General features: G+C 40.4%; 49 protein-coding genes (1 of these 49 only partly in view). 26 read left to right on the top strand and 23 right to left on the bottom strand.

Annotated features, from left to right (window positions below; translation table 11 throughout):
• Nucleotides 1-111 precede the first annotated feature (111 nt).
• From ftsX to ftsY, 3 genes are read right to left on the bottom strand one after another with little or no spacing between them, the layout of a single operon-like run.
• Nucleotides 112-1,098: a permease-like cell division protein FtsX gene (gene ftsX / locus PVK79_RS04320; RefSeq protein ID WP_145234809.1), complete on the bottom strand. Its 987-nt coding sequence runs from the start codon at nt 1,096-1,098 to the stop codon at nt 112-114.
• The gene (ftsE, locus tag PVK79_RS04315; RefSeq protein WP_182717204.1) at nt 1,095-1,772 is read right to left on the bottom strand and encodes a cell division ATP-binding protein FtsE; all 678 of its coding nucleotides are present in this window, start codon (nt 1,770-1,772) and stop codon (nt 1,095-1,097) included. Before ftsE ends, ftsX begins: the two co-directional genes overlap by 4 nt.
• Nucleotides 1,773-1,824: 52 nt before the next feature.
• Entirely contained in the window at nt 1,825-4,065 is a 2,241-nt protein-coding gene (gene ftsY / locus PVK79_RS04310) for a signal recognition particle-docking protein FtsY (RefSeq protein WP_257325371.1), read from the bottom strand.
• Between the two features lie 212 nt (nt 4,066-4,277).
• Between ftsY and rsmD the strand changes: the two genes are divergently transcribed.
• The 13 genes from rsmD to PVK79_RS04245 all read left to right on the top strand — a co-directional run bounded on the left by rsmD (nt 4,278) and on the right by PVK79_RS04245 (nt 19,652).
• Nucleotides 4,278-4,877, top strand: coding sequence for a 16S rRNA (guanine(966)-N(2))-methyltransferase RsmD (rsmD, locus tag PVK79_RS04305; RefSeq protein WP_145234805.1), 600 nt, complete (start codon nt 4,278-4,280; stop codon nt 4,875-4,877).
• A gap of 163 nt (nt 4,878-5,040) precedes the next feature.
• Nucleotides 5,041-5,256 carry a 30S ribosomal protein S21 gene (rpsU, locus tag PVK79_RS04300; protein WP_002957797.1) on the top strand — a complete coding sequence of 72 codons (216 nt, stop codon included), beginning with the start codon at nt 5,041-5,043 and terminating at the stop codon, nt 5,254-5,256.
• Between the two features lie 20 nt (nt 5,257-5,276).
• Nucleotides 5,277-5,723 (top strand): GatB/YqeY domain-containing protein, encoded by a 447-nt coding sequence (locus tag PVK79_RS04295; protein WP_145234803.1) that lies wholly within the window; start codon nt 5,277-5,279, stop codon nt 5,721-5,723.
• 169 nt (nt 5,724-5,892) lie between these two features.
• Nucleotides 5,893-7,647, top strand: coding sequence for a DNA primase (gene dnaG / locus PVK79_RS04290; RefSeq protein ID WP_257325370.1), 1,755 nt, complete (start codon nt 5,893-5,895; stop codon nt 7,645-7,647).
• Between the two features lie 131 nt (nt 7,648-7,778).
• Nucleotides 7,779-9,620, top strand: a complete 1,842-nt coding sequence (gene rpoD, locus PVK79_RS04285) for an RNA polymerase sigma factor RpoD (RefSeq protein ID WP_257325369.1) — start codon at nt 7,779-7,781, stop codon at nt 9,618-9,620.
• A gap of 68 nt (nt 9,621-9,688) precedes the next feature.
• A complete protein-coding gene (prmA, locus tag PVK79_RS04280) occupies nt 9,689-10,570 on the top strand; it encodes a 50S ribosomal protein L11 methyltransferase (protein WP_257325368.1) in 882 nt (293 codons plus the stop codon).
• A 281-nt stretch (nt 10,571-10,851) separates the two neighbouring features.
• Nucleotides 10,852-11,823 (top strand): tRNA dihydrouridine synthase DusB, encoded by a 972-nt coding sequence (gene dusB / locus PVK79_RS04275; protein ID WP_182731350.1) that lies wholly within the window; start codon nt 10,852-10,854, stop codon nt 11,821-11,823.
• A 20-nt stretch (nt 11,824-11,843) separates the two neighbouring features.
• Nucleotides 11,844-12,134: a DNA-binding transcriptional regulator Fis gene (gene fis / locus PVK79_RS04270; protein ID WP_002957804.1), complete on the top strand. Its 291-nt coding sequence runs from the start codon at nt 11,844-11,846 to the stop codon at nt 12,132-12,134.
• 211 nt (nt 12,135-12,345) lie between these two features.
• Complete coding sequence (purH, locus tag PVK79_RS04265; RefSeq protein WP_182717208.1) at nt 12,346-13,932, top strand: bifunctional phosphoribosylaminoimidazolecarboxamide formyltransferase/IMP cyclohydrolase; 1,587 nt, start codon at nt 12,346-12,348, stop codon at nt 13,930-13,932.
• A gap of 108 nt (nt 13,933-14,040) precedes the next feature.
• On the top strand, nt 14,041-14,859 hold the full coding sequence (locus PVK79_RS04260) for a class I SAM-dependent methyltransferase (protein WP_145234789.1): 819 nt from the start codon (nt 14,041-14,043) through the stop codon (nt 14,857-14,859).
• Nucleotides 14,860-14,873: 14 nt separating this feature from the next.
• A complete protein-coding gene (purD, locus tag PVK79_RS04255; protein WP_182734541.1) occupies nt 14,874-16,157 on the top strand; it encodes a phosphoribosylamine--glycine ligase in 1,284 nt (427 codons plus the stop codon).
• 98 nt (nt 16,158-16,255) lie between these two features.
• On the top strand, nt 16,256-18,775 hold the full coding sequence (locus tag PVK79_RS04250) for an EAL domain-containing protein (protein WP_145234785.1): 2,520 nt from the start codon (nt 16,256-16,258) through the stop codon (nt 18,773-18,775).
• A 67-nt stretch (nt 18,776-18,842) separates the two neighbouring features.
• Nucleotides 18,843-19,652 carry a DUF2797 domain-containing protein gene (locus PVK79_RS04245; RefSeq protein WP_145234783.1) on the top strand — a complete coding sequence of 270 codons (810 nt, stop codon included), beginning with the start codon at nt 18,843-18,845 and terminating at the stop codon, nt 19,650-19,652.
• Here the strand turns inward: PVK79_RS04245 and PVK79_RS04240 are convergent.
• The gene (locus tag PVK79_RS04240) at nt 19,631-22,147 is read right to left on the bottom strand and encodes an EAL domain-containing protein (protein WP_257325367.1); all 2,517 of its coding nucleotides are present in this window, start codon (nt 22,145-22,147) and stop codon (nt 19,631-19,633) included. The two genes, PVK79_RS04245 and PVK79_RS04240, sit on opposite strands and share 22 nt — an antisense overlap.
• A gap of 79 nt (nt 22,148-22,226) precedes the next feature.
• Between PVK79_RS04240 and PVK79_RS04235 the strand changes: the two genes are divergently transcribed.
• The 3 genes from PVK79_RS04235 (at nt 22,227) to PVK79_RS04225 (ending at nt 24,176) form a co-directional block, all read left to right on the top strand.
• Nucleotides 22,227-22,523 (top strand): DUF4144 domain-containing protein, encoded by a 297-nt coding sequence (locus PVK79_RS04235; protein ID WP_257325366.1) that lies wholly within the window; start codon nt 22,227-22,229, stop codon nt 22,521-22,523.
• A gap of 284 nt (nt 22,524-22,807) precedes the next feature.
• The gene (gene hemB / locus PVK79_RS04230) at nt 22,808-23,785 is read left to right on the top strand and encodes a porphobilinogen synthase (RefSeq protein WP_182759620.1); all 978 of its coding nucleotides are present in this window, start codon (nt 22,808-22,810) and stop codon (nt 23,783-23,785) included.
• A gap of 235 nt (nt 23,786-24,020) precedes the next feature.
• Entirely contained in the window at nt 24,021-24,176 is a 156-nt protein-coding gene (locus tag PVK79_RS04225; protein WP_182758363.1) for a hypothetical protein, read from the top strand.
• Nucleotides 24,177-24,215: 39 nt separating this feature from the next.
• On the opposite strand, the gene PVK79_RS04220 is transcribed toward PVK79_RS04225, so the two are convergent.
• The 7 genes from PVK79_RS04220 to PVK79_RS04190 form a co-directional block, all read right to left on the bottom strand.
• The gene (locus PVK79_RS04220) at nt 24,216-25,295 is read right to left on the bottom strand and encodes a DKNYY domain-containing protein (RefSeq protein WP_257325365.1); all 1,080 of its coding nucleotides are present in this window, start codon (nt 25,293-25,295) and stop codon (nt 24,216-24,218) included.
• 88 nt (nt 25,296-25,383) lie between these two features.
• Nucleotides 25,384-26,307 carry a histone deacetylase family protein gene (locus tag PVK79_RS04215; protein WP_145234772.1) on the bottom strand — a complete coding sequence of 308 codons (924 nt, stop codon included), beginning with the start codon at nt 26,305-26,307 and terminating at the stop codon, nt 25,384-25,386.
• A 72-nt stretch (nt 26,308-26,379) separates the two neighbouring features.
• The gene (locus tag PVK79_RS04210; protein WP_145234770.1) at nt 26,380-27,924 is read right to left on the bottom strand and encodes a serine hydrolase; all 1,545 of its coding nucleotides are present in this window, start codon (nt 27,922-27,924) and stop codon (nt 26,380-26,382) included.
• Between the two features lie 29 nt (nt 27,925-27,953).
• Nucleotides 27,954-28,448 carry a gamma-glutamylcyclotransferase family protein gene (locus tag PVK79_RS04205; protein ID WP_145234768.1) on the bottom strand — a complete coding sequence of 165 codons (495 nt, stop codon included), beginning with the start codon at nt 28,446-28,448 and terminating at the stop codon, nt 27,954-27,956.
• A 34-nt stretch (nt 28,449-28,482) separates the two neighbouring features.
• A complete protein-coding gene (locus PVK79_RS04200) occupies nt 28,483-29,106 on the bottom strand; it encodes a LysE family translocator (RefSeq protein WP_145234766.1) in 624 nt (207 codons plus the stop codon).
• A 3-nt stretch (nt 29,107-29,109) separates the two neighbouring features.
• Entirely contained in the window at nt 29,110-29,892 is a 783-nt protein-coding gene (locus tag PVK79_RS04195; RefSeq protein WP_257325364.1) for a hypothetical protein, read from the bottom strand.
• 15 nt (nt 29,893-29,907) lie between these two features.
• Nucleotides 29,908-30,378 carry a CreA family protein gene (locus PVK79_RS04190; RefSeq protein WP_182731318.1) on the bottom strand — a complete coding sequence of 157 codons (471 nt, stop codon included), beginning with the start codon at nt 30,376-30,378 and terminating at the stop codon, nt 29,908-29,910.
• Nucleotides 30,379-30,482: 104 nt separating this feature from the next.
• On the opposite strand from PVK79_RS04190, the gene PVK79_RS04185 reads away from it, so the two are divergent.
• Nucleotides 30,483-31,070: an outer membrane beta-barrel protein gene (locus PVK79_RS04185; protein ID WP_257325363.1), complete on the top strand. Its 588-nt coding sequence runs from the start codon at nt 30,483-30,485 to the stop codon at nt 31,068-31,070.
• Nucleotides 31,071-31,087: 17 nt separating this feature from the next.
• A complete protein-coding gene (locus PVK79_RS04180; protein WP_145234757.1) occupies nt 31,088-31,417 on the top strand; it encodes a 5-carboxymethyl-2-hydroxymuconate Delta-isomerase in 330 nt (109 codons plus the stop codon).
• Between the two features lie 318 nt (nt 31,418-31,735).
• Here the strand turns inward: PVK79_RS04180 and dsr1 are convergent, their stop codons facing one another.
• Together dsr1 and PVK79_RS04170 are read right to left on the bottom strand one after the other, a co-directional pair.
• Nucleotides 31,736-35,467, bottom strand: a complete 3,732-nt coding sequence (gene dsr1 / locus PVK79_RS04175; RefSeq protein WP_257325362.1) for an anti-phage defense-associated sirtuin Dsr1 — start codon at nt 35,465-35,467, stop codon at nt 31,736-31,738.
• Between the two features lie 309 nt (nt 35,468-35,776).
• Nucleotides 35,777-36,571, bottom strand: coding sequence for a helix-turn-helix transcriptional regulator (locus PVK79_RS04170; RefSeq protein WP_257325361.1), 795 nt, complete (start codon nt 36,569-36,571; stop codon nt 35,777-35,779).
• A 97-nt stretch (nt 36,572-36,668) separates the two neighbouring features.
• Between PVK79_RS04170 and PVK79_RS04165 the strand changes: the two genes are divergently transcribed.
• The gene (locus tag PVK79_RS04165) at nt 36,669-37,043 is read left to right on the top strand and encodes a DUF3224 domain-containing protein (RefSeq protein WP_257325360.1); all 375 of its coding nucleotides are present in this window, start codon (nt 36,669-36,671) and stop codon (nt 37,041-37,043) included.
• Between the two features lie 320 nt (nt 37,044-37,363).
• On the opposite strand, the gene zapE is transcribed toward PVK79_RS04165, so the two are convergent.
• Nucleotides 37,364-38,473 (bottom strand): cell division protein ZapE, encoded by a 1,110-nt coding sequence (gene zapE / locus PVK79_RS04160; RefSeq protein WP_257325359.1) that lies wholly within the window; start codon nt 38,471-38,473, stop codon nt 37,364-37,366.
• A 58-nt stretch (nt 38,474-38,531) separates the two neighbouring features.
• Between zapE and rsuA the strand changes: the two genes are divergently transcribed.
• Nucleotides 38,532-39,230: a 16S rRNA pseudouridine(516) synthase RsuA gene (gene rsuA, locus PVK79_RS04155; RefSeq protein WP_145234749.1), complete on the top strand. Its 699-nt coding sequence runs from the start codon at nt 38,532-38,534 to the stop codon at nt 39,228-39,230.
• 83 nt (nt 39,231-39,313) lie between these two features.
• Entirely contained in the window at nt 39,314-40,984 is a 1,671-nt protein-coding gene (locus PVK79_RS04150) for a methyl-accepting chemotaxis protein (RefSeq protein WP_257325358.1), read from the top strand.
• Nucleotides 40,985-41,050: 66 nt separating this feature from the next.
• Here the strand turns inward: PVK79_RS04150 and PVK79_RS04145 are convergent, their stop codons facing one another.
• Both PVK79_RS04145 and PVK79_RS04140 read right to left on the bottom strand, forming a co-directional pair.
• Nucleotides 41,051-41,824 (bottom strand): YggN family protein, encoded by a 774-nt coding sequence (locus PVK79_RS04145; RefSeq protein ID WP_149983146.1) that lies wholly within the window; start codon nt 41,822-41,824, stop codon nt 41,051-41,053.
• Nucleotides 41,825-41,928: 104 nt separating this feature from the next.
• A complete protein-coding gene (locus PVK79_RS04140) occupies nt 41,929-44,358 on the bottom strand; it encodes a zinc-dependent metalloprotease (protein WP_182759627.1) in 2,430 nt (809 codons plus the stop codon).
• A 161-nt stretch (nt 44,359-44,519) separates the two neighbouring features.
• Here PVK79_RS04140 and PVK79_RS04135 point away from each other — a divergent pair, with 161 nt between their 5' ends.
• Nucleotides 44,520-45,488, top strand: a complete 969-nt coding sequence (locus PVK79_RS04135; protein ID WP_145234740.1) for a class 1 fructose-bisphosphatase — start codon at nt 44,520-44,522, stop codon at nt 45,486-45,488.
• Between the two features lie 153 nt (nt 45,489-45,641).
• Here the strand turns inward: PVK79_RS04135 and PVK79_RS04130 are convergent, their stop codons facing one another.
• Nucleotides 45,642-45,968 (bottom strand): hypothetical protein, encoded by a 327-nt coding sequence (locus PVK79_RS04130; protein WP_145234738.1) that lies wholly within the window; start codon nt 45,966-45,968, stop codon nt 45,642-45,644.
• Between the two features lie 57 nt (nt 45,969-46,025).
• Here PVK79_RS04130 and PVK79_RS04125 point away from each other — a divergent pair, with 57 nt between their 5' ends.
• The 3 genes from PVK79_RS04125 to PVK79_RS04115 all read left to right on the top strand — a co-directional run bounded on the left by PVK79_RS04125 (nt 46,026) and on the right by PVK79_RS04115 (nt 50,653).
• On the top strand, nt 46,026-46,403 hold the full coding sequence (locus PVK79_RS04125) for a DUF5522 domain-containing protein (protein WP_145234736.1): 378 nt from the start codon (nt 46,026-46,028) through the stop codon (nt 46,401-46,403).
• 208 nt (nt 46,404-46,611) lie between these two features.
• A complete protein-coding gene (locus tag PVK79_RS04120; RefSeq protein ID WP_257325357.1) occupies nt 46,612-49,044 on the top strand; it encodes a TonB-dependent receptor in 2,433 nt (810 codons plus the stop codon).
• Between the two features lie 64 nt (nt 49,045-49,108).
• Nucleotides 49,109-50,653: a tetratricopeptide repeat-containing sulfotransferase family protein gene (locus tag PVK79_RS04115; protein WP_257325356.1), complete on the top strand. Its 1,545-nt coding sequence runs from the start codon at nt 49,109-49,111 to the stop codon at nt 50,651-50,653.
• On the opposite strand, the gene PVK79_RS04110 is transcribed toward PVK79_RS04115, so the two are convergent.
• Entirely contained in the window at nt 50,622-51,476 is an 855-nt protein-coding gene (locus PVK79_RS04110) for a sulfurtransferase (RefSeq protein WP_182731307.1), read from the bottom strand. The genes PVK79_RS04115 and PVK79_RS04110 overlap by 32 nt on opposite strands.
• A 257-nt stretch (nt 51,477-51,733) precedes the next feature.
• Between PVK79_RS04110 and PVK79_RS04105 the strand changes: the two genes are divergently transcribed.
• Nucleotides 51,734-52,744, top strand: coding sequence for a glycosyltransferase family 9 protein (locus tag PVK79_RS04105; RefSeq protein ID WP_257325355.1), 1,011 nt, complete (start codon nt 51,734-51,736; stop codon nt 52,742-52,744).
• On the opposite strand, the gene PVK79_RS04100 is transcribed toward PVK79_RS04105, so the two are convergent.
• The 5 genes from PVK79_RS04100 to PVK79_RS04080 all read right to left on the bottom strand — a co-directional run.
• Complete coding sequence (locus PVK79_RS04100) at nt 52,741-53,160, bottom strand: group I truncated hemoglobin (RefSeq protein ID WP_145234724.1); 420 nt, start codon at nt 53,158-53,160, stop codon at nt 52,741-52,743. The two genes, PVK79_RS04105 and PVK79_RS04100, sit on opposite strands and share 4 nt — an antisense overlap.
• Entirely contained in the window at nt 53,160-53,993 is an 834-nt protein-coding gene (locus PVK79_RS04095; RefSeq protein ID WP_145234722.1) for a DUF3034 family protein, read from the bottom strand. Before PVK79_RS04095 ends, PVK79_RS04100 begins: the two co-directional genes overlap by 1 nt.
• Complete coding sequence (locus PVK79_RS04090; RefSeq protein WP_257325354.1) at nt 53,980-56,292, bottom strand: EAL domain-containing protein; 2,313 nt, start codon at nt 56,290-56,292, stop codon at nt 53,980-53,982. Before PVK79_RS04090 ends, PVK79_RS04095 begins: the two co-directional genes overlap by 14 nt.
• Nucleotides 56,285-56,944 carry a methylamine utilization protein gene (locus PVK79_RS04085; protein WP_425607875.1) on the bottom strand — a complete coding sequence of 220 codons (660 nt, stop codon included), beginning with the start codon at nt 56,942-56,944 and terminating at the stop codon, nt 56,285-56,287. The genes PVK79_RS04090 and PVK79_RS04085 overlap by 8 nt, the downstream gene beginning before the upstream one ends.
• 163 nt (nt 56,945-57,107) lie before the next feature.
• On the bottom strand, nt 57,108-57,671 hold the 3' portion of the coding sequence (locus tag PVK79_RS04080) for a phosphoribosylaminoimidazolesuccinocarboxamide synthase (RefSeq protein ID WP_145234716.1). The gene runs 543 nt beyond the window's last position; only the last 564 of its 1,107 coding nucleotides appear in the window; the start codon falls outside the window, past its right edge — the gene reads right to left on this strand; the stop codon is at nt 57,108-57,110.

Genomic DNA, 57,671 nt, shown 5'->3' with positions numbered 1-57,671 from the left:
TATTCTACTTTAAACGCCTGAATAAGCGATGAATTCTAGCTTTGCGGTGAGTTGGTTATGATAAAGCAATTCACCACAACCAACTTAATTAATGATTATAAAAAATAATTGTTACACTTTATCGGGTTCGATTTCTTTTATATATCGATTAACAGATAAGTAGGAGCCAACAAACCCTAAGCTGGTTGCAAGCAGCACTAACGCACCAAACTCGCCTAAGCTTAAGCCGATTAAATTAAAGTTAGTTTGATACACTCCAGCGACTTGGGTGACTGCAGATCCAAGCCACCACATCATGAGGGCCACACATATAAAAGCAAACAAACCACCAACAATGCCATACCAAATGCCGGTCCATAAAAATGGCGCATGAATAAAGGTATTGGTTGCACCGACTAGCTTCATCACTTGGATCTCTTCTTTCTTATCCATAATTGATAAGCGAATAGTGTTGCCTATGATCAAAGTTACCGAAGTCAGTAATAACAACGCGATGGTGATCACGCTTTCTTTTAACAGGCTTAATAATGCATTTAAACGTTCAAGCCAGGCAATATCTAATTTACCAAAATCGACTTCACGCTCTGCTTCAAGCTTTTTTAATAATGCTTGCGCGGCGTTTGGTTGACGATGGCGAGAAGTCGGCGTGACGATAACAACATCTGGCAGAGGATTGCTATCTAAATATTCAAGTGCTTGGCCAAACCCTGATACTTCTTTAAATTCAATGAGCGCATTTTGTTTAGAAATAAAAGTGACATTATCAATTTCAGGGTAGAGTGCTAAGCGTTTAACAAGCGTTTGTGTTTCTTGTTCACTCATAGATTCTTTTACAAATAATGAAATCTCTGCAGCTTCTTCAAAGCCACTGCTGACCTGCTGCACATTTTTAACCACTAAATACAAGGTCGCTGGTAAGGTTAAACTTAAACCCAACACCGCAATGGTCATCATTGACGCCATCGGTGTGCGCCACATTTCGCCTAGGCTATATACACCTTGGCGAAATATATTCAGCACAAAGAAATATCCGGCTGCAAAAACTGATTTTTTTACTCGTTCATTTTGGCTTTTTCGGCCTTTGAATAACAAACTCATAGTGTTGCCTCTGCCAATGGATCTTCACTCATGCGACCATCTTTTAAGGTTAAGCTACGGTATTTCATTCGCGAGATCAGCCCTAAATCATGGGTGGCAATTAAGACTGTAGTGCCATGATTATTAAATTCTTCAAACAAACGCAAGATATCCATGGAAAGCTCAGGATCTAGGTTACCTGTTGGTTCATCTGCAAGTAATAATGGCGGAGAGTTTACAATTGCCCGGGCAATCCCAACTCGCTGTTGTTCACCACCAGAGAGTGTTGAAGGGTGGCATTTTACTTTATCTAGCAAGCCAACTTTATCAAGTGCGCCATGCACACGCTTTTCAATTTGCTTATGATGCGTACCTTCGATAATTAGCGGCAAGGCAACATTATCAAAAATAGTGTGGCGCTCTAATAAACGGTGGTTTTGAAATATGATACCAATATCACGGCGGACATAAGGAATTTGCCGCGATTTTACTGCATTTAAATCAACGCCATTAATAAAAACATGACCCGCCGACGGGCGTTCCATTAAACTAATGAGTTTAAGTAAGGTACTTTTACCAGCACCACTGTGACCAGTTAAAAAAGCCAATTCACCCGGTTTAACATGAAAATTAACTTTTTCCAGTGCTCGGTGACCACCGGGATATGTTTTGCTGACTTGCTGAAAATTTATCATTTTAGTTATCAATCATCCACAGCTGAAAAGGGAGCAAGCTCCCCTTTGAAATTTAAACTTCGTCCTCATCTTGGCTAAATAGCGCATCAATGAAGTCATTACTATTAAATGCACGTAAATCATCAATGCCTTCACCAACACCAATATAGCGGATCGGAATATTAAATTTATCGGCGACGGCAAAAATAACCCCACCTTTGGCTGTACCATCTAACTTAGACAATGTAATACCGGTAAGGCCAACACACTGATTAAATAAGTTCACTTGGCTAATTGCATTTTGCCCTGTGCCTGCATCGATGGTTAGCATCACTTCATGCGGTGCATCGGGATCAATTTTCTTCATCACTCGGGCTATTTTTTCAAGCTCTTGCATCAAGTTGTCTTTATTTTGCAAGCGACCAGCTGTATCTGCAATTAACACATCAACGTTACGCGCTTTGGCAGCTTGAAATGCATCAAATATCACTGAGGCACTATCTGCACCGGTGTGCTGTGCAATTACTGGGATTTTATTACGCTCACCCCATACTTGTAATTGCTCAACCGCAGCTGCACGGAAAGTATCACCTGCAGCTAACATGACTGATTTACCTTGATCCTGAAATTGCTTAGCAAGTTTACCAATGGTCGTTGTTTTACCAACTCCATTAACACCCACCATTAAAATAACAAATGGTTTTTTATCAGCAGGAATTTCTAATGGCTGTTCTGCCGTTTTAAGCATCGCCGCCATTTCTTGCTTCATTAGCTCATATAATGCATCACCATCTTTTAACTGTTTGCGGTTAGCCGCATCAGTCAAACGATCGATCAGCTTCATGGTGGTATCAACACCTAAGTCGGCTGTTAATAGCTGAGTTTCAAGATCTTCAAATAATTCATCATCAATTTTCTTACCAGTGAAAATCGATGCAAAGCCAGAACCTAAGTTTACTTTGGTTTTTAATAAGCCTTTTTTAAGACGAGCAAAGAACCCTTCTTTCTTAGGTTTTTCAGCTGTTTTTGCTTCCTCGCTGGCAAGCTCGGCTGTTAATCGCTCTTGCTCTAAACGCTCAGCTTCCGCCTCTTCGGCAGCAATACGCTCTTGCTCTACACGTTCAGCTTCGGCCTGCTCGGCAGCAATATGCTCAGCTTCGGCCTGCTCTGCAACAATACGTTGCTGCTCTATACGCTCAGCTTCAGCTTGCTCTGCTGCGATACGCACTTGTTCTACACGTTCAGCTTCAGCTTGCTCGGCAGCAATACGCTCTTGCTCTACACGTTCAACTTCGGCTTGCTCTGCGGCAATAAGCTCTTGCTCTAAACGCTCAGCTTCGGCTTGCTCTGCTGCGATACGCTCTTGCTCTAAACGCTCAGCTTCGGCTTGCTCTGCTGCGATACGCTCTTGCTCTAAACGCTCAGCTTCGGCTTGCTCTGCTGCGATACGCACTTGTTCTACACGTTCAGCTTCCGCTTGCTCAGTAACAATACGCTCTTGCTCTAAACGCTCAGCTTCAGCCTGTTCTGCGGCAATGCGCACTTGTTCTACACGTTCAGCTTCCGCTTGCTCAGTAACAATACGCTCTTGCTCTAAACGCTCAGCTTCCGCTTGCTCAGTAACAATACGCTCTTGCTCTAAACGCTCAGCTTCGGCTTGCTCTGCTGCGATACGTTCTTGCTCTAAACGCATTGCTTCTTCTTGCTGCACTAAACGAGCGGCTTCATCGCGGCGTTGTTGTTCTGCTTGTTCTGTTGCTGCTAATTCAGCATCTGTGATGGCTTGGCGTTCAGCATCACGTGCCTCAGCTTGCTCTACAGCAATACGCTGTTGTTCTAAGCGCTCAGCTTCAGCTTGCTCGGCAGCAATACGTTGTTGCTCTAAACGTTCAGCTTCCGCTTGCTCTGCAGCAATGCGCTGTTGCTCTGCGCGCTCAGCTTCAGCTTGCTCTGCAACAATGCGTTGTTGCTCTAAACGCTCAGTTTCAGCTTGCTCTGCAGCAATGCGCTGTTGTTCTAAGCGCTCTGCTTCAGCTTGCTCTGCAACAATGCGCTGTTGTTCTAAGCGCTCTGCTTCAGCTTGCTCTGCAACAATGCGCTGTTGCTCTAAACGTTCAGCTTCCGCCTCTTCTGCAGCAATTCGTTGTTGCTCTAAACGCTCAGCTTCAGCTTGTTCTGCAGCAATGCGCTGTTGTTCTAAGCGCTCAACTTCCGCTTGTTGGTTATCGGCCTCTTGGGCGGTCTGCTCTACTTGTTGGTTTTTATCTGACTTACCAAAACCAAACCAAGACAGGAATTTATTTTTTTTTGCCATACTTGCTAATAACCACTTATAAAAATCTGATAAACTAACGGTAATACTTTGTGTATTCGCTGCATTGCTTTAAAACAAAGCCGCTAATAACCACAACATATTGTCTAAGATGCTCATAGTAACACTTTTAGCGCAGTTGAAAAATGACACGCTACTATATGATTGCAATATTATCTGAGCTGGATTCTAGATACCATTTTTTAGTGAGCTAAATGAGAAATAAATCACCACAAAAACAAGTGAGTAATAAAGCCAGCGATGGCGTTATTAGGATCATCAGCGGGCAATTTCGTGGCCGTAAATTACCAGTAAAAGATGTGCAAGGTCTTCGTCCAACCACAGATCGTATCAAAGAAACGGTATTTAACTGGTTAATGCAAGATACTCGCGATACTAAAGTACTCGATTGTTTTGCAGGTTCCGGTGGATTAGGTTTTGAAGCACTCTCTCGTTTTGCTCTCAGTGCACGCTTTTTAGAGATGGATAAACTCGCCGCCAACCAATTACAAACTAATATTGACACGTTAAAACTCACTAATGCTGAAGTAATTTGCACCGACAGTTTGCTTTATTTGAGTAACAATACTCAGCAACAACAGTTTAACTTAGTGTTTATTGATCCACCTTTTCGCCAAGGTTTAGCCCAAAAATGCTGTGACTTACTTACTGAAAATGACTGGCTAAGTAAAAATGCCCTCATTTATGTTGAAGTAGAAAGTGAAATGAGTGCGTTGCAAACACCTAGCAATTGGCTGTTATTAAAAGAAAAAGCGGCGGGACAAGTATTTTGTCGCCTCTATGAACTACAGTAAAATTAGTAACATAGAAATATTTTTTGTTTCCACTTGGAGCAGACAATATTTATCCTTTACATGTGGTGCGGCTTCGGATTACAATACTGCACCATTTTTGAACCACTTGATCATTGTTTGATCAACTTGAGCAACGCTCATTATTTAGGTAGGTGAATTTTTAATGCCAGTAATTAAAGTAAGAGAGAACGAACCGTTTGACGTAGCACTTCGTCGCTTCAAGCGTTCATGTGAAAAAGCAGGTATCCTTTCAGAAGTTCGTCGTCGCGAGCACTATGAAAAGCCAACAGCTGAGCGTAAGCGTAAAAAAGCTGCAGCGGTTAAGCGTCACATGAAGAAGCTTTCTCGCGATAACGCACGTCGCGTTAAATTATATTGATCAGTATTGGTCTTGTATAAATGAGCCTTTTAATAAAGCTAAAAGATGCGCAAAAAGATGCGATGCGAGCGAAAGACAAATCTCGTCTTAACCCAATTCGTATGGTGCTTGCTGCAATCAAGCAGCGTGAAATTGACGAGCAAATAACACTTGATGATGACGGTATTACCGCAGTATTAGTGAAGCTTGTTAAACAACGCCGTGATTCTTACACTCAGTATACTGATGCTGGCCGTGAAGATTTAGCCGAAATTGAAGCCAATGAGATTACAGCTCTTGAAGAATTCTTACCTCAACAATTGAGTGAAGAAGAAATCATAGCTCTTATTGATGCGGCTATTGCTGATACTAACGCAGCAGGTATGCAAGACATGGGTAAAGTAATGGGTATAATCAAAAGCAAAGCTGAAGGTCGCGCCGATTTAGGTAAGATCTCTGGTTTAATTAAGCAACGATTAACTGCCTAATACTCCCACATACAGATGTATGATTTAAGCAAACCGAGCCATGTGCTCGGTTTCTTCGTTTTTCGCTTTAATAAAAATAGCATTTGTGTTCAAATCTAAATTGTAGAACTAAATTATCTGATATTTCGTTCACCTTATTTTCTATTTATCTCAGGACTACACTTTACTAATGGCTGGAAAGATCCCACGTAATTTTATAGATGATTTACTTGCCAGAACCGATATTGTTGAGCTAATTGACTCCAAAGTTGGCTTAAAAAAAGCGGGCAAAGATTACCAAGCCTGTTGCCCTTTTCATAACGAAAAATCCCCATCATTTACCGTATCTCAAGACAAACAGTTTTATCATTGCTTTGGTTGTGGTGCGAACGGCAACGCTATTTCATTTGTTATGGAGTACGACAAGCTTGAATTTGTTGATGCCATTGAAGAACTTGCAAGCATCCTAAATCTCGATGTTCCCCGCGAGCAAGGCACCAGTAATGGCCCAGAGCGTACAGCAGAACAAAAACGCTCAGATTACGATTTAATGCTCCATAGTGCGCGTTTTTATCAACACCAGTTAAAACATCATGCTAATTCAGCAACCGTAATAGACTATGTAAAAGGCCGAGGCCTAAGTGGCGAAACAGTTAAAAAGTTCATGATTGGTTATGCCCCCAGTGAATGGGAAGGCCTTTGCCAACAACTTGGCCGCAATAAAGAACAAAAAGAGCAATTAGTTGAGCTAAAGCTGGCCTCAGAGAAAACCCCAGGCCGCCAATTTGACTTCTTTCGTGATCGCTTAATGTTCCCTATTCGCGATAAACGTGGTCGTGTTATTGCCTTTGGTGGCCGTGTGATGCAAGCGGATCAAGGGCCTAAATATTTAAACTCGCCAGAAACCCGCATCTTCCATAAAGGCTTTGAACTATATGGATTATATGAAGCAAAACAAGCGCATAAAAAGCTCGACCATGTACTCATAGTTGAAGGCTATATGGATGTTGTAGCACTGAGCGAGCAAGGTATTGAATATGCGGTAGCTGCGCTTGGTACTGCCACCACCGCTGAACACATGCATACATTGTTTAGAACCACTGACCGGGTAATTTGTTGTTATGATGGTGACCGCGCTGGCCGAGATGCCGCTTGGCGTGCACTCGAAAATGCCCTGCCCTATTTAAATGATGGCAAAGCGCTACTGTTTGTATTTTTACCAGACGGTGAAGATCCCGATTCATTAGTACAAAAAGAAGGCAAAGAAGCGTTTGAACTACGTTTATCTCAAGCCGATGATTTTACTAAAGTGCTGTTTAATAAACTCAGCCAAGAGATTGATTTAACTACCGATGCAGGTAAAGCTAAGCTTCTTAGTGCTGTGCTTCCGTTGATTGAAAAAATCCCTAGTCAGTTTTATCAAGAAAACTTATTAGAGCACTTAGGTCGATTAATAGGCCGCACTAAAGAGCAGTTAAACAATCGCTTAAAAACACCTAAACAGCAGCATGCGATTGAGCGAAAATTTAAAATTACGCCAATGCGTCGCGCAATTGGGTTACTAATTCAGCATCCTAAGTTAGCTAATACAGTGCCCTATTTAGCTGATTTAGCACAAATGAATATTGCTGGTATCGCCTTGCTTATTAAGTTGCAACATTGCGCTTTACAAAAAAATGACATTACTACAGCGCAATTAATTGAATCATTTAGAGAAACACCCGAGTACGAGGCGCTCATTAAGCTCGCTACCTGGCGTCATGAGATCAATGACGACCGTTTAGAGGACGAATTTAAAAATACTTTCAGATTTATTGAAGATCAGTGTTTAAATTATCGACTCGAGACCTTATTAATAAAAGACAAGACCCAAGGACTTACGAGTGAAGAAAGACTAGAATGTTTAGCCCTTACTCAAGCGTTAAAAGGGTCGAAAAGACACTAACAGCTAGTCAAAAATGAATTATGCTGTTATACTGTGCTATTCACTGCGTCAAATAATACTTAGCTTGGCTTAATAAATAAGCAAGCTGGCGCCTGTTGTATCAACTTATCAGAGTGGAAGAAACAATCTCTATGGATCCAACTCCTCAGTCACAATTAAAACTTCTGATTCAAAAAGGTAAAGAGCAAGGTTACTTAACTTTTGCAGAAGTTAATGATCACCTTCCACAAGATATTATCGATTCAGATCAAGTAGAAGATATCATTAGTATGATCAATGATATGGGTATCAAGGTTAGCGAAAACGCGCCTGATGCCGATGAATTGATGATGCAAGAAACAACAACAGATGAAGACGCAGCGGAAGCTGCAGCCGCTGCGCTTGCTACTGTAGATAAAGAAATCGGCCGTACAACGGATCCGGTTCGTATGTACATGCGTGAAATGGGTACTGTTGAATTGCTTACCCGTGAAGGCGAAATTGTTATCGCTAAGCGTATTGAAGAAGGGATCAACCAAGTACAAATCTCGGTTGCAGAATACCCTGAAGCAATTACATACCTACTTGAGCAATGGGATAAGTTTGAAGCAGAAGAAATGCGCTTAAGCGACATTATCTCTGGTTTCTTCGATCCTAATGAAGATGCTGCGCCAATCTCTGCTACCCATATCGGTTCTGAATTAAGCGAAAAAGAGCTTGATGATGAAGATGACGATGATACTGATAGCGATGATGAAGACGAAGAAGAAGTAGATACTGGCCCAGATCCTGAAGAGGCTCGTGTTCACTTTGAAAATCTTCGTGATCTTTATAATAAAGCGCGCGATACATTTGAAAGTAAAGGCCGTTCACATCCAGAATCGCAGGCTGCGATTTTTGAAATTGGTGAGCTGTTTAGAACCTTTAAATTAGTGCCAAAACAGTTTGATCGCATGGTTAATAACATGCGCGAAATGATGGATAGAGTTCGTGTTCAAGAACGTATCGTCATGAAGCAAGCTGTACAAATTGCAAAATTACCAAAGAAAACCTTTGTTAAGCATTTTGCTAACAACGAAACAGACACTGCGTGGATTGATCTTGAAATTGCTGCAAATGAAAAATATTCTGCAAAATTAGAAGAAATCAAACCAGAGATCATTCGTTGTATCAACAAACTACGTGTTATTGAAGAAAGCACAGGTTTAAGCATTGAGCGTATTAAAGACATCAACCGTCGTATGAGTATCGGTGAAGCGAAAGCGCGCCGTGCGAAAAAAGAAATGGTTGAAGCTAACTTACGTCTTGTGATCTCAATTGCGAAAAAATATACCAACCGTGGTTTACAATTCTTGGACTTAATCCAAGAAGGTAACATTGGCTTGATGAAAGCTGTTGATAAGTTTGAATATCGCCGTGGTTATAAGTTCTCAACTTATGCTACGTGGTGGATCCGTCAAGCAATCACCCGCTCTATCGCCGACCAAGCGCGTACAATCCGTATTCCGGTGCATATGATTGAAACGATTAATAAACTTAATCGTATTTCTCGTCAAATGCTGCAAGAAATGGGTCGTGAGCCAAATCCAGAAGAATTAGCAGAACGCATGATGATGCCTGAGGATAAAATCCGTAAGGTACTTAAGATTGCTAAAGAGCCAATTTCTATGGAAACGCCAATCGGTGATGATGAAGATTCGCACTTAGGCGACTTTATCGAAGACACTACTATTGATTCGCCAATCGACTCGGCAACAATGGAATCTCTTCGCGGTGCTACCAACGATGTGCTTGCAGGCCTAACAGCCCGAGAAGCAAAAGTATTGCGTATGCGTTTTGGTATCGATATGAATACCGACCATACCTTAGAAGAAGTAGGTAAACAGTTTGACGTAACGCGTGAGCGTATTCGTCAAATCGAAGCGAAGGCACTACGTAAATTACGCCACCCTTCACGCTCTGACTTATTGAAAAGCTTCTTAGATGCTAAGTAATTAGCAAATACAGATTTAAATTTAAAAGGCCGCTGTAGCGGCCTTTTTTCTATTTACAGGAAATAATTATGGCTTGGATCCAAATCCGTATCAATGCTAATGCTGCAACCGCAGATGCAGTAAGTGATCTATTAATGGCAGCAGGCAGTGCGTCTGTTACCTTTATTGATGCTAAAGACACCCCTATTTACGAACCAAAAATCGGCACTGTGGTGTTTTGGGCTGACACGACTGTAATTGGTTTATTCGAAGCTAACCACGATATGAATGCGGTGATAGCTCTATTACAGCGCCACGATGAGTTAAAAGACACCTTAGTGTACAAAATAGAGCAACTTGAAGACAAAGACTGGGAACGTGAATGGATGGATAACTTCCACCCAATTCAGTTTGGTGAAAAACTATGGATCTGCCCAAGCTGGCGTGATATTCCCGATCCTGATGCCGTCAATGTACTGCTTGACCCTGGCCTTGCTTTTGGCACTGGCACCCATGCCACCACCGCTTTGTGCTTAAAATGGCTAGAAAGCCAAGATTTGACCGGTAAAACTGTGGTCGACTTTGGTTGTGGCTCTGGAATTCTAGGCATTGCAGCTATCAAACTTGGCGCTGAGCGCATGATCGGCATCGATATCGATCCTCAAGCCCTTGAAGCAAGCTTAGATAACGCACAGCGTAACGGCGTTGCAGATAAACTCGAAGTATACCTGCCAGAAAATCAGCCTGAGTTTAGCGCCGATATCGTGGTGGCCAATATTTTAGCTGCGCCACTGCGTGAATTACACAGCGTGATTTTAGGCTTGTTAAAACCAGGTGGTAAAATTGCTATGTCGGGAATTTTAGAAGAACAAGCGCAGTCGGTAGCAGATGTTTATGCCCCTTTTTTAGCGCTTGATGATATCGCTGTTGAAGGTGAATGGACACGGGTAAGTGGCATAAAAAAAGCTTAACTTACTGGGATCGGCAATTTAGAGTATTAACGTAAAACCTTCAGGTAAAGCCTGTAATTAACAGGCTTTACCTATTATTTACACGCAAAAAAACAGAATGATTTCTTATCACAAATTAGTTCTGTATAAAATTCACACAAATAAAGCCGTTCGTCAAACTGTTATCAAATGTCAATATGCAAAAGTCAAAAAAAAGTCACTTTTGTTCAATTTATAGCCTTTGATTTTTGACAAAAAAACCGTAAACTTAGCGCCCCTTGAAAAGAGGCCTATTGAATACAGTGCGTATCGGAACATATCAATTAGAGAACAATGTAATTGTGGCGCCAATGGCGGGAATTACTGATAGACCATTTAGACAACTTTGTCGCCGCTTAGGTGCGGGGCTAGCTGTGTCTGAAATGCTATCGTCAAATCCTTTGGTATGGAAAACCGAGAAATCAATGAACCGTATGGATCATAGTGGTGAATCGGGAATACGCGCGGTGCAAATCGCAGGAGCTGATCCTGAGCTTATGGCGCAGGCTGCACAATTCAATGTAAGTAATGGTGCACAGATCATAGATATTAATATGGGGTGCCCAGCTAAGAAAGTGAACAAGAAACTCGCAGGCTCCGCCCTTTTGCAGTTTCCTGGTTTAGTGGAAGAGATTATAGATGCGGTGGTTAGCGCTGTTGATGTACCTGTAACACTGAAAATCCGCACAGGATGGGATCAGGATAACCGTAACGGTGTTGAGATTGCGAGAATAGCTGAACGTTATGGCATAGCTTCATTGGCCGTACATGGGCGTACACGCGCATGTATGTACAAAGGTGAAGCTGAATACGCCACAATTAGGGATATAAAACGTTCAGTGTCGATACCTGTGGTTGCTAATGGTGATATTACATCTCCTGAAAAAGCAAAACAGGTTTTGGACTATACGGGTGCAGATGCCATTATGATTGGTCGAGCCGCCCAAGGTCGCCCTTGGATATTTAGGGAGATAGACCACTATTTGCGAACCGGTGAACATTTACCTGTGCCTCCAATTACGGAAGTACGTGGTATTTTGATGGAACACTTAGTGAACCTTCATGCGTTTTACGGCGAACCAATGGGAGCGCGCATCGCTCGCAAACATGTATCTTGGTATTTGCAAACCCATGACAGTGACGGTCAGTTTAGGCGAGTATTTAATGCTCTCGATAATCCACAGGCACAAATCGAGACATTAGAGCAATACTTTAAAACACTAGCAGCTAACTAAGAAAGAAAGAGATATAAACAATGTTCGAACAAAACGTGACTTCTCCATTTATCACTAACCCTCATGTTCAGTCACACGAGAAACCGCAGCCATTACGCGATGCAGTGAAGAAAGCTGTTCATCACTATTTAAAACAGCTTAACGGTCAAGATGTGCAAGACGTTTACGACCTTGTTCTTTCAGAGCTAGAAGCACCATTACTTGAAGAAGTAATGACTTACACACGTGGCAACCAAACACGTGCGGCAATCTTACTAGGTATCAACCGCGGTACTTTACGTAAGAAACTAAAGAAATACGGCATGAACTAATACCGTGTTGTGATTTATCACAACATTCGTTTGAAAAAGCACCCTCGGGTGCTTTTTTTATATCTTTAAAAATCCTCAAAAAAGCGTCTAATTGCAAAATCCTCACTCTGTATACCCAAATGACTTGTGTATAAATATCGTTTTTTAAGCGATATTCAGTTAAAATAGCGCCTTTCTAAGCTAGCTCAAACACTGAGGTAATCAAACTACAATGGATACACATCGTCCAATTCGTCGCGCACTACTAAGTGTGTCAGATAAAACCGGTATTGTTGAATTTGCTCGCGCTCTTGAATCACAAGGCGTAGACATCTTATCAACTGGCGGTACTTGTAAATTACTTGCCGATAACGGCATTAAAGTCACTGAAGTATCTGACCACACAGGTCACCCTGAGATCATGGATGGTCGCGTAAAAACTCTTCACCCAAAAATTCATGGCGGCATTTTAGCGCGTCGTGGTCAAGATGAAGATGTAATGGACGCTCATAACATCTCAGCTATCGATATCGTTGTAGTTAACTTATACCCCTTTGCGAATACAGTCGCTCAAGAAAACTGCAGCCTTGAAGATGCCATTGAGAACATTGATATCGGCGGCCCAACGATGGTGCGTGCTGCGGCCAAAAACCACAAAGACGTGACTATTGTAGTAAACGCCAAAGATTACGACCGCGTGATCAGCGAAATGCAAAGCAACAATGGTTCAACTACATACAAAACACGTTTTGATCTTGCCATTGCAGCTTACGAGCACACCGCGCAGTACGATGGCATGATTGCTAACTACTTCGGTAAGATGGTTGCTGATTACACTGATGAAGCAGCTGAGGAAACTAAATTCCCACGCACTATCAATATGCAGTTTACTAAAAAACAAGACATGCGCTACGGTGAAAATTCACACCAAGATGCGGCTTTTTATGTTGAAAACGACGTTCAAGAAGCGTCTGTTGCAACTGCCATACAACTGCAAGGTAAAGCACTTTCTTTCAATAATATTGCTGATACAGATGCAGCTCTTGAATGTGTGAAAGAATTTGATGTACCAGCCTGTGTTATTGTTAAACATGCTAACCCTTGTGGCGTTTCAATCGGTGACAACATCCTTGAAGCCTATGATCGCGCATTCAAAACCGATCCTACGTCAGCATTTGGTGGCATCATTGCCTTTAACCAAGAGCTTGATGCTGATACCGCTGAAGCGATTGTGTCTCGTCAATTCGTTGAAGTGATCATTGCGCCTAAAGTATCAGAAGCTGCGGCACAAATTATTTCGGCTAAGCAAAATGTACGCTTACTAGAGTGTGGCCAATGGTCAGGCAAAGCGACAGGTCATGACATCAAACGCGTTAATGGCGGTGTACTCATCCAAGACCGTGATTTGGGTATGGTAACGCAAGGCGACTTAACGGTTGTGTCTAAGCGCCAGCCTACTGAGCAAGAACTTAAAGACTTATTATTCTGCTGGAAAGTGGCTAAATTTGTTAAATCAAACGCCATTGTTTATGCCCGTGACGGTATGACCATTGGTGTAGGTGCAGGCCAAATGAGCCGCGTTTACTCAGCTAAAATTGCCGGAATTAAAGCCGCTGATGAAAACCTTGAAGTTAAAGGTTCAGTAATGGCATCTGATGCGTTCTTCCCATTCCGTGATGGTATTGATGCAGCTGCAGAGGCTGGTATTACAGCTGTGATCCAACCAGGTGGTTCAATGCGCGATGAAGAAGTTATCGCTGCCGCTGACGAAGCTGGTATGGCAATGGTGTTTACTGGCATGCGTCACTTCCGCCATTAATCACACAAAGAGCTAACTGCATCAGTTAGCTCTTTTTGTTTGCACCAAATTCACGTATTCTGCTTATTCTATAACCTATTCTAAAAATATAATGTGAAGGAACAGACGATGAAATTTGCACTAAAATCTCTACTTGTTGCCACCCTTGCGATGACATCAACTATGGCTATTAGCCATGAGCATGGCCATGATTCAGCATTAAATAATGCAGTTAAATCAAGCGAGCGCAGCAGTGATCGCGATCAATACCGCCACCCTGTCGAAACATTAGAGTTTTTTGGTTTTAAACCAACTATGACTGTTGTTGAGATTGCGCCTGGCGGCGGCTGGTACAGTGAAATTTTAGCGCCAGCACTGAAAGAGCAAGGCACTTATTATGCCGCGCATTTCCCTGCTGACTCATCGGTGGGTTATTACCAACGAGCTCTAGCTGGCTTTAAAAAGAAAATTGCTGAAGATGAGCGATTCAATAAAGTAAAGCTGACTGAATTCGCCCCTTCAACACATTTAGACATTGCCCCGGCGAGCAGCGCAGACATGGTGTTAACCTTCCGCAACGTACATAATTGGTATATGAGCAAAGATAAAGATGCCGCAGCTAATGCCTTTAAGTCTTTTTACAAAGCACTTAAACCAGGTGGTACTTTAGGTGTGGTTGAACATCGCCTACCTGAAGCGCAAGCTGATGAAATGCAAAAGTCATCAGGTTATATGAAACAAAGCGTGGTAATCGAACTTGCTAAACAAGCAGGCTTTGAACTGGCAGCAAGCAGTGACATAAATGCAAACTCTCTTGATACAGCCGATCACCCTAAAGGGGTATGGACCCTTCCACCAAGCCTTAGACTTGGCGAGCAAGATGCCGCTAAATATAAAGCAATTGGTGAAAGCGACCGCATGACGCTGAAATTTAAAAAACCGCTTTAAATAGGATATTCGCCATGAATGTATTAGTCATTGGCAGCGGCGGCCGCGAACACGCACTTGCGTTCAAAGCCGCTCAAAATACAAAAGTAAACACTGTTTATGTTGCACCAGGTAATGCCGGTACAGCGCTTGAACCCAAGCTTGAGAATGTTGCCATTAACGTTGAAGATCTCGATGGCCTACTTAGCTTTGCACAAAACAATAATGTTGAGCTAACCATTGTTGGACCTGAAGTACCATTAGTACTTGGCGTGGTAGATAAATTCCGTGAGCACGGTTTAGCTATCTTTGGCCCAACAGCAGGCGCTGCGCAACTAGAAGGCTCTAAGTCATTCACTAAAGACTTTTTAGCTCGTCATGCTATCCCAACTGCGGATTATCAAACGTTTGAACAAATCGACCCTGCGCTTGCTTATTTAAAAGAAAAAGGCGCGCCGATTGTAATCAAAGCTGATGGTCTTGCCGCAGGTAAAGGCGTCATTGTTGCCATGACCGAAGTTGAGGCTGAAGATGCTATTCGCGATATGCTAGCCGGTAACGCTTTTGGTGACGCTGGCAGCCGCGTGGTAATCGAAGAGTTCTTAGAAGGTGAAGAAGCCTCATTTATCGTGATGGTTGATGGTAAAAACGTATTACCTTTTGCTACCAGCCAAGATCACAAACGCGCTTATAATGGCGATCAAGGTCCGAACACTGGCGGTATGGGTGCATACTCACCAGCGCCGGTGGTAACTGATGAAATCCACCTGCGTATTATGAACGAAGTGATCTACCCAACAGTAGAAGGTATGGCAAGCGAAGGCCATCCTTACACTGGCTTCCTCTATGCTGGTTTGATGATCGATGACTCTGGGACCCCTAAAGTAATCGAATACAACTGTCGTTTTGGTGATCCTGAAACACAACCTATGATGCTTCGTTTACAGTCTGACTTAGTTGAACTGATTGAAGCAGCTAATCGTGTTGAACTTGATAAAACGACGATTGAGTTTGACTCACGCGCAGCAGTGGGTGTGGTACTTGCAGCTCAAGGCTACCCTGATAACTACCCAAAAGGTGATGCAATCAGTGGTCTAAAAGTAACCTACCCAGAAGGCGAAAAAGTCTTCCATGCGGGTACTAAGCAAGACGGCGATAACGTAGTGACTGCCGGTGGCCGAGTATTATGTGCAACGGCACTAGGTAACACAGTGACCGAAGCGCAGCAACGTGCCTACCAACTAGTTGATGAAATTAGCTGGCAAGGTATGGAATACCGTACAGATATTGCTTATCGCGCTATCGCTCGGGAAAAATAGCGCATTGGTATAACCAGTTACTATTTAATAAAAGCGCAGTTTATCTGCGCTTTTTAGTGCTACACTAATTTCAAGGACTAAAAAAAGAACGCTGACAATTGAAAAATAACCATCTTCGCTATCGCTTTATTGCCGTTTTAATACTACTTTTCTTGTTCTATGTAATTGCTAATTTCGCAAGTCATTTAGTCACGCCCACTAGATATACAATCGACAAAACAACTCCCATATATTTATCCCAAAGTTATCTCATTGATGATACAAAAAATCTGCATACTCAGCAGATTTTAGACAACCTAAATAGCTTTACAGCAAAACCTTTTGAGCATATCGATTGGAACTTCACGCCACGTAATTACTGGTTACTAGTAGATCTAGATAATCGTAGCCAACAAAATGAAAAAATTGTCGCTCATTTTGATAATCCAATGGTTGATCATTTAACTGTTTATCACCTAGATAGTCACAATAATATTATAACGACCACTCGACTTGGTGATTTGGAATCTGAACTCTCTCTTTTTCAATACAGCGTGCCGCATATTCGGCTAACAATTACTGCGCAGAGTAAACAAAAGCTACTACTGAAAGTTGATACAACCGGCATAAGTAAAACCCCTGTCAATTTATATGGCGAAGCAGAGTTTCAAGATTTAACCCGCTCACAAACCGCTATTTGGGGAATATTTGTGGGTGTACTTATTATGGCGGCACTTTATAACTTAGTGCTGTTTTTTGGTATTAAAGATCGCGTGTACTTAATCTATATTGGTTACATTATTAGTGCCATCATTTTAATGGGGGGTGTACTTGGTTTTGGTTTTTATCTTTGGCCACTAAGTTGGCAGCTATTTTTTCAAAAATATATTGTTGTTAGCAACTATGCAATTGCTTTATTTACCTTAGCATTCTGCACTATGTTTTTGCGTTACCATAAAGAGCAATGCTGGCGTTATAAACTCAGTATATATTTAATGCTTTTAATGTTTTGTCTAGGTATAAGTTGTTTTTTCATAGCTGAAAATATTGCTGCACCGATATTTTTTGCTGTGTTGGTATTGTTGTACATCGTCTGTATTATTATGATTTACAGAAAATTACGTAGTGGCTTTCGATGGGCTAAGTTCTATGTTGTTTCATGGATACCTCTTATTATTGGTGCAGCCATTCAACCGCTTGAATTAACTGGCGTATTACCTTATAGCTTTGCTATACGCCACGCATTTTTAGTTGCAATACTATGTGAGGTGGTATTAATGGCTATGGCACTTGCGGATAGAGTGCGCTATCAACGAGAAAAGGCGCTGTATCACGCCACTCATACAGAGCAAACCAAACTATTAAATAGTGCCATGCTAAAACAAGCCTATATGAGTTTACAACTCAAGCAGCGCAGAGCAAGCTTATGCTTAATTAGAATTACTGATTTTCATTCACTCAGTCATATTTTAAATCAAACTCAAAGTAGTCAACTTGTTGTTGCTATTGCTAAATCTCTTGAGCTGCAACTGAGTAAAGAGCGTGAGTTTATCAATTTAGAGAGCAATCTAGATACCTGTCCGCGGATAGCCGATTTGAGCAACGGTGTGCTGGCATTCATTTCAATTAAAACTCAAAGTGCACAATCACTGCATGATAAGTTAACCAAAATTCGTAAAAGCTTACCTAAACATCATCCGGTGCAAGGGTTTGATTTACAATTAAGCTACGCAATGGGATATTGTATTCTCGACGGTGAAAGTGGCTTTGATACATGGTTGCAAAATGGCTATTTTTCACTAACCGAAGCGCCACAAACAAGCTATCCAAATAATCAGTCAAAATTAATACCTGTCACTATGAACATTAGTTTAGCGGCTGCATTTCAAAATGCCTTAAAAACGAACCAGTTAACTATTTATCATCAGCCGCAAATAGATTTACGCACCGGCCAAACGATTGGCAGTGAAGCCTTATTGCGCTGGCCTAATGCACCTTATGAGCAAATCAATATAGAGGCTTTAATCCTATTAGCCGAACGTACTGGTCTTATCAATAAACTCACACTGTGGGTGCTAGAGCAAGCCTGCCAAGATATCGCTAAGTTTAATCACGCAGGTTTTTTTAAGCATAAAGTAAGCGTTAATTTAAGTGCTAAAAACTTAATGATCCATAATTTAATTGAAAAAATTGAAAACACCTTACTCAAACACAATGTTCCTGCCAAACAACTTAAGTTTGAACTTACTGAGTCAGCTTTAATTGCAAACCAACAGCAAATGATTCACTTAGTTGAACAATTAACCCGCCTTGGTATTGAAGTGATTTTAGATGATTTTGGTACTGGCTATTCGTCACTAAATTGTTTTGTTAGCTACAACTTTTCAACCTTAAAAATAGATAAATCATTTATTATAGGTCTCCCTACTCACAGTGCTAATAGAGTAATTGTTAAGGCTGCGATAGAAATGGCTCATAGCCTAGGTTTAAAAGTCACTGCCGAGGGAGTTGAAGATGTAACAACACAACAACTTTTAAAGGCCATGGAGGCAGACTACGGGCAAGGGTACTATTACTCCAAAGCCATCGCTGTGGATGACTATTTGTTGTGGTTAGCTGAAAATAAACAAGCGAATTAAGTAAAATTGCCACATGTTTAAGGATTACTGATAGAATCCTCTTTTTCACATCTTTAGGGGCGTAAAGATGCAAGGCACTATCAAAAAATTAAAATCATCGCTAACACAACCGATTCAGTATCATTTGCCTGTGGGTGATGAGTTGGTCGATCTTAATGCCTATATTGGCAAGCAGCTTACACTGACTTTTAATGGCGCTATTGTATGTTCTAGCTGCGGTAAAAAAACCAAAAAAAGTTACTCGCAAGGTCATTGTTTTGTATGTATGCGTAAGCTTGCTAGCTGCGATATGTGTATTATGAAACCTGAAACATGTCACTTTGACCAAGGTACTTGCCGTGAACCACAGTGGGGCGAAGAAAACTGTATGATCCCACATTATGTCTATCTTGCGAACACGTCAGGGCTGAAAGTGGGGATCACCCGTCATACACAAATTCCAACCCGCTGGATTGACCAAGGTGCAACGCAAGCACTGCCAATATTCAAAGTACAAACGCGCTTACAATCTGGATTAGTTGAAGTTGCCTTAGCACAATTTATTGCCGATAAAACCAATTGGCGTAATATGCTCAAAGGACAAAGCGATGTCCTTGATTTAAAAGCTGCTGCGGCAGAACTTATTCCACAAATTGCCGATAAACTAAATGAGCTTGCAGAGCTCTTTGGTGCTACTGCGATAGAACAACTTGATGAAGAAGTGGTTGATTTAGAGTTCCCTGTTACCGCCTACCCAACTAAAATTAGCTCTTTTAATTTTGATAAAGAGCCAGTTGTGAGTGGTATTTTAAACGGTATTAAAGGCCAGTACTTGATCTTTGATACTGGCGTTATCAACATTCGTAAATTTACCTCTTACGATATCACCGTAGGTTGATTTTGCAGCTGATAAAACTCTAACCATTGCCGCTGCGTTAACGGGCGGCAATAGTAATAGCCTTGGATCACATCGCAGCCTAGCTCCAATAAGTAACTATACTGAGCAAGCTTTTCAACCCCTTCAGCGATAACTTTTAAATTAAGACTATTCGCCATTGCCACTATCGCGGCAACAATCTCACTATTACCGTATTCATCGGGTACTTTAGCAATAAAGCTGGCATCTATTTTTAGTGTATCTATGGGTAATTTTGTAAGGTAACTCAGTGCCGAATAGCCGGTACCAAAATCATCTAGCGCAATCTGTACGCCCATTTTTTTAAGTTGCCACAATTCTCTTTTCGCCTGACTAAATGAGCTAATAAAACTACTTTCTGTTAACTCTATTTCAAGACAATTTCCCGATAAATTATAGCGCTGGAGCATTTTCTCAACGCTACTTGATAAACTCCCCTGACTAAGATGGCAAGCTGAGATATTAATTGCCAACCGACCAGCCGTTATTCCTTGTTGTTGCCATAACGCCAATTGCATGCCAGCGTTATTGAGCACCCAGAGATCCAGCTTTACAATTAGACCTAGTTCTTCCGCCAATGGGATAAACTGTGCAGGCGATATTATGCCAAGCGCGGGATCTTGCCAACGTAAGAGTGCTTCAACACCTTTGATAGCTTTACTTCTTAAACACTGTTTAGGCTGAAAATACAGTTCAAACTCATCATTTTCGAGCGCATATTGAAACCGGCTCATCATCGCAAAGCGCTCTAAAGAGCGTGCATTCATCGATGGCTTAAATAACTGAAATGAGTTTCTACCCACTTCTTTAGAGCGATACATGGCAATATCAGCGTGTTTTAGTAAAGTTTCACTATCGAGACCATCATCAGGATAGACCGCAGCACCGATTGATGCCGTCGCGCCTACCTCAAGCCCTTCGAGCTGAAAAGGAGTGTTTAAGTTATTTAAAATTTGATCGGCTAAACTAATCACTGCGCTAATATCATCAATCTCGCATAGCACCACAAATTCGTCGCCACCTAATCGCGCTAAAGTATCACCTTCACACAATACGTTTTGCAGCCGTATTGCCACCATTTTTAATAACTCATCCCCCGCACTATGCCCTAAGCTATCATTGATTTCTTTAAACCGATCTAGGTCAATAAACATCACTGCTAACATGTCGTTATTTCGATGTGCAGCAGCTAATGCCATGGTTAATCTGTCATTAAATAAGCGTCTATTAGGTAAGCCTGTTAGCTCATCAAAATAAGCTAACTGAACAATTTTGTCTTCTGCAGTTTTACGTTCAGTGATATCGCTAAAAATCGCCGCATACACTAGCTCATCATCATTTGGCTCGCGGATAGCAATAATAGTTAGCCATTCAACATACAAATCACCATTTTTTTTACGATTGCATATTTCCCCTTGCCACACACCAGTTTGGGTAATTGATTGCCACATTTTTACGTAGAAATTTTTACCGTGCTTTCCGGAGCTTAGAATTCTAGGGTGTTTGCCGACCACTTCATATTCTTGATAGCCGGTAAGCGCGGTAAAAGCAGGATTAACCTGCATGATTACACCATTTTGTTGGGTGATCATAATACCATCTAGCGAGGCATCGATTATTTTATTCGCGAGATACAAATTACGCTGTGAATGCTGAAGATCCATATCACGTTGTTCAAGTACTTTTTCAAGATCACTGCAATAAGCGCTTTCTATTTCATTAACAAGATGCTCAATGGCGAGCACCCCTTTAATCTCCAAATCATCAGTGACCACTAAATGGCGTACATTGTTAGTAGACATTAACCGATATGCATCGAATAAACTGCTTTTTGAGCTTACCCGATACAAGGGTCGACTTGCAAAACTCCAACATGACGCATTACTATCGGGTTCGACGATCAAATGCAGTAAATCTCGCTGGGTGATAATGCCATGTTCGTCTTGCTGCTGGTTATACACTAAAATAACTTGGGCGGTTCGCTCGCGCATCATTTCAACGCCTTCACTGAGTGTCAAATAACTAGGTACCACTAACACATCTTTATGATATTGCTCTTTGATTGGTCTAAATTGTAAATAGTGATCAAGCCCTTGATTACGTACAATATCACTAATACTAATAACGCCGCATGGTAGCTCATCATCATCCACAACTAATAAATGACGAACACTGTGTTGATAAAAAATAAGCGCGGCATCACACAATAATTGCTGACAGGAGATTTTCAATACCGGGCTACTCATTACGCTTTGAATTTCAATATGTTTAAGGTTGCTGTCAGTAAAATCTAGTTTAATGCAATCTGCTTCAGTCCAAATACCAACGATTTCTTGCCGTTTTTTTATAAAAATTGCACTTATATTATGAACCTGCATCAACCGTACAGCATCAACTAAAGAGGTATCGGTGGAACAACATACTAATTTCCTTGAAAAGATATCTGATACCTGTTGAGGGTGGCGAGTTTGTTTCATAATATTCGTCCTTAGTATAATACGAACTATAATTATATTATTATATTGCTCGCGCTATTTGATACAGGACAATAAATACATGCATACTTACTTCCCTTACTTGATATGTAGTGACAACGAGCTAGAAATTATTAATGAACAACGGGATTTAAATGACTATCTACACAGTTTAACCGCTGAACAACAGCAACACTGTGTGATATTGAATAAACAAGGCGAATATTTTGATTTAGCATTTAACCTTGCAACACCGCTGACTAACATAGAGTTAGCTCGCAGAGTAACGCAGCACTTAGCACAAGAAGGACACTGCTGCTTAACTAAAATAACGAGCCTAACAGCTCCACAAGCATTTGATCTATTAAGAATAAAATAGCACGTTTAGTTGCATCAGCCGTTTTATCCATGAGTTTAGTCGCATCAGCCGTTTTATCCATGAGTTTAGTCGCGTGTGGTGGCAGCGATAACAATAAAGAACAGCAAACCCCACTAGCGACTTCTACACCGGTAACCTAGTATTTACAGTTTATTTATTACAAATAAAGAAAAAGGTTACTACCATGAACACGCCTTTAATATTGATTTAACGCATATCGTTTACAGTGATAAAAATGATATTATAAACATCTCGTTATACTCAGCTCAGTAAGGCAGATAGCAATGAGTACACCTAATTTATCAAGACGCATGCGCAGGCTTCGCCACAGTGATGCAATGCGACAGCTAGTACGCGAATTTGATTTTAATATTGGCGATCTTATCCATCCTATTTTTATCGAAGAGTCGTTAACTGAAAGTCTAGAAATATCCACTATGCCTGGTATACAGCGCATTCCTGAACATGCATTAGCCCAAGAGATTACTGAACTGCATAGATTAGGAATTCAGTATGTTATGCCTTTTGGCATATCGCATCATAAAGACAGTGTTGGCAGTGATACATGGCACGATGATGGTTTACTGGCACGTATGATTAAAACAATCAAACAAACATGCCCCGAGATGATGGTAATACCCGACATTTGTTTTTGTGAATATACAGATCATGGACACTGTGGCGTTGTTGAAGATAATCAAGTTTGTAACGACCAAACTGTTGCTAACCTTGTAAAGCAGAGTGTATGCGCAGCAAAAGCAGGTGCCGATATGCTAGCCCCATCTGCGATGATGGATGGTCAAGTTAAAGCTATTCGAGCAGGCCTTGACAATGCAGGGTTTGAACATGTTGCCATTTTAGCTCACGCCATTAAATTTGCTTCATCTTTCTATGGTCCATTTAGAGCTGCTGTTGATTGTGAATTAAGTGGTGATCGCAAAGGCTATCAAATGGATTACGCAAATATTCGTCAAGCGCTTCAAGAAGCCCTTCTTGATGAACAAGAAGGCGCTGATATTCTAATGGTGAAACCAGGCACGCCCTATCTTGATGTCCTTAGCAGCTTGAGAGAGAAAACAAACTTACCTTTAGCTGCCTACCAAGTTGGTGGTGAGTATGCCGCTATTAAATTTGCAGCATTAGCAGGTGCCCTTGATGAAAAGAAAGTGGTATTTGAAACACTGACCGGCTTCAAACGTGCAGGCGCTGATTTAATAGTGAGTTATTATACAAAACAAGTTGCACAGTGGTTAAAAGAATAACCGTGGTAATTTTTAGGGCATGTAACATTTTAGAACACGCTAACCCTATATTGGCTTAGTTTAAACCTACGTAAATATCTTAACGTGTTACATGCGCAAAAATTAAAAAACAAAACTTGATCTCGTAAATCATAATTTGTCTTGTTTTATAGAGTGAGGATAAGTAATGTTTGCTGTGTTTTTACAAATATTGCTCATAGATAACCGATAAAAAGAGTCAATAATCACCACAACTTTGCAGAATCAAGGAAGTACACCATTAAAACTGAGTAATGGTAAGCAGATCATAGCAAATGGGCAACTTGACTTTATCGATATAAACCAAGTTGATGCAACGCAAACCAACGTAGGCAAGTTACCCGAGAGTATGAATAAACTTCCTTCTGTTTAATCATTTTCAACAGCAAATTACCTCATTTATCGCAACGCCTTAGCGCGTTACAACAACCTCACCACGAAGATAGTAATTATTTTTATCGTAAGCATCCGAATTCGTTTGTTCATCATATTGAGTGACCGTAAAGCTGGCTGCATGTATCTGTGGCATCGGCTTTGCTGACTCATATTGTGTAACGTAATAAACAATCTCACCACTTCTGTAGTAGTTGCGCTCAAACACCTCAAAATTAACAGGTTCAGCGCCTATCAATATATGGCTATCTTCCCCATTTAAGTAAAAAATATGCTGATTATCGCTGGCAAAATTTTCATCTAATCGTGAAAACCTGGCGGTATCAATATCAACATCCGCTAAAATAGCGAGACCTTGATAAAAGATATGTTGCCCGTCTTTCCCATAACTATCATCAATAGGGACAAATGACTGCGCATCTATGTTATGCATGGGTTCATCGTGATGGTAAATGACCTGATTTCCCTCATGCCCTGAGATATTCCAAAAACTATAATAATCATATGCTGAATAAGTGCTAGGATCTGCGCCCTCAACAATACGCTCGCCTTTAATCACCTGAGTATCGTTAAGCCAATAAAGATCACTGCCAATTATCTTAGCGTGCAAGTTTTCAAGGTTAACACCACTCACAGCTTGACCGCTGTAGTAAAGATGCTGTTTATCTTTAGCGTACAGTTGAGCATCATAGGTATTTAAATCAGCTTGACTGTAACTGATAAAGCTTTCAGCATCAGCGTGTTCCATTAACTTAGCATTATAGTAAACACGCTGTTCGACCACACAGTAGCCACCATTGGCAATACCTTGAAGCAGATTCTTAACCATACTGGTATAGCCAAATATCGTAAATAAAAATCCGATAACAACGGCACTTATCAGCGCCATCTTGTAACTGTTAATGCCAAAATAACTACCACCAAATAAACCAATCAACAAAAATAACGGTACCGGATAGCTTAAAAATAATAAGGCTGTTAATACCGCTTGCTTGTTATTCGTCGCGCCAGGGGCACCGAACATCATCGGCGACATCATCATCATGCTTCCCCAAAAGCACAGTGCCAACGTGACTAAGATATTAATTACTACAGACATTATCTTCCTTGTTTAATTAGTTGTATTGGTATCATACAACAACCAATATTAGACCTAATATTCACTTAATTGTAGAATGAAAATAAAGCTACTCTTCTGCTTCTGCAAACACTCTAATATGTTCTACAGCGCTTCGCCCTAGCGCAGATAAATTATATCCTCCTTCTAAAAAAGAGATAATCCCTTTACAGCCAGTACTTTTTACCATGTCACACAGCTGTTGTGTCAACCAGGCATAATCAGCCTCAACAAATTTGAGGCTTGCCATATCATCTTCAAAATGCGCATCAAACCCTGCGCTGATAAACAATAACTCTGGCTTAAACTCTGTTAATTTAGGTAACCACTGTTGGTTATACAACGTTTTTAAATCATTGCCATCGCTGGCTATGGGCAACGGTGAATTAACCAATGTATCGTTATTTTCAACGGCGGTATTAGGGTAAAAAGGATGCTGAAATAATGAGCAAAGCAACACATTGTCATCATCGATAAAAATGTCTTGCGTGCCATTACCGTGGTGAACATCAAAATCGACAATCGCAATGCGCTTAATCCCTTTACTTTGCGCGTACTTCACCGAAATTGCTAAGTTATTAAACACACAAAAGCCGGCAGAGGTTGTACGGTTTGCATGATGACCTGGTGGCCGTACGGAGCAAAATGCGGCATCTAAATTATCAGCCAGTATTTCATCAACGGCTAATAACCCTGCCCCTACCGCCCGCTCAATTGCCAAAAATGACTCTGGGCATAACCAAGTGTCGCCATCAAGTGATACTAAACCTTGTTCAGGGAGGGTGTTTTCCACCAGCGATACAAGGGCCTCATCATGGGCTAATAAGTAATGCTCACGTAATGCTTTAGGCGCTTGCTTTTGCTGCACAGCAATATCCAAGCCACTGGCCAAGAGACGATCGGTAATAGCATCTAAGCGCTCAGGACACTCTGGATGATCCGCGATCATTTTGTGTTTACGGCAAAAAGGATGAGAAATAATCGCAGTACGCATAAATGCTCCAAATGAGTTAACGACTGTAACTATAACAAAGCCACCCTTTGGTGGCTTTGCGACTTTGGTTTACTATTTAGCTTGCAAATGAAGATTTCTAAAATCAAAACTGAAATCAGTCACCGCTGTTGATACTGCACGCATTGTCGCTTCATTCACACGATTTTTAGTGCTCATATCAAAGCTAATATACGCATCAGCTTCGAGTAGCTTTTCATCCCACTTGACGATAAATGTGTTGCCCGTGTAATGCTCAAGCTGCCCTTTTAAACGTTTGGTATGCGTGAAATCAATACGTAACTTACCGTCTAGCTCTTCAATAATAACATCACCATACCAATCATCATGCAAAGTGCCGGTGTAGCTAATATTTGGTAACTGTGGTTGATAGTCTGCAGGAGCGTCCGGTTTAGCATTAGCATACGCTTTTTGCTTACCTTCAAAATGCTTTTTAGCCAACTCTGCTACCCAATCTTTATCTTCAAGTTCAAGGGCGTCTTCAAGCACTTCATGAGTAATAGCAGAGAGCGCACCGAATGCTTGCTGATTAGATAAAATAACAATCCCGAGGTTTTTCTCAGGCAATAACGTCACCTGCGATACCATTCCTAAAATACCACCACCATGGCCTAATTTTTTAATACCGTGGTAGTCTTCAATGCTCCAACCTAAACCATAACCTCTAAATTGCTGATGATAAGCCTCATAAGCGCTTTTTGACGCCAGTGAGGTAATATGTGGATGCCACATTTGCTCTTGTTGTTTTTCACTAAACAACTGCTCGCCATTTGGCATTTTACCATGGGCTAATTGTGTACGTAGCCATTGGCTCATATCATTCACACTGGATGCAATCGCGCCGGCACCACGAAAATCTTCTAAGTAATTAACGAAAAATGGATGTAATTGACCATCCATAGGAATATGACCCGTTGCCCAGTTCTTATTACTTTTTGGAATACGCGAAAAACCGGCGCGTGAGTTATCCATGTGCAAAGGCTGGAGAATATTCTTTTCAATATAATCATTCCAGCTCATACCTGAGACCCGCGCGACTACCTCGCCAGCGGTCACAAACATCAAGTTGTTATAAGCGTATGTGCTGCGAAAGCTACTAGCTGGTTTTAAATATTTAAGGCCTGCGAGAATTTCTTCGATTGATTTATCGGTGTCAGGCCAAATCATTAAATCCCCTTGGCCTAACCCTAAACCACTACGGTGACTTAATAAATCACGGATCGTCATTTCGCGGGTTACATAAGGGTCGTATAAACGAAATTCAGGAAGGTGATCAATTACCTTGTCATCCCAACTGAGCTTTTCTTCATCAACTAATTTTGCCAATGCCGCAACCGTAAATGCTTTAGTATTTGATGCAATACCAAATAAGGTGTCTTTATTCACCTTACTACCTGTATCTAAGTTACTAACACCAAAGCCTTTAGCAAAAATAACCTTATCGTTTTCAACAATCGCCACGGCCATACCCGGCACATCAAAGCGCGCCATTGAATTTTCAATCACTTGATTAATGTGCTTGGTATCAATATCGGCGTAGCTATTAAATGCACAGCCTGCTAATAAGGTGGCCGCAATCGCTAGTTTAGTTAATTTCATAACAATCCTTGGAGTTATCATTTTAGTTTTTATTTTTGATGTACAGCAAACTCAATGGCTGCACGCGCACTGTCGCTATCTTGGCAGGTTGGCCGAGACTTTATGGCATCACTGTACGCATTTGGCACACCAGCTTCAAGCGCACCGCGATGAACGTGCTGCATATACCAATCGTAAGGCAGTATCTGCGCATCAGTGGTGTTGGCAATATAACAATGCGCCGCTACTTGTTGCCCATCAAGTAATGTTACTTGAATATCTACGCAGTCATAACGAGGCCCTTCGATGGCGTCTAAAATCGTTTTTTCTGCGTCATTGAGTTGATATACCACGCCATATACTTGCGCGTTCTTATCATTTGATGGGCGTACATTGCCTTTTCCTGAGCCATCAGTACTTACCATATCAAAGGTTAACTCGTAACCGGCTAGTATTGCCGTACCAATACGAGTAGCGTTTGGTAAACGCGCCAACAAACGACTCGACGACATATTTGAACCAAACGAAAAATTATATACAGCCATATTCACCTACTACAGATTTCTGTTAAAACAACACTTACACTACAATTCTTATTGCTAGAGCGATCAAAATCACGCCAATACCACGGTCAAACCAATAGCCACTTTTTTGAAAAAAACCGCGAACACTAGGCTTTGATAGCACCAAGGATAGAAACGAAAACCACGCCCACGTTGCTAATGCCATATACAGCCCATAGCCTGCTTGCACAATTAATGGCGTTGATTGGCTGATCACTAAAGTAAACAACGACATAAAAAATAACGTGGCTTTTGGGTTTAACGCATTGGTTAAAAAGCCGCGACGAAATGCAATCCAACTGGATTCAACACCTTGAGATTGAAAAACAGTTTCTTGCTGCGCTGGCGCCGGTCTAGCACTTCTAAGCGCTTGCACACCAATGTAAGCCAAGTATGCACCCGCTAAATATTTTAATGCCATAAATACGTTTGGTGATTGCGTTAATAAAACCGCAACCCCGAGTAAGCAGTAACTAACATGTAATAAAATAGCTAGGCCTACCCCAAAACTGGTCCACAATGCATTACGACGCCCCTGCTGAACACTTTGTTTAAGCACAATGGCAAAATCTGGGCCGGGGCTTGCTACAGCAAAAAAGTGCGCCAGTGCAATCAATAAAAACTCATCTAAATAAGCCACCCATTACCCCGCTTTTTTATCATCAAGCGCTAACAACAACGGATTAGCAGTACTATTAACTAAGGCTTTAATTTCTTTTTGCGCCTTTTTGAATTGGCTGCGTAAGTGCGGCTTTAAATGCTTTTTAGAATCTTTATAGCCTTTAAAGTGGCAAATAAGGGCATGCATAAATAAGGTTTGCGGTTCACTAAGTGCAGCTTGCCTGTTCGCATAAGGGTTGTAACACGAGCCACAGCCCCCTTTAAACTGATACACCGTATTGCTCATCATTACCCCAAAACCTAAAAAACATGCCACGGCATCGGCGGCTTGTGGTAAAAACTCTTTACCGCCTGGTGGTAACACGCCCACATGGTGGATCATAATTGTCGCTAAAGTACCGGCAAAGCTGGCCACTAAATCTTGTGGCTGATTAATTTGATTTGGATTAAATGACACATTAACCGTATGGCTTGGCGGCACAATTAATTGGCTATTATCACCACGTAACTGATTACTAAAAGCAAAATGAGGAAATACTTGCGGCTGCAATTGCTGTGGCGCCACCAGCGTAATTGGCCAAGCTTGCAGCCCCGCATAGCCAACCACTCGCTCAAACACTTTACTGGCCATTTCTTCAATGCTTGAAACCGCATCGGGAAAGCATTGGTGGTTTGGCAAAACTAATTGCGAGTTATTAATGAAATAGTCGCTGTCAAAATTTTCCACCGCCCACACAAAAGTATCAATCAGCCATTGCTGCTCTTGTTCATCTAATGAAGGTTTGCTTTTAAATAACGCTAACATAGTTTGCTCTTTTGCTTATTCTTGCTCTTGTGCCCATGCCCATGCTTGGGTGTTATACAATGGCACAGTGGATAACGCATGATGATGACTGCCGGTTGACTCTTTAGTTGAGTACGACAGATATAACAGAGTTCGCGTTTGCGCATCATAAATTCGACGCACTTTTAATGATTTAAATAAAATACTTTTTGATGATTTAAATACCACCTCACCCGACTTACTACGGTCAATCGCTTGTAATTGGTCGGCAGTAATTGGTCCAGTTTGGCGACACGCAATAGACATATCAGACGGATCAGCAAAATCTAAGTTTGCTTCGATATGGCTAATATGACAGGTTACGCCTTTTACTAACGGGTCTTGTTGCGAGTTAACTTTAATATCTTTAGTGGTAAATAATCCCAAACTAACTGATGCAACATCATCAGAGCAGCCCGCTAAGGTGATCAATAAACCTGTCAATACGCCTATCATTATAGGTTTCATATATTACTTGCTCCATGTAGGGGTAAACGATTCGTGGCTTACATTTAATATTCAGCTATGTTTCAATACTAACTTAAATTAATCACAACAACGAGCACGACACCATGAAAAAAGTATTTGTTTTACTGTGCTTACTGTTAGTAAGTCAGAGTGCGTTAGCTGGTTACTCACTGAGTATTTATACTGGTAAAAGCTTTAATCAATCATTAGAAACTAAAAACGGTTTAGCAATAGAGCTCAAAGATAGTAACCATCTTGCTTTTAGTATTGATAGAACAATTGACTCAGCTCGTTATGGTTTTTACTTTTCAAACACCGAAAGTGACTTTCAATCCTCCCCTGATAAAAACGTTGAAATGCAGTATTTTATGTTTCAAAGTGCTGTTGAAGTCCCTTTAAGCAACCACATTAATAGTTATGTCGGCGCACAAATTGGTGCAAATTACATAAGTCCTAACTTCGCCAGCTCTGATACTTTCTTTGCCAGCGGCCTGTATGGCGGTTTAGAATACTTATTTAGCGATCAAGCTCGCATCTTATTTGAAACTCGCTGGCTTGCAACGATCGTCAATAATGCCAGTAACGTTTCATGTGCATTACCAACAGACGAAAACAAGCAATGCTTGTGGCATTTTGATGGTGATGTACTCAATCAGTTTCAAACCAGCTTAGGTTTCACATATCGTTTTTAGGGGAGCAAATAGATAACATGCCACATATCATCATTGAACATTCTGAAGATTTACCGGTATTACCGCAGGTATTGGTTGAAAAAATTCATCAAGCAACGTTTAACAGTGGCTTGTTTGAATTAGCAACGATCAAAACTCGCGCTATAGCCTATACACATTATCAATTGGGCGATGGTAAGGAAGGTTTTATCCATATTGGCGCACACATTATGCAAGGACGTACGATTAAACAAAAGCAACAACTCAGCGAGCAGTTGTTAGACTGTTTAAAAATATACTGCCGAGAATCAGACAGCTTAAGCGTTAACGTTCACGATATGGAACACGAAATTTACCGAAAGTGTTAAATATTTAAAGTAAATTTTAATCTCTAATCAATTTGCAATAACAGCACCACCTTCGAAAGAAGGTGGTCTTAAATTTATTGGTCGCGTCAGATAAAAGTGAATAAGTCTTAACTTGATCTGTCAGATTCGATTAACAGGACTCAATCAAATCTGAAAATCGCATATGTGTCATGAGCAGACATTAGAACTGACTCATCTATGCACCATTCCGAGCTAACGTAAATGCTCTAAAAGTTTGCTTCGAGATTAACGGACGGTCATTGACTAAAACTTCAAAGTTAAAAATGTTATGTTTGAACTCAGAAGAACCATACAGGACTAACCTATTAACATTCCCAACGCATTTAATCTAGAGAATTTTTGAGTTTCTATTAATAACGGATCAACTGAGCTAATTCGAGCTAAAATTGCGTTTAAATCACCCAATATAATTCTAGGTTCATCCTCGATAATTTGATTTAAAAACTTCAATACAGTTTCAGGATATTCCTCAGATAAATTTGTTTCATTTAACTTTCTCAATAAATAATTAAAATCACTAATGTTACTTAAACTATGCTGCAGTATAGAATAACTTTCTACAAAATATTTTTGAGTGTTTAAACATAGAATTGCAAGTTGATTTATTGTTAATTCATTAAAATTTTGATTTTTAGGCCAAACTTTTAATAAAAAGGGTTTAATTCTATTTTCCCAGTATTCATCAAATTTATCTCCAGAACTCGTTAATGCATCGTTTAAAGCAACAGTAACATGATAAAAAGCATTTCCGGAGAGTTGTGAGAAGGCAACGGCGACTTCTTTGACTCCATATTCATCATATTTCTGGAGAGCAACATAGGTTAAAAATTTAGCATACTGTTGTGATTGTTCACCTAAATCATCTAAATGAGATGCTGTTTCTAATAAATTTGCTTTTATTTTAATTAAAAACTCTTTGTGCAATCTTGGTGACCATAAGTAGCAAAACCATGCTACCTGAGACAAACTACAATCGCTCCAATTAAACCAGTTTAAAATATGCTCTTCAGCCCACTCAGGTGAAACACTATAAAGAGATAAAACATTAGTAGATATAATTGCTTTAGATAAAATATATATTTCATTATCTTGATTACACAGATGATTGAGCCTTTCCTTATAATCTGAACTTATACCATAACCATCTTTTGGTTTTTCTCTATACCATTGTTTAAATAAAAGTTCAGTCAAGATTCCAACGGGGTGATTTATTGCAGCCATTAGCGGATCTCTATTAATATCAATCTCTTTTTCAAATGGTAAAGTTATTAGTAGATCATAAAAGGTAAAAAATTTACTTTTTGTAATTACCTTACAATCGAAATTTTTATCAAGCCAAAACGCAAGAGACCTTGATATGTCGACTAACTTTTCTTTTTCTAAACTTAGAAGATAATTACATGTCGAGTCCCAAGCAATATAAGAAAGCCGCCTATTTTCAGACCAAATGTTTATTGCCTCATTCCATCGTTCTGGTAGCCATGAATTACATTGAATAAGTGCCTCTATAACAAATTTTGGTTCTTTTCTACATCGAATGGACCAATCATCTTCACTTCGAAACCCTCCCTCAGGGTTATCCTCCAGCCATTTTATTAAACTATTAAGCTCTGAAGGAGTATTATTTTCCAGTCCTTTATGAAAACCTGTACTCATCCAAAAAGGGAACTCTTGTTCCTCTTTAATGTGTTTCCCCCACATTGGATGCTTTTGAAGCATTTTTTCATATGCCCTATCACCCTCTATACCAACATTTAGTCTAGAATTTTTTAATTTGGATAATCTAAGCCAAATAGCACGATCTTTAATATCCTTAAACTCTTGCTCTGTAAGTTCTTTCCTAAACCAAGATTTAGATGGCCCTTTTAAAATATTACAAACTAGTCGATTCTTCTCAACATCACTTAAATTTAAAAAAAGTTTTGGTAATAAACTTAATATCTCTCGTTGTGTCGCGGTATTCCATAACCAACGTGAGTCATCTATTTCCAGTAGCTCATTTACATCCACTGAAAAATTTTGGGGTAACTCTGCTAAAGCAAATAATGCCAACCTTTTGAAGATTGGAAATGGTAACGCCCACCAATCCATAATAGCGTTCATGGCGGCATTGGAATTGGTTGCTTTCATTGCAAGCCATGAGTCTCTAACTAACTCAATTAATACAGTCCAATCATTATGATGTTTATTTTGTGGATGTTTCGCGATCGAAGGCTGGTGAATGTATGAATAATCATAATACTCATTTACTTCCCCCAGTAAACTCTTCAACTCCATTATTTCTAATAGAATTAAATTAAACTCAATAAATAGATTACCAATATCATGGCTCCATTTATCAACTTTATTTAGTTCTTTCAACGCGTAATATGGGTGAGAGCTAGTGAGAACAACCTCACTCCTAAAAATACGTTTTATCCCACTCACAGAGCTAGCTAAACTCAGAGGCTCACTAAAACGGATTCTTGGAGAAAGTAATGCCTTTAGCTCATGTTTGAGGGGTAATGATAAATAGTTTACCTTATATTTATCTACCCATGAGTAAAGACTAAAACGATGGCTAGAATTAGTGCAATAGCCCGATAGTATTAACTCCCATATAGTTAGCATTTCTTCACCTAAATTAGCGCATAAAATGTCACCACTATTTTTCCTGTGCGCTCTTAGCTCATTATTAATTTTCCAGTGTAAATCGCTATGTAGCCTTCCTCCCTGTTTACATATAAAGAGAACTAGTTCTGGTTTATCTAAGTGCTTAACTAACCAGATGCCAAGAAAGTTCATTACTTTATCCCACTGGACCTCATCATGAGAAAAACTTGCTAATGACATATTTGGTGAAAAAGCGCTTTTTGGAGGCCTACTGAAAAGTCTAAACTCAAAATTTTCTTTAAAGCTTGTGTCTACTATACCAAAACGTGGTAGATCACTTTTATCAAGCTTAATTTCATTAAGTACATTCAACCATTCAATAGGTGGAGGGGGGGTTAATTGAGCAAATGTTTTTGCAGGAATACCAGTTGGATCACTTAAAGCCCAAGCAAGTCTGTATGCATATCCATTACCTAAATCCGCTTCAGATGGCTTTGTAAAAGCAGTCGTTACTACTATTTGTTGCTTTCCAACCAGTCCATCTCTATAGGTTTCAGACCATTTTTCTAACGTTTTATGCAAATAGTAATGATGTCGGTGGTTTTTGTACAAAATAGGTGTAACATTTTTGGCTAACCAATTTTGCTTTTCGTGCTCATATTCTTTTTCTTCATTTTTACCTGTTTTATAATTACCAAACGCGAACATCTCAGGAGGTGATTCTCCTAACAAACGATCCGCTGCTAAAGCATCCATCATATATCTGAGTACAGGATCATTAAGGCTATATCCTACAAAGCATACGACATAAGTTCTAAACAGCTCACTAACAAATCGTGAAGCCCACCTCTCATTCAAGTATGCCAATCCGAAGTCACCACTTGAAATAACTAAATTATCAAGGTCAAAATCGCTGATGTTCTCAGGTATTAATCCATGTAAATAAACCAAACCACTCCACCTACTTTTTGGGACTGGAAGTAATGGAGCTTGAAATATAGGAAAGTCTATTTTTTCACTTAAGCTAACGTCTTGAAAAATTCTATCAAAGTTGGTAGTTATTAAACGAACTCGTTTATCTTTTGTTGTTGCGAGTTGAAGTAAAGCTTTGTGAGTAGTAGTAGCATTTGCAACAGAGTAATCAGGTTTTAATTGATTAACCAACTCTTTTCTAACAGCGTATCTCCATTCACTACTTGGTCTAGTCGCTTCTAATAATGATACAGCAGTGTCAAATTGTTCTAGCTTTAATGTTTGCTCTTGTATTGGGGAAGGAACAACACCTAGATTCTCATATAGGCTTTTAACAAGCCCACCAAACCCCGGGAGTTTAGCTGGAAAAGATATCCCAGCACCGCAAAAGAAAACAACCTTACCTTCTTCATGTGCTTGTAATAGCTTTTCAGGAATATTTGGTCCATTATTCACAAACTGCATTACAAAAATCCTTTTAGTAAAATTACCTCCATATAAAATCAATAGAGGGGGTATCTGAAGGTGAAAATAACATACCTCCCCTTAAAAAAATAACTTTTCGCACATAAGGCTTTACATAAGTACAACAAGTCAAAGCCGTAAACCTTCCCCTTGGGCATCAAAAATGTAATGACAGTATATTGCATATAGCCATTTACGGTTTTAACTTAAAATGTCCAAAAACGAGTTATCGACCGTCTTCTTCGCTCTCCAAACAGAACTTCGTGAATATGCCATAAGCCGATATTGACTCTACTAGGATATAAAAATTCACTTTAGTTTGCTGTATCTGTTCGGAGTTATCCCTAAAATTTCTTTAAAATCTCTAATAAGGTGAGATTGATCAACATATTCCAAATGGGTAACAATATCTAAGATGCTAACGGAGTTGGTTTCAAGTTCATCTAAAACCCTACTAAGTCTGTATTTACGTATAAGCCATTTAGGACTAAGGCCTACATATTCCGAGAAGTATCGCTGAACAGATCGTGAAGAGATGTTAGCATAGTTTGCTACTTGCTTAACTGTACAAATATTTTCATTATTTTTTATCAATGAGACCAAACTCTGAGTGATAGCCTTTGACTTAGTGATCGGTTGAACAAAAGAAGTAAGATTATCATGGATATAGCTAATAACCTCTAAATCGTTTTCATGTTCATATAAAGATATTAAATTATTTACGAAATCTAAGCCAAATATCTCTTTGGCTAGTACCTCTCTATTAACATAAGCTTCAATCGGCAGAGGTAAAAGTTCCTTTAAGGCTCCAGTTTCAAATTTCACACCTATTATTCGTCCTACTCCCTCCATTTTATAAGAGTATCTTTTGCTCACAGGCCCCAATAACTTAACCCCTTCATTACTGATAATTAGGTGAAAATTTGGATCTGGTAAGTTTTGTTGAGTATGGGTTCTTTGCTCTTCTAAGTTCCAATTCACAAACCAAAATTGTTCAATAAAACCATTAAAAAGGTCACTTGGAAAATACCTACGTAAGTGATAGTTCTCTTCACTCACCTGAAGGTGTAATACCCCTTTTATTTCTTCATTATTTATTTTCAAATTTGATCAGTCTTTGTTTATTGTCGTGTTTTTACTATATCAAGCAACTAATAACGTAGTAACATTTTTTTGTTAGGTTGATTAAAAGGAAAAAACTATGGAGTTAAAAGGCACATTTCAAATTACCGACTGGCAAGAAACCGTTGAACAAGAATTTGAAAAGGGTAAGAAATTGAGTATCGCATTGGTACAACAAGCTTACTCAGGTGATATTAATGGTAATAGCGAAGTAAGGTATCAGCTTTACTATAGCGAAAGTGGTGATGCTCTGTTCAACGGATTTGAAACCATTGCGTATGATAAAAGCGATGAACAAGTTGTACTCACATTAAAGCATGATGGAAAATTTGAGAGTGGAATTGCATCAAGCAAATTTACAATAGTTGATAGTAGCCATGAATGTAGCCTAATAGGTAAAAGTGGCACCTTCAGATCCATAGAAGGAGGGAAAGCTATCTACCAAATTTCATAAAATTTTACAAAGCGGACAATACTATTACGTCCGCTATTCGCTCAAAGCCGACCTATAGAGTATTTGCGTTAACTCATAAAGGGGCAGAAACGAGTTGATCATGAATGACTGCAAATGGCACAGAGCCGCTGGTCGGCCCTAACTCATTTTTGTCCAAAAACGAGTTGACCCGACAGTCCGGTTCACGCTCATAGCTGCCTGTCAGATTAAATCTAAACCTATTCGTCAAAACTGCAAAATCAGATATGAGCTACTACAGATAAAGAGAATGCAACTCTCACTTATAAGTAGAGAGTAAAGGTTTATAATTAATAGAGTGACTACCAGTTTTGCATTTCTATTAATCTTGACTCGGTGCGTGCGTATTCAAATGCCAGCTTTTTACCTTGATATAAATCAGCAATGCCAACCTCGCTACTCAGTATCAATAACTTGCCACGGTCGTAAAATTCATCCACTAAAGCAATAAAGCGTCGCGCTTCATCGTCTAGTGTATGTTCTTGTAAATCTTGTTTTTCACGCTGATAGCTATCTTCAATACCATGCACTATTTGCTTACCTGTTGCCGCAGCGCCCATTACTGGTACATTACAGATATATACACGCTGATAGTACTTTGCTAAATGAATATAATCTGCAGTGCTACGCGGGCCAGAGCACAACGCCATAAAATCAAACATAATGGCATTATTGCTGAGCCTTAAACACGCCAGTTTACGCCCGTAAATAGTAATATCAGTTGCTGTTTGTAAGTTATCTGCAAAAGCCAAAAAATCATCATCCAGTTCAGAATTAGCCGAGCTGTTAAAATAATGAGTCGCGTGCTTTCCAAAACGAAATCGGTGGTCAACAGTGCCAGTGACATTAATAATATGACAATGCGCTTTAATTAACGCTATGGTGGGTAAAAAGCGCGCTCGCTGCAAGCCGTTATAATAAAGCTGCTCAGGTTGACAATTTGACGTAGCAACCAAAACGATGCCTTTGGCAAACAAGGCTTTAAATAACCCAGCCATGATCATAGCATCGCCAATATCAGAGACAAAAAACTCATCAAAACAAATTAATTTAAGCGTTTCTGACCACTCATTGGCTATTTTATCCAGCGGGTTTTTAACCCCTTGCAACTGTCCTAGGCGAGTATGTACTTGAGCAATAAAATGATGGAAGTGTAAACGTGTTTTTTGTTTAATAGCTACAGTCTCAAAAAACACATCCATTAGCATCGATTTACCCCGCCCAACAGGTCCATACAAATAAATGCCCTGCAAAGATACCGATTTTTGCCACCAATGATGCGGTTTATCAATGGCAATTGCGAGATTGTCTAGTGCATTTACCGCCGCTAATTGGGCATCATCAAATTGCAATTTACCGGTGGCTATTTGCTGTTGATAATATGCTAATATTTGTCCGCTGTGTACTGTCATGCGTTATCACGATCCGTTATACTCGCCGCCATTGTAGTCGACTAGAAGTGTGAACCCAATGAAATTCCCTTGCCGCCTAGATAAATTTATTAGCCATCTAGCAGAAACGCCACGCACCAAAGCGAGAGCAGGAATAAAGCGTAAAGATGCCAGCGTAAATGGCGAGGTGATCAGCGCTTATGATCATCCAATCACAGCGACAGATAACGTATTATGGCAAGGTAAGCCGCTAGTTTTTCTAGGTAAACGCTATTATATGCTGAATAAACCGGTCGGTTATGTATGCGCCAACAGTGACGAGTTACACCCAACGGTATTTGATTTACTCGATGAACCTAACATGAGTGATTTTCATGTTGCAGGTCGGCTTGATCTCGATACAACTGGGCTTGTGATCATTACCAATGATGGCGATTGGTCACATAAAATCACCTCCCCAAAACATAACAAATTTAAGACTTACCTGATTGAAACACAAGAACCTCTAACGGATGATGCGCTGGAAAAACTTCGCCAAGGAGTGCAATTACACAACGAAAAAGAACTAACCAGACCCGCAATTGCAGAGCAACTTGCCACATATCGTATGCGTCTGTCGATCTGCGAAGGTAAATATCATCAGGTTAAACGCATGCTCGCTGCAGTAGGCAATAAGGTCGTTGAATTACATAGAGAAAAAGTAGCAAATATCGAGCTTGATGAGGCTCTTGCTAGCGGAGAATATCGACTCTTAAGCGCAGCAGAAATCACGCTTTAATTTACCCGTAATGGAAACTTGAGTAAAAGTCACGTCTAATTCCGTTATTATTGTTAATTAAAGCTAACATCTAGCCGACAAACATGGTAGAAAATCATGGTCATAACAATAATAAGGGGCTCGATGTGCTGTCAGGTTTAGCATTAAGAACTAAAATAATCTTGTTCGCTGGAGCAATGTTTGTAGCACTCAATGCTATAGCATTACTGGGCTTACAATCTCTTCGTCACGCTAGTGAAAACGATAATATTGCCCGTATCAATCAACTCATGAAAAGCACGACAAATATTGTCGAGCAATTTGAGTTACTTGCTAAAAATGGGCAACTAACCGAGCAACAGGCGCGTGACTTTGCCACGCAAATGTTGCGTGAAAACAAATACCACGACAGTGAATATGTCTACGTAGTGAATGATAAACTCGACTTTATTGCTACACCTCACGATCCGCAGCTACACAACACCAGTTTTAATGATTTCAAAGATGCCAGCGGTAACAGTATTGGTCGTATGGTTGAACAATTAGTCGGTAATCAAACCAACAAAATTATTACCTATCATTGGGATTCTGTCCGTGATGGTGAAACCGTTGACCTAACCTCTGTGGTGCAAAAAACCCCTTACTTTGGTTGGTATGTTGGTACCGGGATCAGCGAAAAAGAAGTTGATGAGCGTTACTGGAATACCGCTAAGTGGTTACTAGGCTTGTCACTACTTATTGCCCTTGCTTTAACTGCTGCAATTGCTCGCTTTGGTATTTCTTTAAGCAACGCGTTAGGCGGTGAAGTCACTGAGGTAATTGGTATTGTTAAGCAAGTTTCTCGTGGCAACTTAAATTCGCATATTCGTACTGACGCCCAACCTGAAAGCATTATTGCTGCCATGCACTATATGCAACAAGGGCTACGGGGTGTAGTTGGCAGTATTAAAGATGTTACTGATAGTCTAAAAAATCAGAGTTTAGATAACGAATCCCGCTCAACTGAGCTTGATAAACTGACCCGCAGCCTAAACGAAGAAACCCATATGGTCGCATCAGCTATCACTGAGCTAACAGCCTCTGCGCAAACAGTGGTTGAGCATGCCGAGCAAGCCGCCTTTTCAGTACAAGAAGCCGAAAGCCAAGGACAAAATGCCAGTCATTTAACTGCTGAGGCAGCAAATACCATAGCTCTTTTAGAGCAACAAATTGACAGCGCTGGTAATAACATCCAACTCCTTGATGATGAAGTAAATAATATTGCAAATGTGCTTACTGTTATTCAAAGTATTGCCGAGCAAACTAACCTGTTAGCACTCAATGCAGCCATTGAAGCTGCCCGTGCCGGTGAACAAGGAAGAGGCTTTGCGGTCGTTGCGGATGAAGTACGTCAACTAGCGCAGCGCACGCAAACTAGCACAGAAGAAATTCGTACTATGATCGGTAAATTACAATCCGCCACTAAAGATGCAAAAACTTCAGTTAACTTAAGTATTGCCACCAGTGAACAAACCGTAGCGAAATCTAAAGATGCCAGTGAAGAGTTGCAGCGTGTTGCTGCATCTTTGAGTGCCATAGCACAAATGAGCCATCAAATAGCCATTGCAGCTAAAGAGCAGCTCGATGCAGGGGAAGACACAGCAAGACGCATTGTGACCATCTCTGACACCGCCTCACAGACCGCAGACCTATCGCATCAAGCCCATGCCGCAACGGACTTGATAAAAGGGCTGACTAGCGATTTAGAAGCTGAAACCGGCAAGTTTAGATCCTAGTAATTGGTTACCTAAAACTAAAAAGCCCGCGTTAATTACGCGGGCTTTTTAATTGAATTGATTAAGTTAAGATTTAATTTGTACTAAATCAAAATCAGCCATACTTGGTACTATCATTTGTAATCGTGATTCGGTGACATCAAGCGAGTTTAAACATTCACAGTATTCTGAGGCTTTTAACTCTAACTGTTGAGCTTTTTTCTGCAATGACTTATCGATTTCTTTTGAAATAATATCCATGCGCTGTCCCATGTCATTGATACGATCTTCAATATTACCTTCGCGGGACTTAAATGCATCACCTAGAGAAACTAAAATAGCGCCGAGAGAGCCATGCACGGCAGAGTGAATTTTTTGACTGATCTCTTCGGTAAAAAAATCATCAATTTTGGATAGTGATTGTGGGGCAATAAAAAAGAAATCATCGCCGCGTTTAAATTTATCCATTAAAGCGCGCTCAACATATTGCAGTTGCGTTTTTAGCACTTCCGACTCTTTGTCCGACATACCTTCAACAACTTGCTCTATCGCACTTAAGCCAAGATTAACACCGTCAGTTGCCAACTCTACCAACTCAGGCACCGTATCGCGAATACCCGCGCTAAACTGTTTTAACACTAGGGTTTCATCTGACGTTAGATCAATCCAATAGCCACGGATAAAGAGTTGATTATCATTATTTATTTGTACGCGGGTTTGGCCCTTATCAACAATACGAATGACATCATCAGTGATGATCAAACCATGCCTTAGCTCTACTTCGCACACGGCTTTAGCGCTGACATTAAGACTTGATAGTGCTATGGACATCGCCAATATCGAACGAGATAAAAACGCCATAAACACCTCAAAAAGACTAAAAATGGAAGGCGGCTAGGTTAACAAAAAACCAGTTTTATGCAAGAGAAACTAGGCCCTAGCTTCTAGGGCCTTATAGATAACATTTAAATTGGTGATCCTGGTGGGATTGGTAATGCAGTAAAATTTGTAGGCCAATTGCCGGTAGCCAGAAACTGTTTAATTTGATCGGCTAAGTATTGCTTAAACGCACTTTCACCAACATCAGCACTGCTAAGTAAAGACTCTTGCTGATACGCCTTACTCAGTTTTACTAAGTAATAACGCAACTGAGCTTGCACCTCTGGAGCAACTTTATCACTGGCGACTAAATCAGCAAACTGCTTTGCTGTTAATAACTGCACCCGCTGAGTGATTTTGCCTGCCATGCCTTTTTTACTCTGAATCAAAAACACCTGCTGATAAACCTTTGCAAGCAGTTCATCTAAGCTAAAAAATGCATCACTGCGCGCTTGTTGCTGTGCTAAACGATTTAATCGTTGGCTATTTAGCAATAACGCTAAACTATGTTGTGCAGCCACTTCGGGTAGCGCCATTGCATCTAAGGTTAAGCCAGTGCGGCCAACAATGCTTTCTCGGCTTTTAGATTCGCCATAGGCCTTGGGTGGAATTAGCGCTAACACTGATTCTGGTAATACTAAATTGTCAGCATTTAGGGTAGTTAAGATGGCCTTTAAAGCGAGCTGTTGAGTTGCCTTTGCAACAACTTGTGCACCTTTTACCATACCTTGACCACGTACTTCGTAATCATAATCAACACCTGCAATCAGTTTTACAGCAGACTCGACCTGATAACGATGGAATAAATACAGCGGCACCAGCATCTCTTCTAGCTGAGATAGTGAGGTTCCTTCTTTGATATTGTTAATACCAAATTTAGCGAGTGCTTGTTGTCTTACGTCAAGCACTCTTAATAGCTCTTCACTTGGCGAACTGCCGTTATCCCATAAATGTGCTGTTGGATGCGCGCCACCTTGCGCTCGTGCATCACTATCAGAAATAAACTCCAGCCCTTTAGCTTGGTTATCCGCTAAAATTGCACTTAGTTCTGCATCTTCATCAAGGTTACGAAAATCACTGTAACCGTACTTTATAACTTGCGTATCCCACTGCCCCATACCTTGTGCATAACCTCGGCTCACATCGAGTTCACCTTGGTCATTAAAGCCCACTAGTGGGTGCGGATAATCCATCACCGAAGCACGATCAGCCACTGACGCAGAGAAATTATGCGCTATACCAAGTGTGTGACCAATTTCGTGAGCACTGAGCTGGCGAATACGATCAAGTGCCATTGCTTGTAACGTTTTTGCCACTTCATTACCTTCTAAATAAGGCGCTGCAAGTGCTTCAGCTATTAAAATATCTTGGCGCACACGCAGTGAGCCTAATGTAACGTGACCTTTTAAAATCTCACCTGTACGCGGATCGATCACCGAGCTGCCATAAGACCAACCGCGCGTTGCACGATGCACCCACTGGATCACGTTATAACGCACATCCATAGGATCCGCGTTATCTGGTAACACTTTAACAATAAATGCATTTTTATAACCCGCTTGAGAAAACGCATCATCCCACCATTTTGCGCCATCGAGTAACGCTGTTTTTACCGGCTCTGGTACGCCAGGATCTAAATAATAAATAATCGGCTCAACGGGTTCGCTAATAGGTAAGCTTGGGTCTTTTTTCGCTAGACGATGACGCGGAATATAACGTACCAACATTGATTCACTTAATGGCGCGGCATAATCTTTATGTTCAATACTCCAATAACCTGATTGCGGATGAAACGCACGTGGCGTGTAATTATCATCAGGTAACTGTATTAAAGAGTGATGCATATGCACGGTTAATGCGTAAGGGTCAGCACTGACCTGACGAATATACTCACCCGGTTGAGTGCCATTAAATGTCAGCACAGCTTCAAGTTCAGTATTTTTCATAAACGCTTTTGAGCGATCCATATTTACTGCACTGCGACTTTCATCAAGGCTAAAATTGCCTTGTTTACGTGCAGCAAGCGTTCGACCCACACCATGTACATCGCTCAGTAAATAGGGCGTATAATCAATCAAGACAGCTTGCGGGCTTTGTGCAACCACTTTAAAACCCGCTAAAATACTTGATGCAAAGGCTTCTTGAATACTTTTTTGTTCGGCTTTATTGCTGGTATTTGCACGGTAGTAGGTATTAATAGCCCGTAACATCACTTTATCGCCAAAGCGCTCAAACTGTACAAGATGCGTATTGCCTAACTGGCCGCGATCAAGGCCAATATCGTTAGAGCCGACACCATAAGGCAAGCTTTGCTGTAATAAAAATTGCTGCTTGAGTTTATCAACTTTTAAATAAATTTTACCGTTTTGAGTGTCGTAATAAAAAGAGAAGTAGCCCGGAAAATGATTCATTTGTTCAGTAAAATCATTAATAGACTTAATTGCTGCGTGCGCTTGGGTTATCATAGTTAGCAACACAGTAAAGAGTATGTAACGTATCAATGGTATTTTTTGCATAATCTTATCTTTGTTATTCGCGTTTTAAATACGGTTAAGGTGTGTCCAGTATAGGATGTTGCACCTAAAATACAGTTATTTAAGACGAAATTCAGCGCTTGCTGTGATGATCCCTCTCACCCTATGATTATCATGGCCCATAACGTTATCAGGAAAATAGAATGCGTAGACTACCTCCGGTATTACTTGAAGACGGTTGCCCTAGAGAGTTAATCTCATTGATCAGAACGATTTTAGCGGCCTGTAAAGAAATTTCATTCCGCGTCGGCCAAGGTGCCCTGTCCGGTGTACTAGGTTCAACGCTTGATGAAAACATTCAAGGCGAAACACAAAAGAAACTCGATGTTCTGACCAACCAACTACTTAAAGATATTTTACTGGAGTCAGGCTACGTAAAAGCGATAGCCTCAGAAGAAGAAGACTACACAGTAGCTGGTAACCCGAATGCAGAATATATCGTTGCGTTTGACCCACTTGATGGCTCATCAAATACCGATATCAATTCACTGGTTGGTACTATTTTCTCAGTAATGAAAGCGCCTGAAGGCTCAGATCCTGCAGATCAAAGTATCTTTATGCAACCGGGTAAAAGCCAAGTCGCTGCGGGATATGTATTATATGGCCCATCTACAGTGCTTGCATTAACGACTGGCAAAGGTACTCGTTTCTTCACGCTAGATAAAACACACGGCAGCTTCTTATTAACTCAAGATTTTGCCCAAGTACCAGAAGAGACCAACGAATACGCCATCAATGCGTCAAATCAACGCCATTGGCAGCCTGCGATGCAAAACTACATAAATGACTTAATGGCTGGCGAAACAGGCCCACGAGCGCGTAACTTTAACATGCGCTGGATTGCCGCCATGGTCGGTGATGTTCATCGCGTGTTATGTCGCGGTGGTATTTTTACCTACCCAACCGACACTAAAGATCCAAACAAACCAAATAAGCTACGCCTACTTTACGAAGCAAACCCAATGGCTATGCTGATCGAGCAAGCCGGCGGCATCGCCTCAACTGGCACAGAACGCATTATGGATATTCAACCCGACGCTATCCACCAACGCGTAGCGGTGATTTTAGGTTCGAAAAACGAAGTAGAAACCTGCTTGGGATATCATAAGTAATAGACTTTAGGATAGAGGAGCTAGGTAAAAGGCTCTAGGAAAGTGATTTCCTCAGATAACAATCACATCGTAGGCGCGGCTTTATGCCGCGTTTTTTATTTTCAGCCATATCAAGGCGAAGTTAGCCGCAATATCCCTAGAACCTAGCCCCTACTAACTTGCTAATAATTCAACCAACTTCGCAACTTTACTCTTATCAAGCTCGCCCATTTGTTCGCTGTTGCTGAGGGCATAGATAACCCCTTCGACGCCGCTGTAGTCGATGTCGGTTCTAGATTCTATAACATTCGCCCACAACTCCAGATCGTCTAAATCAATCTCATCTGCTTGGCAGCGAGTGAGCACATCCAAAACAGTTGCGAGCGTCAATATGTAAATTGGGCCTTGGTTATCTATTGTTGATGCAACAATAATACTTATTGCCTCGTCTTTGTATTTACCAAAAGTGACAAATTCTGCTAACGCTTGTGCTCTGTTCATTTTTAATTATCTGTTATCCTGTAACTGACTATTTCATTAAAGATTAAAATATATCTAATGACTATTTTAGCCTGCTCGCAATGCCAAGCGACTCTTAACTGCAATGTTGATGATATCAATGCCTGTTGGTGCAATGAGCTGCCTGCTATTTTACCGCTTGATAGCACAACCACCAGCTGTTTATGCAGAGATTGTACGTTGACTAAAATCAATCTATTTTTAAATGCCCTCTATCAGCAACCACTTAAAAACCAGCTTAGTTTTGCAGCCTCTTTCTCTAGCCATAATCCCCTAATAGAAAATCTCGATTATACAATGCAGAACAACTATATGGTGTTCTCACGCTGGTTCTTTTTAAAACGTGGTACATGTTGTAAAAACAATTGTAAAAACTGCCCATTCAAAAACACAAAATTAACAAGTGATGCAAAATAGCAAAAAAACCATAAAGAGAAAAAAATTCATACAAATATTAATATGCAATAAAAACTCTTTAAAGCACTAAAAAACGTTTTTTGATGAATATTTTATCTATATAATTGCATATTAATTTCCGTACCCTTTCAGCCATCTTGTTTATCTTTTTATAACATGCTTTCTTATTAGAAAATGACAACCAGATAAACAAAAAACAGGATAATCAATGAAACAGTTCAAGCCTAATATTGTCGCTTGCGCAATAGCCGCCCAATTTTTTACTGCCGGTCATGCTGTTGCAGCGGAGCAACAAGTTGCAACAGAAAAAGCAATTGAAACAATTCAAATTACCGCGACTCGTCGTGCGGGCTCAGTGCAAGAAGCACCACTTAATATTACCGCCCTTGATGGTGATGTGATCAAAGATCAAAACATTGGTGATCTTGAAGATGTGGCACGCTGGGTGCCAGGTTTAACTATTGCTGATCAAGGTGGCCGTGAAGGTTCACCAATTATTGTCCGTGGCTTAAATACCAATACTTCTGATCGTATTTCTGATGGTGGTACAGTAGCGACTTACGTGGGTGAAATTCCACTAAATATTGATTTACGCTTAACAGACGTAGACCGTGTTGAAGTGCTTATTGGTCCACAAGGTACATTATACGGAGCGGGAACATTAGGTGGTGCAATTCGTTACTTATTAAAACAACCTCAGCTCGATATTACCGAAGGGCAAGTCACTGGCGATGTGTTTAGCTTAAACGAAAGTGACGGCACTGGCGGTGAGTTTGGTTTAGTATTTAATACGCCGTTAATTGACGATGTATTGGCAATCCGCGCTAGCGTCAATTACTACACCAACCCAGGTTATATCGATTATAACTTCGTAGTACAAAACCCAGGCGTATCAAACCCAAATCCTGATTTTACCAACCCACAGGATGTTAGTGCTAACTTGCGCAGTGTCAGTGATGTAAATGATGAGCAAATTACCACAGGTCGTGTGTCCTTGCGTTGGCAAGCCAACGAAGCAGTAGAAGCAACGCTAAACTATTTTTATCAAAAACAAGAAAATGGCGGTAATTCTACATCGCAATATAATTCATTAAGTGACAGCAGTGCCTTACAAGGTATGGTGGGTCAATACGAAAATGCCGCCCGCATACTTGAGCCTGGTGAAGAAGAAAACGACTTATTAAGCTTGGAAATTAAAGCGGATCTAGGCTTTGCTGAACTTGTATCAGCATCTGGTTGGTCAAGCTATGAGCAATCTGGGCAACGCGACCAAACAGACTTGCTTTACGACATATGGACTGGTTATGCAGAATTTCCAGCGTTTGTTGCGCAAACCTTGGATACATCAAAACGTGATAGTTTCACTCAAGAAATTCGTTTAGTGTCTAACTCTGATAGCGCTTTTAACTGGATTGTCGGTGGTTACTACAACAAGCTTGAAACTCACTCAGATGATCGCGAATACACACCCGGTTTAACTGAGTTTGGGGGCGATGATATTCCTAATCTACAACAAGATCTCGAGTATATTTTAGTCAGTGACTCTGAAACCACTGAAAAAGCGCTATTTGGTGAAGTAGGTTATGCGTTTACCGATCAATTCAATGTAACCCTTGGTGCGCGTTTTTACGAATATGATGTATCAACCACGGCGGGTTCTGCAACACCGTTATTTTCGCTTAACTTTGACTCTCTTGACGATTTAGCGATGGAGAACGTAAGCGCTAGCGACAACGGTAATCTATTTAAATTTAATGCCAGCTACACCTTTGATTCAGGAGTGCTTGCTTATTTTACCGTAAGTGAAGGCTTTAGAATCGGCGGTGGTAACGGTATTGCACCTTGCCCAGATGTATTGCCAGATCAACAAATTGTTTGTGCATACCCAGATGAAGAAGATTATAAACCAGATACAACAGTAAACTATGAACTGGGTTTTAAATCGAGCTGGTTTAAAAATCGTCTACACTTTAACGCGGCATTGTTTAATGTTGATTGGAAAGATGCGCAAGTTGGTACTGCAACTGTGAATGGTCAAGAGCTGATCACCTCTAATGCAGGTGCTGCCAATTCAAAAGGCGTGGAAATTTCTTCGCGCGCTATAATTGCTGATAACTGGACGGCCTACGCAACTTACGCCTATGCAAAAGCTGAGCTAACCGAGGATGCACCAGGTTTATTAGGTACATTAGATAAAAAATATACACAGTATCAAGCATACTACGATGGTACTGACGGCGACCGCCTTCCAGGCGCGCCTGAGCATCAGCTTTCATTCGGCCTGCGTTATGAACAAGATGTACTAGACGATAAACTACTGAGCATTAACTACGGTATGACAGCGCAAAGTGACGTGATCACTAAAGTTGGCTTAAAAGCCGATGGTGAAACACCTGCAGGCTATGCATTGAGTAATCTATCAGCCAAGCTAACGGGTGATATGTGGTCTGCCACTATTTATGTTGATAATTTATTCGATAAGTATGCCTTTACTTCGGTACGCCGTGATAAATCATGGGCAGGTATGGCAAAATATGAAGAGCTAAATAAAGAGCTGCCTGAACTACAGCGTGTGTATGGTCACTACACTACAGCGCCGCGTACTATCGGCATGAAGTTTACGTATAACTTTGAACTGTAATAACGGTTATCTATAAATTAAAAAAGCCTTGGTGTTTTACGCCAAGGCTTTTATGCTTATTGCCATGCTGACATCGATACAAAAAAACCTACAACAACAAATTGAGCACGCTATTAATCATAGCAAGCTTAATGACGCGCACTTACTACTGATCAGTAATATTAAAAACACACCAGATGATCACTTTAGCTATTTTTTGCTAGCGCAAGTAAATGTTGCAGCAAATGATATAAGCAAAGCAAATAAACTCTTAAGCAAGGCGATTAGTATTGAGCCCCTACCTTTATATTTTGCTCACTCAGCCAAATTTGCCGTACTGCGCGGGCAGCTGTTAGATGCGCAGCAATATATAACTGAAGCAATAAAACATCCATATTATGAAGTTATTGAATGCGATTTAATTGCTAATGTACTGACTCGTTTGGGCCATTATCCACTGGCGCTCGAGTGGCAATTACGGGCCTATCAACAAGCCCCTAACAATCCGCAAATAAGTTATAACTTAGCTGTGGCCTATAAAATCATGGGGCAATTGAATGATGCTATACAGCTACTGCGTACACTTACAGAGTTACATCCGCAACATTTTCAAGCTCACTACTCGCTCGCTGAACTTAACAATAACAAGCAGGCCAAGCAGCATTTACAACAGCTGTTAACTTTAACCGAATACGCTAAAACGCCGGTGCAGCAACAATTTCTGCACCATGCGATTGCACTCAATTACGAGCACTGCGCTGATTATAAGCAAGCCTTTGCCCACTTTACTACAAGTAAGCAAGCGATCTGTCAGCATGTAAAATATGATGCGCAAGCTCACAAAGCATTTAGCCAGCAACTGATAACCTTAAGTCACAGTTATACGCCGCCCTTAAGCGACAACGATTTTACTCCGATATTTATTGTTGGTATGCCGCGCTCAGGGACTACTTTGCTAGAAAAAATAATGAATCAATCAGATTTGGTGCAAGGTGTTGGTGAACTCAATGATATTGCCCAGGTTTGCCAAGGTAATAATGCTCAGGCATTAAATAGCGTGGTGCTCAATGACGCATATAAAAATGCTGCGTTAATGGCGAAGTTGAGTCAGTATAAACAGCGTATTAGTCAACTAGTAGCAGCACAGCTACGCAGCTGCGACAAACAGCCATTTAATTTTTACTATATCGATTTAATTTTAGCGGCTTTCCCGAAGGCTAAAATCATTTGCATGCAACGAGGCCGAAAAGCTAGCTGTATAGCTAATTACCGCCAACTGTACAGCCCAGCCAGTGCGTTTCATCACTATAGCTATAACCTGCAAGACATCGATAGTTTTTATCAAGATTACAGCTCTTTGATAAATCATTTTGCAGCAAAACACCCGGATAATGTGATGATTATGCAATACGAAACATTAGTATCAGAGCCAATCACAAGCACGCAGCTGCTCTATGATTTTTGTGATTTACCTTGGCAAGTTAAGTGTCTGGATTTTCATAAGCAACATAGCCCGTCGGCAACAGCAAGCAAAGTACAAGTACGCCAGCCTCTCAATAATAAAGCCATTGATTACTGGCAGCACTACGGATTTGCGTTTAACGCGAAGGACAGGGACCCGTTTCGATAGGTAGTTCGTCTCGGCCGCCCCACTCACTCCATGAGCCGTCATAAACATGCAGATTTTCATATCCGCACTCATCGGCAAATAACGCCAAGATGCATGCAGTAACGCCGGAGCCACAACTAAATTGCAAGGTAGTTTGCAGATCTGCTTGATCGCCAAGTACAGCCTCGAAAGCAGCTTTAATGTCAGCGAATGGTTTTGCTTCGCCATCATCTAATAATTCAACAAAAGGTAAAGCGCGACTATTAGGAATATGGCCGCTGCGCATCCCAGCTCTCGGCTCTGCCATTTCACCTAAATAACGCTGATAACCTCGTGCATCAAGTAGTACGGTATGTTCATCATCTATGCCCTGAAAGACTGCAGCCGCATCAATAAAGTAACCAACTCGCGGTTTGGCAACAAAGTTACCTTTATGATAATGGCGGCTATATTCAATTTGAGTTAAATAACCCAACGACTGCCACTTAGCAAGGCCACCACCGAGTACTTTGACATTATCAAAGCCCATGGCTTTAAACATCCACCAACCTCTTGCAGCACTAAATAAGCCTTGGTCTTCGTAGATGATAACTAAGGAATCTTTATCAACCCCCATTAACTGCATCTGCTGAGTAAATTGCTCCGCACTGCACATGGTATGCGGTAGCGGATTGTCTTGATCGGCTAATTGCTTTTTAAAGTCAAAACGCTGCGCATTAGGTAACTTAGCTTCTGGTTTATACTCTCCCAGCTTACCTGGACGCACCATACCGGCATCAAAAATAATCAGCTTGGGGTCGTTTAAGTGCTCGTTCAACCACTGGCAAGTTACGATGTTTTTCATTGTTATCCTTTACTTCTGTTACATATTGCTAAGCCTTCTCTACCAGAGCCTATTATTAAAATAGTTACGGTACATTTTGCAAAATAATTTTGCCAGCTTCTATACACACTGTAAATTACTTGAATTATCAAGAATAAACTAAAAAATATTTTTTCTACAATTATATACATTTATACTGGGCATTATATTGCAAACAATGTGATGCAAAGATGATTTTAAAATATCTTAATATTGACAGCTCTAAAGGCTAAACTTAGATGAAAAAAAATAATCAACAAATAGTAAGCAGCCAAATAACAGGCAATATTTTAGTAGTACTACCAAAATTTATTGGTGATGCAGTCAATTGCACACCGGCTTTACAACTACTTAAAGACCTTTATCCAACTAAAAGTATTATCTTATTTGTTAAGCCTCACTTAGTTGAGATATTTAAGCGCGATGCCAACTACTCAATCATAGTGGATGAGCACTTTAATAGTGAACAGCCAATCTCTATGTGGGCACAAGCTAAAATCCTCAAAAGTGCCAATGTAGGGCTTGCTGTTATAATGCGCAACTCGCTGTCTGAAGCAATACTTTGCTTTTTAGCAAGTATCAAATACCGAGTAGGTTATGCAAAAAATGGTCGCTCACCACTGTTAACACACAAGCTGAAATTAGACGAGAATCACCACTATATATTTCGCTACTGCCGACTTGTGAATGAGCCCCATGGTAATCCGTTTAGCTCTATACCAAAAACAGCAATCGTAAAAGAGCCGAGCCTGTTAATCCCTAAACAGAACAAAAAATCTATCGGGGTTTATTTTGGCGGAAAAAATAAAGGCTTTCGTCATTACCCTAATGAGCTTTCATTTGTTGCAATGGTTGATATAGCTAAAAATATTGACTGCACATTTTATATTTTTGGTGATAACGGTGAGCTTGAAGATACCCAACAATTACAAGAGCGGCTAAACCAGCAAAAAATTGACTCTGTCGTCCTTGCTGGGAAAACCTCGATTATTACTATGATAGACGCTATCGGTGAGCTTGATTTATTACTGACAATCGATTCTGGTCCCATGCATATTGCAGCTGCATTCAATATTCCTTTTGTTGCTGTTGTGGGCTTAGGTACTTCGCCATGGAGTGTTGTGGCACCCAAAGTAACTAATGCCATTACGTTAATTGCAAATGGCGATCAGCTACTTGAAAAAGATATTATTAACGAAATAAAACCACATCACGTCAGTGAAGGTGCTTTAAAGTTACTGGATCACTAAATCTTAATAATCTCGGTTCTCAGTGGTGCCATTTTCGCGAGTATTTTATTTTGCACTGTATGACTAATATTTTGTTCATTCATGGCATTAATTAACAAATCAACCACATGATTAAAGTCACCCTCCGTGATGTGCATGCCAGTATGAATATCAACCATACTATCACGCGTATATTCACAGGGCCCATCAGTTAGTACACACAAATGATTAATAAAGCCTTCACGGAAATGGCTAATATTTGCATGCTCAAAGTAATGAATAATTTGTTCGTCATTACCGATTTGATTAATGAAACTATCAACCAGTCTTTGTAGCCCTGCTTGACCACCAAGTTGCTGATACAACGTTAGATTTGAAGCCGATGAACAACCTGCTAAGCTGGCTATTAACACTATCGTTGTTAGTATTTTTCCCATTACCAATATCCTGTTACCGATAAGTACCAACCGGTTTGGTCTTTTGCCCCAGCAATACTACCTAAATCAAGGTATGCTGCAGTGACACTTACGTATTTATTTGGTATCCAAGCAACAAACACATCTTGCCAATCTTGCTCACCCAATCCGAGATTATTTGATTTTTGACGATACTCTATTCCAACAGCAACTTCTCGACTAAGAAAAATGGCAGTACTACCTTCAAATAAGAGTTTTTCATTGCTATTCGCCCCACCGTATCCGAGTAAGCCAAGCTGATTTGCTTCACTATAACGCGTGGTAACATTCCAAAACCAGTTATAACCTGCAATGGCCCCTAAATGTAGCTTGCTTGCAGCAAGGTAAATATCCGTACCGGAGGTATCCTTAGCCCCTACTAACATAGCGACTGCGCCATCATCAAGTGATTTATGTTGTACTCCCAAGGTAACTTGAGGCCAGTCACTATAAACAATATCACCATAGAGCCTAATCTTAACACCGCTGATTTCTTGTTCTATCTCGGTATTTAGCGCCGGCACAGCAAAGTTTTGCTGTGCATAGCTAAGCTCAACGCGATTAAATAAGTTAACTTGGGCACCGCATACATCTAAGCTGTAATCGGTAACATCGGCCCGACTACAAAAGCCATTAATAGAAAACTCATCTTCGCTGGCATAACCCGCAAGCTGCGCCCAAGGCACGATACCACCACCACCACTACCTTCTACTTGCGATACTCCTGGCGTTGCTAGCAGCTTGCCTTTTGAGGCAAAAGTATTAAATGCAGATAATGCGATAACAGTTAAACATAATAATTTAAGCTTTTTCATTATACTGCTCCAACCATTGCTCAAACACGTCTGCTTTGAGTGGACGACTTAGATAATACCCTTGCACATGATCACACTGCATTTTTTGTAGCAGCTCTAGCGACTCTAATGTTTCAACCCCTTCGGCTACCACAGAGAAGCCAAGCTGATGACCTAAGGTAATCGTAGATTCAACAATAAACTGATCTTTTTCAGATTCATCTAGTTTAAGAATGAAACACTTATCTAACTTCAGCTCGTCAATAGGTAACATTTTAAGGCGCCCTAGCGATGTTTGCCCAACCCCATAATCATCAAGAGAAATTTTGACACCGATTGCTTTCAAGTTTTCCAACGCTTGAATGCCCTTTTCTTCATTTTCAATCATATCGCGCTCTGTTAATTCAATCGTGATAAGCGCAGGTGCAACTGAAAACTGTTTTAATGTACGAATTAAATTGGAGTGAAAGCCGGGATAAGCGATATCTTGGGCTGAAACATTAATTGCAGCTTGCATATAAATGCCTTGCTGTTGCCAAAGTCCGACCTGTGCTATTACTGTTTTTACCACCCAACCGGTAAGGTCAACAATTAATCCCGATTGTTCAGCTAGGTCAATAAATAGCTCCGGCGATACCCAACTACCATCCTTGCGTTGCCAACGAATGAGCGATTCCACTTTATTGATTTGTTGTGTAGCGATATGTAGTTTAGGCTGATAGGTCATAAACAGTTGACCATCGTCATCATTAATCGCTTGCTTGAGCTCATCGATCATAATGAGCCTATCAAGATGCGCTTCATCCTCTCCAGGCAGGTAATAATGAATATTTTCATGAGCACTTGCGGCACTATCCACAGCAATTAATACCCGACGCATTAAATCATCCGCTTGTAACCCTTGCGAAGGATACTCCACCACACCAGCACTAAAACGTAAGTTGATTTTAAGCTTTTGAATAGTATAACCCGCTTGTAACTGAGCCATTAATCCGACTATGCCACTTTTAAGATTACGCCCTACACTACTAGGAAAAGCGGTTAAAAATTCATCACCACCAATACGTGCATGTAAACCACCAAACTCATCTGAAAACTCAGCAATACGTAAAGCCACAGCTTTTAAGCAGTCATCGCCAATACGAGCTCCTAGCTTATCGTTAATATGCCTAAGACCACGAATATCGATTGCCACTAAGGTGTATTCTTGATTTTGTTCAAGATTTTCGCTCAACACTTCCAGCATTGCAGAACGATTATAAAAACCAGTTAAAGAATCATGCTTTGCGGCAAAGCTAATTTGTTGTTCACGCTCTTGGATATCATTACCCATGTTCTTAAAAGCATCAATTAATGTAGCTATTTCATTGCTTTGGTTTTTACTCATCGCATCAACACTGTAGTTTCCTCGCGCAAACTGCCGCGCTAAACTCGCCAACTGTGATAACGGCATGGTTAAGTTTTTGGCCAATAAACTACTGGTAATAACACCGATAAAAATCGTTAAAGACGCAAGAATGACTAACGTGTAAAACAATCTCTCAAATTCACTGTAACTCTGCGTTAGATCAGCACTAAGCAATACATTAACGGGATGATCGTCAAGTGAAGGCAAATGTACATCGCGATTGCGATATACCAATTGTTCACCAAAAATACGTTTTGTGGTGGAATTATGAAAATACTCGTTTGGAATAAATGGGCTTGGACGCTCTAACAAAGAGCTTTTAACCAAATTATCGCTTTTAGCTATAAAGCTTACATCCATACCTGTTAAGTTTTTTAGTTCAACCGCAACCTCATCATCAATTTTAAAACCGACTAAACTGTAGGCGATAGTACGCGGGGCTTTAACTGGTAGTAAAATGACTTGATACAATTGTTCGTGTAGCACTACAAAACTAGATTGCTCGGTATTATTGAGCAACTCATTCATTAATTCTTGTAAGTTATTATTAAAATCTTGCTGTTTATTAGTAGAAATTAACTTTCCTGACAGATCTAGAAGCAGCATTAAATCAGCATTGATTCGCTGACTATGATTATACAATGCGCTACTAATGGTATTTGCATCTTTGGTAGCAACCGCTTGTTTAAAGCCAAAATCAGCAGTCAGTACTTTTGCAGCTGTGAGCAATAAACTTTCTTTTGACGCTAGGTACTGCTTATAGACATTTTCAGCCACATTAATATCTTGGGTGACCTTTTTTTCATTAAATTGACTCGTCGACCACCAAAAACTAAATAAGCTCACAACAGTAGTTAATAACACTAAGCCTACACATAAAACAGTTATGCGATTTTTTAAACTATTAGTCATTCCCACCCTTAAACTTACTACCAAAAGTATTACGTGGCTTAGGCTCAGTTGTTTGCAGTGTCACTTGTAAACTATGAGGTGAATTTACAGCTAACGTTAAAGGCTGTTTTGCTTCGAGTGCGTTCTTTTGTAAAGCATGCCAAATAGTTAGCTGTACTGGCAAATTTAGGCCACTTAGTTGCACATTCCCATGCTCATCACTTTGATAAACATCAGCGCTTTTCGCAACATAAATATACCCTAGCATAGAATCATGGATATTACAGCCAAGTACCACAACCCCTTGATTTTCAAATGTAATCGGATTTTCTGGTTGCCCTGAATATAACTTTAACTGAAATGATTTAGCTTCAGAGAAAGAATACACATGGTGGCGAATATTATCGCTATTAGGAAAGTTCACTTGCTGCCCTTGATGAGCAATCAAAAGTGTTGGTGAAAACTGCTTATCTACTTGATCCATTATCAGTACAGGTAACTGCTGCGATAATTTTTTATTGCTTTTGCTAGCAATTTCTACAACTGCATTGGTGAGAGGCTGCCCATATTGATCAACGATATTGAGCGTAACATCTTGTGCATAACCTTTACTTGCAAGCGCCATTGCGAAAAGAGTTATAACGCTTTTTGTTACCATTACTTGCAATCTCATTTGGTCATCCCCTGCTGTGCGAACACTAACATATGAGTATCTCTAATTAATCTTAGGTTAAGTTAATTAGAGACTGACTCTAAATGCAAGAATAAAAGCCCAGTAACTATAAATAATAGCAAAACTCTAAGCTTTTAAAATGGTGCAAGTTGATTACTAGTAATTAAGCATTAGAAATTAAACCATATTGCCCGTCTAAAATGGCAATTACTTCACTACGCGGATCTGTTGGAATTAAAATATCACGACCCACAATTTTGCTAGCGATACCTACATAAGTATCAGAAACAGCTAACATAACCGACTCAGGTAAAATGTAATCTTTTGCTAGTTGCTCACGTTCAAGCATGCGATCTTTATTCAATAACACATCACTATCAGGCACATTATTAATTAACAATTGGCGGAACCCTTCTTTAGAGTTCTCAACAATTTTACCATCACGATACGCAGCACCATCCCAAATTCTTGATGAATCAGGCGTCCCAACTTCATCGATATAGATTAGTTTATCTGTACCATCAATATCTTCTACATAGCCAAACTCAAATTTTGTATCGACAAAGATTTGATCTAGTTTACCTAGCTCAGCACTAATTAAAGCAAAACCCTCAACAAGTAATTTCTCGTATTGAGCAACATCATCTTCGGACTTAAAATTAAACACACTCAAGTTATTAGTTATGTTTTCACGGGTAATATTGACATCATCCACCGCAGGAATATC

This window comes from Pseudoalteromonas rhizosphaerae (genome assembly GCF_028885455.1).
Taxonomy (GTDB): Bacteria; Pseudomonadota; Gammaproteobacteria; order Enterobacterales; family Alteromonadaceae; genus Pseudoalteromonas; species Pseudoalteromonas rhizosphaerae.
Note: the sequence above shows the minus strand (reverse complement) of the source record. Positions and strands in the feature narration are given on the sequence as shown.

Excerpts from the sequence above, each read along its gene's own strand:
- ftsX (WP_145234809.1), bottom strand. The coding sequence starts at position 1,098 with ATGAGTTTGTTATTCAAAGGCCGAAAAAGCCAAAATGAACGAGTAAAA.
- ftsE (WP_182717204.1), bottom strand. The coding sequence starts at position 1,772 with ATGATAAATTTTCAGCAAGTCAGCAAAACATATCCCGGTGGTCACCGA.
- ftsY (WP_257325371.1), bottom strand. The coding sequence starts at position 4,065 with ATGGCAAAAAAAAATAAATTCCTGTCTTGGTTTGGTTTTGGTAAGTCA.
- rsmD (WP_145234805.1), top strand. The coding sequence starts at position 4,278 with ATGAGAAATAAATCACCACAAAAACAAGTGAGTAATAAAGCCAGCGAT.
- rpsU (WP_002957797.1), top strand. The coding sequence starts at position 5,041 with ATGCCAGTAATTAAAGTAAGAGAGAACGAACCGTTTGACGTAGCACTT.
- PVK79_RS04295 (WP_145234803.1), top strand. The coding sequence starts at position 5,277 with ATGAGCCTTTTAATAAAGCTAAAAGATGCGCAAAAAGATGCGATGCGA.
- dnaG (WP_257325370.1), top strand. The coding sequence starts at position 5,893 with ATGGCTGGAAAGATCCCACGTAATTTTATAGATGATTTACTTGCCAGA.
- rpoD (WP_257325369.1), top strand. The coding sequence starts at position 7,779 with ATGGATCCAACTCCTCAGTCACAATTAAAACTTCTGATTCAAAAAGGT.
- prmA (WP_257325368.1), top strand. The coding sequence starts at position 9,689 with ATGGCTTGGATCCAAATCCGTATCAATGCTAATGCTGCAACCGCAGAT.
- fis (WP_002957804.1), top strand. The coding sequence starts at position 11,844 with ATGTTCGAACAAAACGTGACTTCTCCATTTATCACTAACCCTCATGTT.
- purH (WP_182717208.1), top strand. The coding sequence starts at position 12,346 with ATGGATACACATCGTCCAATTCGTCGCGCACTACTAAGTGTGTCAGAT.
- PVK79_RS04260 (WP_145234789.1), top strand. The coding sequence starts at position 14,041 with ATGAAATTTGCACTAAAATCTCTACTTGTTGCCACCCTTGCGATGACA.
- purD (WP_182734541.1), top strand. The coding sequence starts at position 14,874 with ATGAATGTATTAGTCATTGGCAGCGGCGGCCGCGAACACGCACTTGCG.
- PVK79_RS04245 (WP_145234783.1), top strand. The coding sequence starts at position 18,843 with ATGCAAGGCACTATCAAAAAATTAAAATCATCGCTAACACAACCGATT.
- PVK79_RS04240 (WP_257325367.1), bottom strand. The coding sequence starts at position 22,147 with ATGAAACAAACTCGCCACCCTCAACAGGTATCAGATATCTTTTCAAGG.
- PVK79_RS04235 (WP_257325366.1), top strand. The coding sequence starts at position 22,227 with ATGCATACTTACTTCCCTTACTTGATATGTAGTGACAACGAGCTAGAA.
- hemB (WP_182759620.1), top strand. The coding sequence starts at position 22,808 with ATGAGTACACCTAATTTATCAAGACGCATGCGCAGGCTTCGCCACAGT.
- PVK79_RS04220 (WP_257325365.1), bottom strand. The coding sequence starts at position 25,295 with ATGTCTGTAGTAATTAATATCTTAGTCACGTTGGCACTGTGCTTTTGG.
- PVK79_RS04215 (WP_145234772.1), bottom strand. The coding sequence starts at position 26,307 with ATGCGTACTGCGATTATTTCTCATCCTTTTTGCCGTAAACACAAAATG.
- PVK79_RS04210 (WP_145234770.1), bottom strand. The coding sequence starts at position 27,924 with ATGAAATTAACTAAACTAGCGATTGCGGCCACCTTATTAGCAGGCTGT.
- PVK79_RS04205 (WP_145234768.1), bottom strand. The coding sequence starts at position 28,448 with ATGGCTGTATATAATTTTTCGTTTGGTTCAAATATGTCGTCGAGTCGT.
- PVK79_RS04195 (WP_257325364.1), bottom strand. The coding sequence starts at position 29,892 with ATGTTAGCGTTATTTAAAAGCAAACCTTCATTAGATGAACAAGAGCAG.
- PVK79_RS04190 (WP_182731318.1), bottom strand. The coding sequence starts at position 30,378 with ATGAAACCTATAATGATAGGCGTATTGACAGGTTTATTGATCACCTTA.
- PVK79_RS04185 (WP_257325363.1), top strand. The coding sequence starts at position 30,483 with ATGAAAAAAGTATTTGTTTTACTGTGCTTACTGTTAGTAAGTCAGAGT.
- PVK79_RS04180 (WP_145234757.1), top strand. The coding sequence starts at position 31,088 with ATGCCACATATCATCATTGAACATTCTGAAGATTTACCGGTATTACCG.
- dsr1 (WP_257325362.1), bottom strand. The coding sequence starts at position 35,467 with ATGCAGTTTGTGAATAATGGACCAAATATTCCTGAAAAGCTATTACAA.
- PVK79_RS04165 (WP_257325360.1), top strand. The coding sequence starts at position 36,669 with ATGGAGTTAAAAGGCACATTTCAAATTACCGACTGGCAAGAAACCGTT.
- zapE (WP_257325359.1), bottom strand. The coding sequence starts at position 38,473 with ATGACAGTACACAGCGGACAAATATTAGCATATTATCAACAGCAAATA.
- rsuA (WP_145234749.1), top strand. The coding sequence starts at position 38,532 with ATGAAATTCCCTTGCCGCCTAGATAAATTTATTAGCCATCTAGCAGAA.
- PVK79_RS04150 (WP_257325358.1), top strand. The coding sequence starts at position 39,314 with ATGGTAGAAAATCATGGTCATAACAATAATAAGGGGCTCGATGTGCTG.
- PVK79_RS04145 (WP_149983146.1), bottom strand. The coding sequence starts at position 41,824 with ATGGCGTTTTTATCTCGTTCGATATTGGCGATGTCCATAGCACTATCA.
- PVK79_RS04140 (WP_182759627.1), bottom strand. The coding sequence starts at position 44,358 with ATGCAAAAAATACCATTGATACGTTACATACTCTTTACTGTGTTGCTA.
- PVK79_RS04135 (WP_145234740.1), top strand. The coding sequence starts at position 44,520 with ATGCGTAGACTACCTCCGGTATTACTTGAAGACGGTTGCCCTAGAGAG.
- PVK79_RS04130 (WP_145234738.1), bottom strand. The coding sequence starts at position 45,968 with ATGAACAGAGCACAAGCGTTAGCAGAATTTGTCACTTTTGGTAAATAC.
- PVK79_RS04125 (WP_145234736.1), top strand. The coding sequence starts at position 46,026 with ATGACTATTTTAGCCTGCTCGCAATGCCAAGCGACTCTTAACTGCAAT.
- PVK79_RS04120 (WP_257325357.1), top strand. The coding sequence starts at position 46,612 with ATGAAACAGTTCAAGCCTAATATTGTCGCTTGCGCAATAGCCGCCCAA.
- PVK79_RS04115 (WP_257325356.1), top strand. The coding sequence starts at position 49,109 with ATGCTGACATCGATACAAAAAAACCTACAACAACAAATTGAGCACGCT.
- PVK79_RS04110 (WP_182731307.1), bottom strand. The coding sequence starts at position 51,476 with ATGAAAAACATCGTAACTTGCCAGTGGTTGAACGAGCACTTAAACGAC.
- PVK79_RS04105 (WP_257325355.1), top strand. The coding sequence starts at position 51,734 with ATGAAAAAAAATAATCAACAAATAGTAAGCAGCCAAATAACAGGCAAT.
- PVK79_RS04100 (WP_145234724.1), bottom strand. The coding sequence starts at position 53,160 with ATGGGAAAAATACTAACAACGATAGTGTTAATAGCCAGCTTAGCAGGT.
- PVK79_RS04095 (WP_145234722.1), bottom strand. The coding sequence starts at position 53,993 with ATGAAAAAGCTTAAATTATTATGTTTAACTGTTATCGCATTATCTGCA.
- PVK79_RS04090 (WP_257325354.1), bottom strand. The coding sequence starts at position 56,292 with ATGACTAATAGTTTAAAAAATCGCATAACTGTTTTATGTGTAGGCTTA.
- PVK79_RS04085 (WP_425607875.1), bottom strand. The coding sequence starts at position 56,944 with ATGAGATTGCAAGTAATGGTAACAAAAAGCGTTATAACTCTTTTCGCA.